Source organism: Enterococcus sp. LJL51 (assembly GCF_049894025.1).
In the GTDB taxonomy this organism is placed as follows: Bacteria; Bacillota; Bacilli; order Lactobacillales; family Enterococcaceae; genus Enterococcus_L.
Map to the genome: position 1 here is coordinate 1 of NZ_JBNEQE010000014.1, position 57,671 is coordinate 57,671.

The window sequence follows — 57,671 nt, forward strand, 5'->3', positions numbered from 1 at the left end:
TCTCTTTGACTTCAAGAGAATACGCCATTTTTTTCTTCATCAAAAGCACCTCCGCTAAATTTATTATATAAAATAAATTCAACGGAGGTGCCTCTTTTTTATATTCTCATTCTTGGGGGTCAGTGCCTTATTTTAAGGGCACCCTTTTTACTCTATAACATTTTACACTGGTAAAAAATCCTGTCTCTGGGATTATCATAGCCAAAGCAACACTCGATTCCTCAGTTAAATGATACAGTTTTTCTAACGCTAGTAAAAAAGCTTGGAATAAAATCAGAAAATCTCTGATTTTATTCCAAGCTTTATGATTTTATTCAACTTAGATTTTATCTACCTGTTCAAAATCCAGCTCTGTGCTTGTTTCACGGCCAAACATATCAATATTAACTTTTAGTTTTTGTTTTTCTTCATCAATCTCTGTTACTTCTCCTTCTAATCCAGAGAAGGCTCCTTCAATGATTTGGACAGTTTCACCAATTGAAACTTCTAAATCATTTTGGCGAGTGCTCATGCCGATAGAACGTAAAATATGATTAATTTCTTCCTGCAGCAATGGCGCTGGCTTGCTTCCTGCACCATGGGAACCAACAAATCCTGTTACTCCTGGCGTATTACGTACAACATACCATGAATCATCCGTCATGACCATCTCAACAAGTACATAACCTGGGAACGTCTTATGGACAATTTCCTTACTTTTACCGTTTTTCACTTCAGTTTCTGTTTCTTCCGGAACAACGACACGAAAAATAAAATCCCCCATACCCATACTTTGAGCACGAGATTCAATATTCGCCTTTACTTTGTTTTCATAGCCGGAATACGTATGCAGCACGTACCAATTTTTTTCGTAGGATTCCATTCCTGTTCAAGCTCCTTTATATATAAATTCTGTTAAAGAAACGAGATATCTGGAGATGACCTTCACTATCTGTGATAGGCAAAGGTCACTCTATGTGCGCAGAATCTTTTACAGGATTTATATAGTTAAATTAATTGTTTTTAAGAAAAATAAAAAAACCTCAGCTTTCCCGAAGTTTTTCTTTACCACAACCAGTATACCATTCACCAATGAAAAATACCAGTTGGAATCAACGAAGAATCAAACCAAAAATAGCCTGAATCGCTGTATCCATCACGAAAAATAGCGCTGCAAAGATTGCTGTTGTTTCAATAACAATCAAGGTATCTTTACGCAGTTGTTTTTTTGACGGCCAAGTTACTTTCTTCATTTCATCTCTTACGCCTTTTAAAAACTTCATTTTTACCCCTCCAATACTTACTTTGTCTCTTTATGCAATGTATGCTGTCCACAATATTTACAGAATTTTTTGACCTCTAATCGCTCTCCGCGTTTTCCTTCGGTTACCGCCTTAGAATAGTTACGGGAGCCGCAAACGGAACAGGCAAGTGCTGCTTTCTTTACCGCCATCAACTTTCCTCCTCTGTTCACAAAATCACTACTAAGAATAGCATCATTTCTCTCAAAAGTCAATCTTTCCTCTTTTAATCAGCAGGTACAGTTCTCTGTTTTTTTATCCACCTTAACTCCCTGTCTACTATTGTTTTTTTTCAAGATATGGTATTATTAATTTGTCCGAAACATACAATTTAAGGAGGTTTAGCTATGTTATTAAAATCTGTTGTTTTAAAAAAGAAAAATCTTACTACAGTAAATGAATCCTGTACGTTAGAAGAAGCTTTAAACATATTGGAAGAGTCCGGCTACCGCTGCGTACCAATTCTTGATGAATCAGGAAAAATCTTCCGTGGAAATATCTATAAAATGCATATCTATAGACATAAAGCAAACGGTGGCGACATGAGCCTGCCGGTTACCTATCTTTTGAAAAATGCAACAAAGTTCATCTATGTCAACACATCATTTTTCAAGGTCTTCTTTACTATTAAAGAATTACCGTATATTGCTGTTCTCGATGAAAACAATCACTTTTACGGTATTTTGACCCACAGCACACTACTGAATATTCTGGCACAGTCTTGGAATATTGAGACAGGCAGCTACGTTTTGACAATTGCTTCAACTGGCAAGCAGGGGGATTTAGCAGCTATCTCTAAAATTATCGCAAAGCACAGCAGCATTGCAAGCTGTATCACTTTAGATATTGGTAAGGGTGATTTTATCCGCAGAACATTGATTACTCTTCCTTCTGGCACAACAGAAGAAACCTGTGCGCTCATTGTTGAACAGCTGGAAAGAAAGAACTTCAAGGTCGTTGAGATGGAAGATTTGAAAAACAACGAAAATTAAGAAACAACAATAGAACTAAAGAGTAGATAATACGCCTTCTAAAAAAAGCAGGCCTGAGTTTGATGCACCTTATCAAACTCAGGTTTATTTTTTTAACGTTTTAAAATCACTAGCGCGTGCCCGAAAAGTAAAATAGCATATGAGATTTCTACAGGTAATTGCGGTAGCCTAGAAAAGGATACTTATGCAGCACATCAGCGACTATTTCTGCCAACGAGTCCTGTCACACACTCGAATATTATCAACACTAGTGTTTTCAAACATACTCTAAAAAACTTTTTAAACTAAAAATAATTTCTTGCAATTTTAAGGATAAAATCTTTGGAATAAGCCTATTGCGGTGGTATTTAATCATTATTTAAACGTGTGTACAAAAAAATATGAATTTTTTGTTGACAAAATAAAAAATACAGTTTATTATAAAAGCATAAACAAACCGACAGTCAGTCTAAAATCAAAAAAGTTGATTACTCACCTAACCTCAACAGAAGTTGAGGAAAATAATGCTCTTAAAACGACAGACAGTCGGTCTTGGAAATTAGGAGGAAAACATAATGAATTATGTACAAACAATGAATACTATCTCAGAAAGAAGTCAAATCGATTGGCAAACGTGCGAAGCCATTATCAAAAGCTACGAAAGATATTGTGAAAGAAATCTCACAAGAACATCAAGTAAAAATATGCAGGCAATTACCAGCTTCATTGTAGAGGATTCTTCAGTTGATATGCGGCAGACAGAGACAGTGATGACAGAATTATTTGTGGTATTAAAAGAACAGATAAAGAAAAAAGTCCCATTTTTAAAATAAAAACAATGAGTTACAGTAACGAACAAAAACAAAACAATAGATAAGGGGAAAAAGAAAATGATGAAAACAAAAGTAATGGTAGGAATACTTGGAGCAGTAGCGTGTTTAGGATTAGTGTCTCAAGCAGCAGAAAAGGAACTAGATAAAGAAGAGATTAAAAGCTATGTAGTAAGTAACTTTAAAGAACACGATGAGCGTGACGCATTGATTGACTTTGATAATGATGAAAAGGAAGAACATACATTTTTAGAATGGATAGGATTTTAAATAGGATTAGCCAAAAAATAAAACAATAGATGAGGAGAAAAAGAAAATGATGAAAACAAAAGTAATGGTAGGAATAATTGGAGCAATCGCATGTTTAGGGTTAGTGTCTCAAGCAGCAGAAAAGGAACTAAATAAAGAAGAGATCAAAAGTTATGTAGCAAGTAACTTTAAAGAACATGATGAGCATGACGCATTGATTGACTTTGATAATGATGAAAAGGAAGAACATACATTTATGGAGTGGCTAGGTTTTTAAATAGGATTAACCAAAAAAATAAAACAATATGATGAGGAGAAAAAAATGATGAAAACAAAAGTAATGGTAGGAATACTTGGAGCAGTAGCGTGTTTAGGATTAGTGTCTCAAGCAGCAGAAAAGGAACTAGATAAAGAAGAGATTAAAAGCTATGTAGTAAATAACTTCAAAGAACACGATGAGCGTGACGCATTGATTGACTTTGATAATGATGAAAAGGAAGAACATACATTTATGGAGTGGCTAGGTTTTTAAATAGAAAGAAGCAAATAAGATAAAAGGGTTCATCTAAAAAAATAAACAGAAATTCACGAAAATGACAGGGACACGAATAGAAGCCAGTCGAAGTTGACTGATTCCTACTAGGTACTTCTCACATTTTCGTGAATTTTTGCTTATTTTCGATGGGGATATTTTTGTTCTTACCGTTTTAGACTCTTGTTCATTGAATGGCGGCTTGCTCTCTGGTTCTATTTAGGAGCAAAGCTGTTCCTCTCCTACTTTGGTATCCTTCTAAAAAACGACTTGTAAAATACGTTTCAATCAATTATAGCCTGATTTACAGATCCTTTACAGAACTTCTTCACCAATAATCCGAACCTCTGTTTCTAAAACAACATCAAATTTTTCTTTGATTACTTCTTGGATATGAGCTATCAGCTCTACATAGTCTGTAGCGGTTGCCTGATCTATATTTACAATAAAGCCTGCATGCTTCTCTGAAATCTGAGCACCGCCCCATTTCAGCCCTTGTAAGCCAGCATCCTGAATCAGCTTCCCTGTGAAATGTCCTGCCGGGCGTTTAAACACGCTGCCGCATGAGGGATATTCCAACGGCTGCTTTGATTGCCTCAGCTCTGTCAACTCATCCATGCGCTGCTTAATCTGCGCATGATTGCCTTTTTCCAAAGAGAATTCTGCCTGTAAAATGATACAAGTCATGTCTTGTACAGCACTGTGTCTATAGGAAAAATTCATCTCTTCATTCCTCAGTGTACGGCATTCTCCGTTAGGCAGCAGAATATCAACTTTTTTAAAGACATCTTTGATTTCACCATCATAAGCGCCGGCATTCATATACACAGCTCCGCCGACACTTCCAGGAATACCGCAGGCAAACTCAAAACCGGTCAAATCGTTTTTTAATGCCTCATACGTTGTATCAATAAGTTTTGCTCCGGCATCAACAACTATCTTTTCTCCACTAACATTGATTTGATTCATCTCTGTAAGCATTAGAACAACACCACGAATACCTCCGTCGCGAACAATCAAATTACTAGCGTTGCCTAGTACTAGCCAGGGAATGTTATTCTCCTTACAAAAAAGAATGACCTGTCGTACTTCTTTTTTTGTTTTTGGAAAAACCAGCATATCCACCGGCCCGCCAGTCTTGGTGAAGGTGAAATTTTTTAAAGGCTCATCAAATAAAATTGTCGTCTCCGGCAGCGCCTGTTGAATCTTCCTTTTATCCATTAAACGTCGTTTCCTTTCTCACGAATATCTCTATTATTCTAGCATGACGATAAGAAACTTTCTATATAAATCCAGCTAGAACATTTGATTCAGTCTTTCAATCAGCGAAGCATCTTTTCAAATAAATCTGTCTTGCTTTTATAATAGTAGATTTTCTGTACGTTTTCATCCACTGAACGTTTCAGAGTATGTGACGCTGATGCTTCCTCAGCATCTCTCCGCACAGCTCGTGACTTAATAATACATCATTTTGCTTTAGTTCTGTGGTATCTTTTTGCTTGATTCCCTGAATAAATGCTCTGATCAAGGGAGCGAAGCCCCGTTTATCCAAGGTTGTTTCCCAGTCGCCAAATCCTTGTTTTCGAATTCCGGCAGTATTTTGAATCGTTAAATCGGTCAAATTATCCAAGGTATATGTCCCTTGGGGTGCGGTTACCTGATAGCTTTCCGTATTCGCTCCAGACCTTAAATCCATAGAACAGATAGCAGTGGTTGTCTCTGTTTCCAGATGTAAAAAGACCCGCTGCAGCTGCCCCTCTTCCTCAATAATTTTAGACTGTATCTGCTGAATTGGATTATCCAATAGATAGACAGCAGTATCCACAAGATGAAGAAATAGATCATAAATCATAAATCCAGTTTCTCCTGGCGCATCTATTCGATTTTTCTGCAGTAAAATCAGATTTTTATCTTCAATATCTTTCAATTCGGATACCAAAGGCGCAAAACGGCGGTTAAAGGCAATCATTAAAATCAGCTGTTGTTCATCTGCATATGCCTTTAACCGTTTAACCTCAGCAGGATGTTCGCTCAACGGCTTATCCACACATACATGAATTCCAGCTTTCAATAGCTTCTCTACGATTTCCACATGGACTTCTGTTGCTGCATGAACAAAACAAGCTTCAATTCCAGCTGTTATCAGCTCATCAATCGTTTCAACAACATGCTGAAAACCATATTTCTCTTTCAGTTTCAGTCTAGTCTTTTCATTTCTTGTTGCAAGGATAAATTCTCCTTCATCTCTTAGTTCGCTATAGACTGGTAGATAAGCCTTTTGAGCAATGTTTCCTAATCCAATTACACCGATTTTCATAAAATATCCTCCTCAATATATCCTGTCCCTATTAGACAATCATTACACTTTTATACTAATATTACTATACTTGTTGAAAACACACCTTTCAATGGCGGGTATCAAAATAAAGGACTTACTACCAAACTGAAAAGTCTCCTGTTTTTAACTTCTCTTCTTATCTTAAAACAAACTTTCCTTTTCTACTACAATAATAGTGGTATAATCGGAATATATTGCTTATAAAGGAGCAGAAATTTGAGAAATAAAATGAATTATCGGATGTATTTTTTCGGTTCCTGGTTATTGTTGATGCTGGCAGCTGATATTTTTGTATTTGTGGTTAAGTCACAGTTACATAAGTATACTGGAAATTTGTCTGCCTTTCTGCAGCTAATGGATAAACCAGCTATTTTACTATTTGGAATGCTCGCTGCAGGACTTTCAATTACTTTCTTTTTTAAAGCTAGTTTCCTATTGATAAAAAACCGAAAAGCTAATAACACCGCTGTTCTTGGTTCAGCAGATAAATTGACTATTTAAAATAATGAATATAAGGAGCGAAAAAAATGAAGTGTATCTCATGGAATGTTAACGGCTTGCGAGCTGTTGTGAAAAAGAATTTTATGGACGTTTTTCAGGAATTAGACGCAGACTTTTTCTGCTTGCAGGAAACAAAGCTTCAAGAAGGACAAATAGAGCTCGAACTGCCAGGCTACTATCAATATTGGAACTACGCCGAAAAAAAGGGTTACTCCGGGACTGCCATCTTTACAAAAAAAGAAGCTTTGTCTGCCTACTATGGAATCGGCATTGAAGAACACGACACTGAAGGTCGGGTGATTACACTTGAATATCCTGAATATTACGTGATTACCTGTTATACACCGAACTCTCAAAATGAATTAAAAAGATTAGATTACCGTATGACCTGGGAAGATGCTTTCCGCCGCTATTTAGATGAATTAAAAGAGAAAAAACCGGTTATCCTCTGCGGTGATTTAAATGTTGCCCATCAAAATATTGATTTGAAAAACTGGAAAACCAACCAAAAAAATGCTGGTTTTACACCTGAAGAACGACAAAAATTTTCAGACTTGCTTGCTGACGGCTTCATTGACACGTACCGCTATTTCTACCCTGACCAAGAAGGTGTCTACTCTTGGTGGAGCTATCGTTTTAACGCCCGAAAAAACAATGCCGGCTGGCGTATTGATTATTTTCTTGTTTCAGAAAATCTAAAAGATTCTTTAGCTTCAGCTACAATTCACACCTCTATTACAGGAAGTGACCATTGCCCTGTAGAGGTTGTTATTAATGTTTAATTTTTCTATTCTTCTCATTTTTGAATGATTTTATTAACAAATAGGTTATAATATAGATATTACAACACAAGGAAAGGATCCTGAGCATGAATTTTTACGCAATTGATTTTGAAACGGCTAGTTATGCTAAGCATAGTGCCTGTTCAGTTGCCTTGATAAAAGTTGAAAATAGCCGTATCGTCGGTGAATACTATTCCCTAATTCAACCAGAAACAGATTTTTTCTGGAAAAATATTCAGATTCATGGCATTCGACCGGAAAACGTTGCCGATGCACCAAAATTTCCAGAGGTCTGGCAGCAGATTCATAATTGTTTTCAGTCAAATAGTCTTGTTGTTGCTCACAATGCCAGCTTTGACTGTGGTGTACTAGCAGGCTGTCTGGACTACTATCACTTAGAGCAGCCTAATTATTTATCCCTTTGTACGGTCAGAACCAGCCGGAAGCTGTTTCCTGAATTTCCAAACCACAAACTAAACACCGTTTGTGATAACCTTAATATTCAATTGAAAAATCATCATGATGCACTAGAGGACAGCAGAGCCTGTGCTGAAATCCTGCTCCATCAGGAAAAGATGTTTGGAACCGAACCTCTGAAAAAAATGATTACACTACGTTAATAAAAAAAGCGCGTCCTTTTGGGACGCGTCTTTTTATAATTCTATACTGTCTTTTTCTTTCGTAATCAAAATAACACCGTCTCCCAATGGTAAAAGCGTGGATGTTAAATCAGGATGTGTCATAACGGTTTCCAGAAACTCGTTGAGCTTGCGGTGAATAGCCCGCTTTCCTCGTGGAATCTCCTCTGTAGGTTCTAGGATTGTACCACCTTGAAACACATCATCCACCATCAGCACTCCGCCCGTTCTCAAAAGTCTAAGGCATTCCGGCAGAAATTCAATATATTTTGATTTTGCACTATCCATAAAAATAAAATCATATTGTTGATTCAATGTAGGTAGAATATCTGATGCCTGTCCTTCCAATAAAGTAACCTTATCAGTCAAACCTAAACGTTCATAAGTTTTCGTTGCTTTTCTTATCATGACATCAAAACGGTCAATCGTTGTTACATGCCCGTCTTCACCTACATATTGCGCCATCAGACTGGAAGAAAAACCAATTGCTGCGCCAATTTCCAAAATAGCCTGCGGTTTTAATTGTCCTAGTAGAAACTGCAGAAAAACAACCGTTTCATGAGGAATAACAGGGATTTCATCTTTGTGGGCTTCTTCTTCAATTACACCCAGCTCTCCTGTCAGCTTCTTTTGCTTTTCCCTCATAAATTCAAGCAGTTCTTTTTTTACGACTGGCCGGTGCATCATTTCATTCCGCATATTCTCCACTCCTTTTCCCGTCCACTATTATACGAATTCCGGGAATCAAAGTCAAAAGCTCTGGACAACTGCTGAACAAAACAGCGTACTGCTCAGCAACTGCCTGTCAAATACTAGTCTTCCGCTAATCGACAGCTGTCTGCTTAGGCATATGGAGCTTCCCTGCATTTAAATAAATAATACCCGCAAAAAGTGCTGGTGTTAGTATGAACCCAAATTGCGGTTTTAACATCATCAACAGCAGCATTAGAGAAAAGAGCACAATATTCAGTAGACTGGCATACCATTTCCGCAGTGTGTAGTAAAAGGCAATTCGCCCAACACTCTTGATGGAGGCGTCAGGATTTCTTACCTGAAAATATAAGCAATGGATACTCCAGCCAGTTAGAATCAAAAGCAGCAGCAAGAAAAAGGGAATCAGCCACTGACCATAAGAAAACTTTGCGAAAAATAAGCTGTCGGTAATAGTAATAATTGCTCCTAGCCAACACGGCAGCCAGAAAATCATGCCTCTTAATCCGAAAGTCTTATATGCTTTGAAAAATGAGCGGACTGGTTCAACTTCTTGTTCCTCTTTGAATGTATTAATGACAACGAAAAGTGCTGACAAAGCTGGACCAAAACACAGTAAGCCAAGAAGAAAGAACGGTAAATTTCTGATGTCTATCGCTAGTAGGCAAGCTGCTAAGAAAAAGGGCAAAATTGCCACAAGAAAACATAGATTGCTAATCAAAAATAGATACGCCCAGCGAAACAGCTTCATGTAAATATTATTATCAAATGTCTGCTTTCGAAGCATAATCCTTCCTCTCCTTTCCTTATCCCTTCATTCCAGATGTCGCGATGCCTTCTACAAAATATTTCTGCATAGCAATAAAGACAACCCCTACTGGTAAAATGGATACAACCGAAGCCGCCATGATTAGCGCGTATTCTGCATCAAATAAACCGACAAACATTTTCAAGCCTAATTGAATCGTTTTGTTTTCAGTAGAAGATAAGTAGATAAACGGTCCCATATAATCATTCCAAGTATTTACAAATGTGATAATTGTTAAACTAGCCAGCGCAGGCTTAGTTAACGGCAAAATGATTTTCCGGTAAATCCCCCACTCTGTCAGACCATCAATCCGAGCACTTTCACAGAGCTCATCTGGTATACTGCTGTAGTATTGCTTCAAAAGAAACACGCCAAAGGCACTGAAGGCCTGCAGCAGAACCAGTGACCACAAGGTATCAGTCAGTCCTAATTGCCGCATCATAATAAACTGAGGAATCATGTAAGACTGCCATGGAACAGCGATGGTTCCGATGTATGCTAAAAACAGTATATCTCTTCCTTTAAAATGCATCTTTGAAAAACCATAGGCTGCAAAGCTGGAAGTCAACAGCTGAATCAGCGTAATGATGATACTTAAAAATGCTGTATTTTTGAAAAAAGTAACTAAAGGGATTCGTTCCCAAATAACTGAATAATTTTCTGGATGCCATTCTTTGGGTACCCATTGAATCGGAATTGCAAACACATCATTATTTGTTTTAAAAGAAGCAGATACCATCCAGATAAAAGGGACGAGTGTAATCAGCGCCAAGAGTATTAGAACAACAATCAGCAACACTCGGCCAATAGTTAGCCGGTCTTTCTTCTTTTTTTTATCTTTTGTTTCTGTCTTTTGAACAGTTGCTTCCATTCGTTGCTCCTCCTTATACTCGTTCTCTCATCTGATTCCATTTGAACTGAATGACTGTGATTGAAAGTACAATAACAAACAGCACCATAGCAATCGCCGAAGCATAGCCAAAATTGAATTTTACAAAGGCTTCGTTATAGATATTATAAACTAAAACGTTGGTCGCCCGTCCTGGGCCTCCGGCTGTCATCACCTGCACCAGGTCAAAAATTTTGAAGCAGTTAATAATCAGCATAATTGTGACAAAAAAGGTTGTTGAACGCAGGGATGGAATCGTCACATTCATGAACTGCTTCCATTTATTTGCGCCATCCATTGATGCTGCTTCATACAGCTCTTTCGGGATACTCTGCAGCCCAGCCAAGTATAAAATCATATAGTATCCCATCCCCCGCCACACACTTACTATAACAATAGCTGTCAGCGCCCAATCTGAGCTGGAAGTCCAGCCTGGAGGATTAGCAATAAAATGCTGTAGAAACTGATTGATTGGCCCCATCGTCGGATGAAACAGCATATTCCAGACAACAGCAATTGCAACCAGTGAAGTCACATAAGGAAAGAAGAACGCTGTTCTAAAAAACTTCATCCCGCGAATCTTCTGATTTAATAAAATTGCTAGTCCAAGGGAACAGATTAAGGTTAGTGGAACAACACCTATTGTATACAAAAATGTGTTTTTCAACGAAATCCAAAAAGTATCATCTTTTAGCATTTTAGCAAAATTCTTCAGCCCGACAAATTCCGGAGTAGAAAAAGAATCCCAGCTCATAAATGCCAAAATCAGTGAAAAAATGACAGGAATCAATGTAAATAAGAAAAATCCAATAAAGTTAGGTGCAATAAATGACCAGGCAACTAATGTATTTTTACGCTTCAGTCTACCGGCTTCTTTCGTTTTTGATGTAATCTCCATAGCTTAGTCTGTCAAGCGTTATCAACAAAAGCGCTCAACAGCGGTCCCCCTTTCTTACTCCATCTGAAAATCAGCTATACTGATTTTCAGACGGCTCTCATTCTTTACTCGGTTTCAGATTTCACACGTTTTTCCATATTAGCAATTCCTTCTTTTGGTGTTTCATCATTCACCATAATTAAATCATGCTCTTCTTGAAGAATCTTATCAATTGCCGGTCCGTTTTTATCTACCGGAAATTCAATAGCTACATTTTCAGGATTAAATGCTTTTTTAGATACTTCATCAGAAGGCATTCCCTGACGTGAGAAATACAAATCATCAATAGCTGTTGTTTTATAAGACGGAACTACGCCCAACTCAGCCAGTACTTTTGCTCCTTCTTCTCCTGAACAGAAATCAAGAAACTTCTGAGCTGCCTCTTGGTGTTTTGAGTTTTTATTGATTGCAAAAGCTGTTGGCGATCCAAAGGTATCAATTGCTTCGCCGGCTTTCTTTTGAGGAATTTGAGCAATTCCCCATTCTACATCTGTTTTTCCTTCGTCTTTATTTGTCAATAATGCACCCATGTACCAGCTGCCCATATACATCATCGCTGTTTTAGAGTTTTCAAATTGAGACTGATAAGTTACTTTTGTTGATTTGGCTGTTCCAAATTCCATCTGTGACTTGCTTTCCTGCATTCTCAGCGCCCGATCATAGTAATCCTGCATATAGCTGTATTTCGGTTCAAGCAAGTCGCCGTCATTTTGAGCAGCAGCAATCGCTTGAATCGTTGAACGCCATGTGTGTTGATAAGAACCATAAACCTGTTCTTCTGGTTTTGCTAGTTTTTCCGCAATCTCTTCATATTCATCCCATGTCAGGTTATCCGGATAGTCAATCCCTGCTTCGTCAAACATTTTTTTATTGTAATATAATACCCAGAAATCAGTTCGATACGGCTGTGCAAATGTCTGCCCCTCAATATCATACATTTCATAGCTGGCTGCTGCAGGCTCTGTATCTAAATCTTTAATATGATCACTTAAATCTACCAACTGATCACGCAGTGCGTAGTTTGAATAAGACAGCAGGTTCTTCATTGTCAGGATATCTGTTGTATCTCCTGAAGAAAGCATTGTTGTCAGTTTCGTATCGTAATCATCTGAAGCAATATCAACCTGAGTTACTTTAATTCCTGGATTTGCTTCCTCAAATGCCCGAAACAGTTTTTCAAATTCAGGTGTTGTATCATAATTCCAAGTCGTGACTTTTAACTCCACATCTCCGCTATCAGCTGAATCCTTACTTCCATCGGTTTTATCTGACCCACTGCCACAAGCAGTTAGCGCTGCTACAGTCCCTAATAATACTGCTGCAATCAAACTTTTTTTCCACATTTTCATCTCAAGACCTCCAAATATAATTTTTTATTTTATAGGGTTTCCCCTTTGTTTCCTTACCAGTAGCTGTACCAGCTGTTTTTCAACCGCATCAGCGCTTCCATGTAATAATAATCTCCCCAAATCATACATTCATCCACACCCTTTCCAGTGTTTTTGTCGTAAACACCGTGAAGGAGAAGACCATTTGACTGAGGCTGATTCACCGTAGTATAGTGCTGAGCGAGAGAGCTCATAATAGCTGCAGCGGTATTCTGATATACGGCACGGCGTTCTTCTGAAAGAGGAAGCTGATTAGCCAGTTCGAGTAAGCCGCAGGCGGCAATGGCTGCAGCAGAGCTGTCTCGTTCCTCGCCGCTCCCGTCATCAAACACTAGATCCCAGTATGGTATTAAATCCTCCGGCAGCTCTTCGATAAAATAATCTGCTAAGTGCTTTGCTGTATCAAGAAAGGATGTATCCCCTGTATGAAGGTAGCTTAGAGTAAATCCGTAAATTCCCCAAGCCTGTCCCCGTGCCCAGCAGGAACTGTCTGAATAGCCCTGCGCAGTCTTTCCTTCCAAAGGCGCTCCTGTTTCTGTATCAAAAAAATAGGTGTGATAGGTTGTATAATTAGGACGCACAATATAGCGCTGCGTTTGTTTAGCGTGGGCATAGGCTGCCTTTTTATACGAATCATCACCGGTAGCAGCTGAAGCAAAATAGAGCAGGGGAAGGTTCATTAGACAATCGATAATCATTCGACCTCCCTCAGCAGGATCATTCAAATTGCCCCAGGCTTGAATAATCTGCGCTTTTTCAGAATAACGCGCCATTAACAAGTCCGCTGCCTGAATCGCCAGCTGTCTGGATGCCTCATTTTTGTTCACCTGATAATCTGCAATTGCTGATAATATATACAAAAAACCAATGTCATGTGTTTCCAGTTCAACTCTTTCTTCTAAACGTTTTGTAAAAGAATCCATTTGACTTTCTATCGTTTTATCGAAACCTTCTGAACCGCTCATTTCTTTAGCCAGAAACAGCATGCCTACCCAGAAACTGGCCGTCCAATCAATATTCTCTTCTGGTTCATAGATTTGCTGATTACTTGCTGCTGGGGGAACCAGCTTCTGAAATATCCTTTGATTTTCTTTTACTTTCTGCAAAACATAGGCAATCTCTTCTTCCAGCCATGAAAATCGGGCCTGTAATGATACTGATTCCATTATTTCCTCCTACTTTCTCAGCTCCACATATTTTTCTGAGGATTCCTGAGAGATCTTTATTTGATTTTCTTCTATAACAATTACCGGTTTCTCCAATACTTCATCTACTAGCCGACCACTCACTAGAGAAACCAGCAAATGCTTGCCTCTTTCCAACCTGCCTTTTACATGAGGCAGCATAGTCATCGGAAAGAAAAGACTGGTATTTGGTTCTGTACGAACAATATCGGCTTTAGTAAATCCAGCAATACCTTCCACACTTGAAGTTCCGACAGCCGTTTTATACACAGCATACTGACCTGCAATCTGACAAACTGCTGATGCTTCCCCCTGTAAGCTGAATCCTCCTTCATAAGCATTTAGCTCACGCTGTGTATCGATTTCATGAATACGTACGTGACAGTTTTCTAGAGGAACAATCGTGCTTTTTATGGATACGTCCTGCCAGGGCTGCCAATAATGAATGATTCGATCAGCAGCTATTTCATACTTTGTATCCTGATCCTTGCTTCTAAAATAGTGATCATCCTCTGTTAACGCCAGACAACTGTCATAGGCTCCTTCGTAATATAAATAATTACTTTTTGGAACACTGAAACCAAAGTAGGAAGAATAAACAAATTTACTATACTTTGGTCCTGCATGATTTTGATAATGAAGAAACTGTCCTGCAGGAAACATTTGAAGATGGCTTCTATCCTGATTATATTGATAAAAATTACGGCTAACCGGCAGACTCAATGGATTGGCTTGTATGTTTAACGGCTGTACTTCTGCCTGCCAGTAAGGGTGCTCTTTAGGAACTGCTAAAAGAATAAATGTTTTAAAGGACCAATAAGGCGAGCCCGGTGCATTGTATCCTTCGGCAAAGACTAGATTCTGGTAATGGTAGCCAACTGACAGCAAGCCTTCCGGTGTGAAAATATCCTGCTTCATCCAGTTTTGGAGATGTCTGCTGATCAATCCTTTGATTTCTCCCCAAGGCAATGCCTCTACATCCGCAAAGACAAGAGCACTAAAAAAAGAGACTTGAGCAAAACGATAGGTCAGACTACGTCCAAAAGGAACTGCTTCTCCCCGACTGTCAAACCAATATTTAAAGGTTTGAGCAAATTTTATTGCCCGGTCCTTCATAATTGCTGTCCGCTCCGAATCTTCATCAGACATAAAACGGCAATAGAGCAAGCTGTAATAATGAATAGCAAAGGATACATAATAATCAATCTGTGTTTCCTGACCATCATAGTACCAGCCGTCTTTTAAATAAAAGCTGTCAATAACAGCTAAATCACTATCAATCATGTCTTGAGAATAAGATTTACCACATTTCTTCATTGCTACATTGACTAATATTCGAAAGAAATGCCAGTTATTCTCAGGTATTGTATGGTCGTTCACTTGAATCAGCCAGGCATGCAGATTCTGCTGCTCCTGTTCATTTAAGCTGTCCCAGATTTTTTCCTGATTCAACAAGATTGCTGTACTAAGAGATGCCATTTCAACAATTAGCTGATCAAAATTTGTCACTTCACCCCAATACTGCGGATGTTTCGGATCGGTTCCAGCCTTGATGCCTTCAAGATAGCCCTCTAGAAACGGACTGTCTTTTTCTGTCAAATAAGGACCTAGCCCCCATAATGGTCTCAGAAATGCTTCAACCTCTTGCCGTTCATCATTATAAACAGTCCCGTGTGTACCAAGCACTTGATGTCCTGGCTTTTCTGCTGTAAAAAAGGGAGCTAGCGGCTTAAATAATGCAGTAAATCCCTCAGTCATTTCCTGTTTTGTTTCAAATAAGTTCTCTCTAATACTCATATCCAGCACAATTATTCCCCCTGTTCAATGAATGTCCCTTTCAAAAAACCGTAATACTCACCATATACTGTGACGTTATCGCCAATTCTTAGTAACTCTTCCTGTTCATTAATCACCTGATATCTGCTGTCTCCACTTAAAAGCATAAATCGGTCGCCTTTTTTTATCGTTTCTTCTTTACTGTCGCTTTTAATAATTTGACCATTTATACAAATAAATTCATTTAACGGAACATTTCCTTCCTGAAAATCTTCTTCAGAATAAGTTTTTGCTTTGTTTTTTAGTTCAGCAACCATTTTTTTACTAAAATTATTTTGTTTTATAGCTTCAGGTTCTTTTTGGTTAGCAAAGCTAACAAATCCAGTAAAACAGGCAATAACAAGAATAAATAATAGCAGAAACTTCTTTTTAATAATAACCACCTCTCGATTAAAACGCTTTCTTGATTAAAATTTTACTGTTTTTTAGCAAAAAAATCAAGGTTTTTGGTAAAAGTTTTTTTATACTTGATTTTTTTTACTAAAAAGAAATATACTAGTAGTACGACTAGTTATCTATTAAGGAGGAGTGTGCATGGCAACAATTACTGATATTGCACAGGCGGCAAAGGTTTCTATATCCACTGTTTCCCGTGTATTAAACTATGATGCAACATTATCTGTGACGGAAGAAACCAAGCGAAAAATTTTCGAAGCAGCAGAAAATCTTAACTACACAAAATATAAATCAAAGAATAAAAATAAAGCACTTGAAAAAGCGGCTTCCGCTGCTGCAGCGAAAGCCTTGGCTGAACAGTCAATCGGTATTATCCAGTGGCGGACGGACGATGAAGAGCTGGAGGATATCTATTACATGGCTATTCGCTTAGGTGTGGAGAAACGGGCAGCAGAGCTGGGATACAACGTGCTGAAATTCTCACAGATTGACGAACAGTCGATTCAAGCGACCGACGGCTTACTCGCAATCGGCAAGTTTACCCAGGAGACCGTTCGACAGCTGCAGCAGCTACATGCCAACCTTTGCGTGATTGGCAGCAATTATCCATTAGAGGAATACGACTCAGTCAACACAGACTTTATTCAGGCAACTGAACTAGCCGTTAATCATCTGCTGACGCTTGGTCACGAAAAAATTGCCTTTATTGGTGCTGAAGAGAGTCTTAACCTGCATGGATACAGGCGCTATAAGACTCCTACCGTCAATACGTATATTGATATGATGGAATCCAAGAATCTATTTGATGAAAATTACTTTATCGTAAAAGAAAACAGCCGGCTAGATGTCCAGACTGGAGAAGAGCTAACCAAGCAGGCGTTAGCCAAATGGGGCGTTGCGCTGCCTACAGCAATTCTTGCCGCGAATGATGCATTTGCAATCGGGGTTATTCATACTCTAACTGCCCATAAAGTTAAAATACCTGAAGAAGTCAGTGTTATGGGTATTAATGATTTATCAATTTCACGTTACGTAGCTCCTCCCTTATCTACAGTCCATGCATTCACGGAAGAAATGGGAGAAGCTGGTGTTAATCTGCTCCATGAAAGGCTGCAAAATCCTGGTGTTTCCCGCCGTGTTTTCCTCAGCACAGAGCTTACTGTGCGTGAATCTACTGCTCCGCCGCGCCCCCTGTAGCAGCTCCCTGAAGCTTGTTTGAAAACGCTAAAGGAAATGAGCGTTCAGAGATTTCAGTGAGAGCGAGATGGTCTGTTTTTCAAGGCAAAACACTTCTAACACAGCCTCAGATTTATCTGAAGATGAAATTCATAGAAATTATGAACATACTCACTGCTATAATTTCCAGATAGGTCCTAGTTATTTACAAAAAAGGATGAGTTTGGGACATAAGAAAATGCCCGAACTCTTCTTTCTCTAAAATCCGAATAAACGGCGTTCCAGTCTTTGTATGCTTCGAGGATCGCAACAGAGTGAGAACCGTAGACGCAAAAGTAGCTCACTACACTTCGTTCCGATAGCATCAACTTCTAAGTGCTAAAAGCACTAAGAGTTGAAGTTCTCGGAAATAAGCCGAACGATCTCAAAAATATGAAAAGCTCCAGGTAGGTATCAATCAACATCTACTCGGTTCCCTCGTAGTGTTTCTTGACAATTTCCGGATAATCCGTCTTATTGCTGTGAAACACAGTGAAGGATGAGCTGATGTTGAACAGTACCTACTTGGTTCTCGGAGCTAAACACTTTTGTCTCGACCTCATTCTTTTTAATTATTCTGCATCCGGATTTTTACCTCGATAACAGCTTCTTTACCTAGCTGGTAATCAGCTCCTATGATGTATGCTATTTGTTCGCATCCGCTATGATCTTTAAACTTCTTTTCCTTTACCCACAGCTGCTCTGTCTCAAAGTGGATTTCACAACGCCGCTCTCCTTTCAACAGCACATGATTATCCTGAATAATTGGCGGAATCTGAGTGACAAAGCGTTCGCTGATTTCATTTTTCTCCTGACTAAAAGAAAATGAATCGCTTAATTTAACCTGACCTGTCTGCTGATTAATGATAAACTTTCGTTCCCCACTTTTTAACTCACTGTTCTTCGAGTAAAACTCTTTCAATTCTAGCTGGAAGCAGTAACCTTCATTCATTTGACTGAAGACAGCTTTCTGGGAAGACTGGGTTTCCGGCTGTTGTCTTTGACCATTAATGACTGGAATACTGTGACTGTCGGCGCTAGGTGGAAAATAGTCATATCTTTTCTGTTCGACAAAGTAGTCTCGGGTGTACTCTCCAGCACCTAAATCAGTTAAGTATAACGCATCGATACTTCCTAAAACGAAATGACCTACATCCAGATGGTTGTGACTTTCCTGATTCGTTCCGCCTTTAGCAGCAAATAGAAAATCATTATCTGGTTCACGAATTACCAGCCATTCAGCATCTTGAAAATATTGGACTGCTGCAGTTTTTTCTGCTCCTTTTGTTTGATGACTCCAAACTAGATTTCGATAGATTTGAGCAAATCGATAACAATGGTCTGCATCTAATCCACTGGTTTGTGTTATCTCTGGAACAGCTGCACCAAATTGTTTCTGACAATAGCTTAACAGGCCGCTTGGTAATTCCGGCTGGGAATAATCAGAAAAAGGAATGTAATTTTGCTGATTCATCATCATATAATAGGGAAATTTTGCAATCGCTTTTGTTTTTGGTAAATCCAAATACCGGGTATCCCCCTTCACTTCAGCCAAACATTGCGCATAATAGAGAAAGTAGCCGAAGCCATATCCCCAGTAGCCCACTCCTTCTACACAAGCACCATCCGAGCCAAAGCCATTCAAATAGCTCTGCATTGATTGATCCAGCCGTTTGATAAAGCGAGCGAGCCGTCGACTTTCAGGCGGCATTAGGCTAAGGGCAGTCATTCCCACACAACCGCCAACAACTGAGCTCCAGTTATTTTCTTTGTACTCCCAGTCCCAGCTATGGGATTCAAAAGAAGTAAAGATTCGTCGTTCGATTTCATCTGTAACCCGTTGATAAACCAACGGAGAGATTCTGTTTCCCGTCAGCTTAAGAATTTCAGCCAACGCTTGACCAGTTTCGGCTGCAAAAAGATCTAGATAGACTGAACTTTCCCGACCGTATTCATTTCCCGTAACAGGCAAATGAGCAGGCAGCGCCCAAGTGTACTCATTACAAATTTCCCACAAGATTTGCTCCAACAGTTCACTAAACTCCTGTCTATCCTCCAAATAAGCTGCCAATCCTATAACCGCCAATTGGCGACGGCGTTCAAAATAACTCTTTTCAAACTTAATTCTATTTCCGCTTGCTAAGTATTCCTCATAGCCTGAAACTGGCAGAACAGCAATTTGACCGGAAAGCAGATAGGTTTCCCCAGCCGCGATGATTTCTTTTTCGAGTGAATTCACCATGAATCTATTCCTCCTTATCTCTGTATCATGTAATTAGTCAACACTTCTTACACTCAGTTTTTCCCAAATCTGGTGTATCGGTCAAGAGAATCTGATTGCCGGCTTTTCCTTCCGACTCAAAAATAATCAGCTCATTCTGTCCTTTTTTCAGCAGCGGACCAGGAATATAGAGTCTTTTTTGAGGGCCAATTTCCCAATAACGCCCGATATTGAATCCGTTAACTACCACAAATCCTTTTCCCCAGCCAGTCAAATCGATAAAGGTGTCGCCTATCTTTTCTATCATCACTTGAACTCGATAAAATGCAGGCTGTCCAGCCTGCCAAGCCAAAGCAAAATCCAGCTGCTCCAAGTTATCCATAGGCAGACGGTACATAGACCATTCACTTTGAAAAGCGCCATTAATAACTACTCCATCAGAAATCCCTTTCTTTTGATGATTCATTTTCACTGAGTAGTTCACTCTCCCCATATTTTCAACAAGGATTCCTAAATCATTTACTGGCTCTGCCAGCTCAAAGGACAGTGATTCACCTAATTCCTGATCATACTGAATGGCTTGAAGCTGATTGTTTACAAAAATATGTGCCCGGTCCATACAGCCAATCAGCCGAAAATCTTCAACTGTCCGAGCTTTCCCAATACTGCTTTGATAAAAAACATAGCCAAATCCCTGATCCAGCTCCTCCATTGATAAAGGATAATTATGTGTCTTTTTTTCTGCTAGACATGCTAAATTTGCTATCAAAGAGGTTTTTGCCTCTACCTGAAACATGCCGTAATGAATTCGACTAATTTTTTGAGAAAGCTCCAGCTTAGGAATTTCTGTATAGTTTGCAATCACTTGCTGGAAGGCTCGGTATTTAAGGGTAATTTCACCCCATTCCGTCAATAAAGCATCATAATCATAGCTGGTTACATCAGGTGCCAGCTTCTCATAGTAATTAGCACCATTAGTAAATGCAAAATTTGTGCCCCCATGAAACATATAGATATTTACCGAACCTTCAGCCAAAATATCATTTAGCTCAGCAGCAGCCAGCTCGGCATCTGTCGTATGGTGCTGCTTATCTTCCCAAGCATCAAACCAACCAATCCAAAACTCCATGACCATTAAGGGCCGCTTTTTTTCATGAAAGGCTCGTAAACGCTTGAAATGTTCCTTTACTTTCGATCCGCAATTAATCGTAGGCAGCGCTTCTGACTGCACCGAACCGTTTTCCAACATATCTCCCCACGGACCATCAGAAGTAACTAAGGGAACGGTTACATTTTTCTCTTTCATTAATTTAATCATTTTTTTTAGATAGGTTTTATCGTTTGCATATCCTCCATACTCGTTTTCAACCTGAAACAAGATAATTGGTCCGTCGGAAGAAATCTGCAAATCACCAATTACTAAAAATAATTGGCTGAAATAACGGTCAACCTTCTCAATAAATTCCGGATTATCAAAACGAAGCTTGAGTCCAGCATCTTTCAACAGCCAGTAAGGTAAACCGCCAAACTCCCATTCAGCACAAATATAAGGGGCCGGTCTTACAATCACATACAACCCTAAGTCGGCAGCAGTTTGAATAAACTTTCTCAAGTCCAGCTGTCCTTCAAAACAATACTTCCCTTCGTCAGGCTCATGCAGATTCCAGGGAACATAGGTTTCTACTGTATTGCATCCCAAAGCTTTCAGCTTTTCAAGACGATCCTGCCAATACTCAGGTACTACTCTAAAATAGTGAATGGAACCTGAAATAATTTTAAACGGAGCGCCATTTAAGTAAAACTCATCTTTAATTTCAAACGTAGTCATTCTTTCCTCCTGTTTTTTACTAATTTTTACTAAAAATAATAACAGGTATTCCAAAATATATCAAATCAAAATTTTACAGCACTCTCTATTACTCTTTCTTGGCAGCTTTTAATTGGCTTATACGTAAACTGCGTTGACTCAACAGATTAGTTTTTTATCGTCACTAGGCTTGTCAAAATAGCTATTTGCGAGCTTTTTTGACAAATAAATGTCTGCTAGGTTCATCTTATTCACAAAAAAAGAGCTTGCAACAAAAACAGATATTTCCTGCTTTTCGTTCCAAACCCTAAAGTGTATTCAATTTTTTCAGAAGCTAAAAATCCTACTTTATTTCTCAGTAAAGTAACTCTACAAATTCTGATTTATCAATCGCACCAAAATATTTTTTTACATCAATTTTTTCCACCGCTTTTTCAATAGCCGCTTTGTCGTATTTCACGCCAGTCAACTGTTCTTCCACGTCCTTAATCTCACCAAGACCAAAGAAGTCGCCATAAATTTTCAGCTCCTTAATTGCTCCCTCTTCCACATCCATCCGAACCTCAATCGATCCGATTGGGAAACGATGTCTTCGTTCTAAGTTAAAGGAAGGTGATTTGCCGTAATTCCAGTCCCAGTTACGGTAATATTCTTCTGAAATCTGGTTTATACGCTGCCAGTCCTTTTCATTCAGTACATAAGTTTTCACTTGATCAACAGAATCAACACCAAAAATTTTCAACAAAATTTCCTGACGAAATTCTTCTGTTGTCATTCCTTGTTTATCTGCCGGCAGGAAAGGCTTGATATTGGTTACACGAGAGCGAATTGATTTGATGCCTTTGGATTCAATCTTATCTTTTCTCACCTTTAGTGCATTCACAACCTCATCGATGTCACTGTCAAACATCAGAGTCCCATGAGCAAACATCCGTCCTTCAGTAGCGTACATAGCATTTCCAGAAAACTTCATACCATCAATAACTAAGTCATTTCGTCCTTTTAACTCTGCTCCAGCAACTCCCAACTCATGCAGTGCTTGAATAATTGGTTTAGTCACTTTCTCAAAGTCCCGGAAGGAATTACCGTCATCAGGCATAATAAAACTGAAATTCAAGTTTCCGTGATCATGATAAACAGCTCCGCCGCCGCTTAGTCTGCGGACAACATGGATACCGTGCTCTTCTACATATTCTTTATTGATTTCTTCAATTGTATTTTGATTTCTACCAATGATAATCGATGGTTCATTGATATAAAAAAGCAAAATCGGCTCATCCAAAGGCTTTTCTTTCAACAAATAGGTCTCAATCGCTAAATTGATGCGAGGATCATTATTTTCATTTGGTACAAATATCACTTGTTTTTCCTCCTATGCTTCTGCTTATATTTCAAGAACCAGATTTTTACTAGCTACTGTCACTGGCATTTGATAGTCTGCAGCCTGCTCAGCTTGCTCTCTCAACATATCCAATGATCCATGCTGGGGAAGATGAGTCAAAACTAGTTTCTTCACATCTGCTGCTTTTGCCAGCTCGCCAGCCTCTTTTGAAGTGAAGTGGGCATGATGGCGCTCATTCCCTTCAAACAAATACGTATCTGCTAAGAAAACATCGGCCTTGTCTGCGAAAGCAACAAAGCTTTCCAGATATCCTGAATCTCCAGTATATACCAATACTTTACCCGTTTTTTCTTCTACAAACCGCATAGCATAACAGGGAACTGGATGGATTGTTTTCATAAACGTAATGCGAAATGGTCCAACTTTCAGCTCTTCTGCTTCAAAATAAGGAATGCCCTGCGATACTCCATCTAAATCCAATGCAGAAAAATGAACAGCATCCTCCGTATGACCGTAAATCGGCAAAACAGGAACCGGCGTCAAACTAGGATACAACTGCCGATAATACTGCAGAACACCTAAATCAGCGATATGGTCATGGTGATAGTGGGATAATATAACTCCATCCAATGTTAACGGATCAAGGTGTTGCTCTAGATTCACAAGTGTTGTACTGCCAGCATCCAGCAGTAAATGAAAGCCGTCTGATTCCAATAGATACGAACTCGTTCCTTGCCCTTCATATGGATAGGCGCCTAGACAGCCAAGAACAGTGATTTTCATTTCCAGTTCCTCCAATCAGATAAGTTGTGTATAGGGTCTAGTTATTATTCAGCAGCCTTATTTTACAGACTGTTTATTAAAACGGTGATTTTTCCCGCTGCGCACTATCATAAAAGCTCGCTACAGCTACATCATGATAAGGAATAACCCAAAATAGTCCTATACCTAAAGCCATAGCGCCCAGAATATACCAACCGACAAAAGACAGCTGCAGGAAGAAATACTGCTTGAAACGTCCTTTCATCAACCCAAAGGCGTCCCGTAAAATATCCCCTACACCAAGATTTGGCTGATCCAGCTTAATCCAAACTGCAAACTGGAAAACACCACTGATGAAAATTCCAACTAATAACAGAGCTAGAGAGAACAATAACATGACAACTGCAAGAAGCCCATCTGATGCCATCTCATTTTGAAACTGTGCAACTGAAACTGTATTGAACATCAAGCCAAGATACATAGTCAAACCAGCAGTCAAGAGTACCGGCAACAGCGTAATTAAATTGACAAGCAGCTGTACCAAATATTGAATAAAATTAATAATTAACATTGGCAGATAAAGCTCTTTACGGAAAATAGATGTCAGTAGCGAGATATCCACGGACCGTCCTCTGATTACCTGCAGTGCAGCATTATATGTTCCATAGGTAAATGCAAAAAACAGCAGGTTGTTCAGCAGAAAGCTGACTAAATTCTCACCATTGCTGCCGCTTTCCATAGGAAAGACACTGCCTACTAAGGTGCTGATTATCATCCGAACTAAAAAACCGCAAAAGATAAGCAGAGCCATTGTTCCCCACTTGCCGGACAGCGCTTTTCGAGCACGTTCTCTATGCTCTGCATTTGTTACCTGATTATTCATTGTTTATGCTCCTTTAAAATTCTTTGATTTTACGAACTGTTTCTTGATCCAAACGTTTAACAACCTCTGTTACTAGCTTAACTGTATTCAAGTAATCGTCCTCATGAATAATTGATGTATGGGAGTGCAGATAGCGCACAGGGACTGTGATTGCCAGAGAAGGGACGCCGTTTCTGGTTAAATGCATTCTTCCTGCATCTGTTCCGCCCCCTGCAATAACTGTGTACTGGAAGGGAATATTATTTTCTTCAGCAACCTGTATAACAAAATCCTTTAGTTTTTTATGAGGAATCATCGAAGCGTCATAAATCAGAATCTGCGGACCTTCGCCTAATTTTGAATCGGCTTCCTTTTCAGTCATTCCCGGTGTATCCCCAGCGGTTCCAGTATCTAAAGCAAACGCAATATCTGGATCAACTAGATAAGTACTTGTCTGAGCCCCTCTCAATCCTACCTCTTCCTGCACATCACTAGCTGCATAAAGAATATTTGGGTGACCCTCCTGTGCTAAATTTTCCAGTACTTTCAGAGAAACAGCAGTTCCAATACGGTTATCCCAAGCCTTGGCCAATAGGAATTTTGTATCATTCATTCGTCTGTACTCAATATATGGTGTAATCATATCACCAGGCTTAATTCCCCACTCTTTTACCATCTCTTCACTTGAAGCCCCAATATCGATGAACATATCGGACAACTCATAGGGTTTGTTACGAACCTCAGGCGTTAGCACATGAGGCGGTTTTGAACCGATTACACCGTGGATAACGTCTCCTGCTCCAGTAGTTATCTGTACCTGCTGAGCCAGCATAACCTGTCCCCACCAGCCACCGAGTGTTTGAAATTTGATAAAACCTTTTTCCGTAATTTGAGTAACCATAAATCCAACTTCATCCATATGCCCGGAGAAAAAGATTTTAGGACCTTCTTTATCACCTGAGCGTTTAGCAATAATGCTGCCTAGACCATCATACATTATTTTATCTGCGAAAGGCTCTGCATATTTTTTGAAGATTGCCCGTACCTCTCCTTCATTTCCAGGAACCCCTTTTGCAGTTACAAGCTCAATCAATAATTTCTCATCATGTTTTTCCAATTGCCTTAGCTCCTCTCAAAAATCATTTCTAAAATATTATAACACTCATCGCAGGATTAAAAATAGAAAAAGCACAGAGTAGGACACATCCTTACTTTACAGTCTCGAAATAATGGATTCTTTAAAAGTCCTGCTTTTGACTTATCCCCTTTTTTCTAATCCCCCTTGCTGACAATCCAATAATAAATTTTTGCAGTTATCATATAATAAATAACATAGATTAGTATAAGCAGTCCACAAGAAAGATATGCCAGCTGGTAGCCTGAACTTGGTACTACCTGATTGAACAGACGAACAGCAAAAAAGGCATGAAAAATCCCCAAAAGCATCGGCAAAAAGAAAATAATAATATTTTGCTGATAAACCAGCCGCTGGATTTGTCTGCAAGAAATTCCTAAACGCTCCAGCAGCTGGTATGTCGTTTTTTCCCGCTCTGCTTCTGAAAACTGCCGAACCATCAGTACACTCCCTGAAATAACCAGCGCTAAGATTCCTGCAAATAGAATAATATACAGAAAAATCCCCAGTTCTTTTCTAGTATGCTCCAGATTGGGCAGCCGGCTAGTATAATTTAAGCGCCATACCTCATGTTCTTCTGAGTCCTCCGAATTTTTTTTAGATACCGTGGAAACATAGCCTTTCACGCTTCCTGCGTCATTATTCAGTTCATAATAGATTGGTCCCTGCCATTCCTTGTTGATGCCCTTCAGCGCAGCATCTGTCAGCTGGCTGTCGTTATTCTTTTTAATATTAAATGCTATCAGCTCATAAGCCGCGGCAGTCTTTACTTGATTAAACAGCTCATCTGACACAATCATGGTCCGCTGGTTATACCGGAGCATTGCATTTCCCAGATAATCCGGTACACTTCCCTCTGTTTCCAGCATTAGTCCATCTGTCAGCTTCACAACGGGATCATATGTAATAAGCTCGCGAAAGCCATTTTGCATATCATCAATCATCACCGCACTATCCTTTTTCTTCAAAACAATCGGTTTCAGATAAGGATTAATTTTTTGATACTCCCGATAATTTGACACCCCTAATAAATTGATTGGCTCTGTCAGAGTAGTTGTTTCCTGATTTTTAATCGTTTGCCGATACTGACCGCCGATAACTTTAAACTTTAACGGGACGGACTGCGTAATACTTGTTTTCTGCTCTATATTTTTTTGAATAGTACCATAAAGTTCACTGCTGACCAGAAAGTCTGTTGGATTTGTACGCGTTACTCCTTCTATTCCCAATGTATAAAACGAAGCTGAGCCACCGATAATTCCTAACGAACAGGCGATAAAAATTGTAATTGTAGTTAATGTATTGCTGCCCTTGAATAAATGCAGGCGAGTACTTCCGGCAACCAGCATGGTTAACCCCCGGTAATAGCGCTGCTTCCCTCGACTAAAAAGCCAAATTAAAATATGAATCGTATATTTGAAAAATAAATAGGTTCCTGCAGAACAAAGAGCGATTAACAAAAAAGGCAAACTCAATAGTATCACTGGGTTAAAATCATCTGCAGCTAAAGACAAAACATGAAAAGAGAGAATATAGCCTGCCAAAATAAGACCTACGCCTACACAGCCCAAGAACAGCTGTTTCTTAGTAAGCTGCTCTATCGTTACTGCCGCTTTCTCATCCCGTTTAAAGAAACTAGTCAGCTGATAAGAATAAAGCAAAAACCAGCTGTGAATAGAAATCAGCAGCAGGATAAAAATAAATGCGCTTATTGTTTCAAGCATTGCTGGAAAGGATAAGCGAATACTGCTTTCAATAGTTAAAAACATTACCTTTATCAGAATCATTGAGAACAGTTTGGAAAAAATAACTCCTAAAAGCAATCCAATCACCAATGCGGTGATGCCTAAAATAGATATTTCTGAGAAGAAGACCCCGGCAATTTGTCTTTTTCTCATGCCAATCAGCTGATAAATGCCAATCTCCTTTACTCTTCTGGAAAAAAAGAACTGATTAACAGTCAACATAAAGCTGATTATCATAATGATAATTAGAAACCCGCCCCATTCCATCGTATTTTTGAGACGTATTTCACTACCCACACTATTAAGAAGAATCTGATCATAAGCAATCGCTCGGAAGCTATAATAAATCGTCACCGCAAAAATCATTCCGATTAGATATACCGCATAGTGATAGTATTGAGAGCGTACACTTTTCCATGCCAGTTTAGAAATGATCAAGACGATTCCCACCTCCAATCGTAGCCTGCATATCGATTACCTGATTAAAAAACTGTTCCCGGGATCCTTGACGAACAACTTCAGAGAAAAAAGAACCATCTTTAATAAACAGCACTCGATTGCAATAGCTTGCTGTGTACGGATCATGAGTTACCATAACAATCGTTGCACGATCCTGCCGATTCATTTCCGACATATATTGCAGCAGCTCTGCAGCAGCTTTGGAATCAAGTGAACCCGTTGGCTCATCTGCAAAAATCAACATAGGATTGACAATTAAGGCTCTAGCAGCTGCCACCCGTTGCTTCTGACCAATTGAAACAGCTGCCGGATAGGCTGTAAGTATTTTTTCTATATTTAAAATTTCAGCCACATGCTGCAGCCGTTCCTCCATCGTATGTACTGGTATATGGTCAATTGCCAGCGGGAGCAAAATATTGTCTTTGACATTTAATGACTCCACTAGATTAAAATCTTGGAAAATGAAACCAATTTTTCTCCTGCGAAAGTCACTCAGCTGGCCGCTTCTCATTTCCAAAATATTTTTTCCACTAATCTTTACCAGTCCTGATGAGGGTGTATCGACTGTGGAAATAACATTTAACAACGTAGATTTTCCCGCACCGCTGGGGCCCATAATCCCAACAAACTCTCCTTTATTTACAGAAAAAGAAAGGTCATCGAGAACCTTAACCTTATTCAGCAAATAGCCATACGATTTACTTACATGCTGAATCTCAATAATTTTTTCCATTGTTCTTCCGCCCATCTTATGTATTACTGTCATTTTACCAATATTTTCAGCAACTGAACATTTTTACGTTGTATTTGTATCGTAGAAAATCAAATTTCTTAGTTTGGTTTGTTCTACCGATTATTCTACCTGGTTGTGTCGGAGTCTCTAAAGAAGTACACATAAACCGATACCAACTAAATCCAATACCCTTTATTTCATAAATAGAAGCAAACTAACCAAAATAAATAATTTATCCTGATTCTTGGTGTAGATAACCATATTTCGTCATACTTTTTTTGTGGAATCCAGAGATACTGTTTACTCTTTCACATATATTTCATACGGATGGTTCCTTCTTCTCCTTTTGCCGTAAATCTTCAAAATATCGTTTCATGTTTTCTCAGAAATTTTTTTTATTTCAGCTAACCTTCTCAAAGCATCGCTGTACTTGCTTTCACAGAATTTTCAAAACCTCCAAACACAACATATAGGCGTTCACCCCTGTTCTTTTTAAAAATAAACACTATATATTGTTGAAAGAAAAGAAAATTTGTTTTATGATATATGAGGAATAAGTCATCGAGGAGCTGGAAATTTATGATGGAAATAAGAGAAGAATCACCATTGAGTACTACTGCTTCATCACTGAGCAAGATGAAAATAATCAAAAGAGACGGACGCCTTGTCGAATTTGACGATCAAAAAATATATGATGCTTTGATCAAGGCTGAACAAAAAATCAATGGTCCTTTAACCCCTCTTGCACATGAGCGTATTCAGGAAATTGTTGAACGTGTTGATCAGGAGATTTCAGAACGGTTTGTTTCGGATGTAAAAATTTATGAAATTCAAAATATCGTTGAACATATCTTACTGGAAAGAAATGAATACGAACTGGCAGAGGAATACATCAATTACCGTACCCGTCGTGATTTCGAACGTACCAAGTCAACCGATATCAACTTTACAATCGGTAAATTATTAAATAAAGATCAGGCAGTTGTTAATGAGAATGCGAATAAGGATAGTGATGTCTTTAATACTCAGCGTGATTTAACTGCTGGGATTGTCGGCAAGTCGATTGGCTTAAAAATGCTGCCGCCGCACGTAGCAAATGCCCATCAAAAAGGCGATATTCATTACCACGATTTGGATTATCATCCATATACGCCAATGACCAACTGCTGTCTAATTGACTTCAAAGGCATGCTGAACAACGGCTTCAAAATTGGAAACGCTGAAGTAGAATCACCAAAATCAATCCAAACTGCTACTGCACAAATTTCACAAATTATCGCCAACGTTGCCTCTAGTCAATATGGAGGCTGTTCTGCCGATCGTGTGGATGAATTACTGGCGCCTTTTGCTGAACTGAATTACTTTAAACATCTAGCTGATGCAAAAAAATGGATTGACGGCGAGGCAAAACAAGAAGAGTTCGCAAAAGAAAAAACAAGAAAAGATATCTATGATGCGATGCAGAGTCTTGAATATGAAATTAATACTTTATTCACGTCTAACGGACAAACACCTTTCACTTCTTTAGGGTTTGGCCTAGGACTAAACTGGTTTGAGCGTGAGATTCAACGGGCAATTCTACAAATTAGAATCAACGGCTTAGGCAGTGAAAAACGAACAGCAATTTTTCCTAAACTGATTTTCACGTTAAAGCGCGGCACTAATTTAAATGCAGAAGATCCAAACTACGATATTAAGCAGTTAGCTTTAGAATGTGCTACCAAGCGGATGTATCCAGATGTTTTGAGCTATGACAAGCTGGTGGAATTAACAGGAAGCTTCAAAGTGCCAATGGGCTGCCGTTCTTTCCTTCAAGGGTGGAAAGATGAAAATGGTGAAGAAATTAACGTTGGCCGCATGAACTTAGGCGTTGTGACGTTGAACCTGCCTAGAATTGCTTTAGAAGCAAACGGCAATCTCGAAAAATTCTGGACGCTTCTTGAAGAACGTCTGGAAATCATGAAGGATGCTCTTGTTTATCGCGTAGAGCGTTGTAAAGAAGCGACTCCAGCCAATGCACCTATTCTTTATATGTATGGTGCCTTCGGCAAACGTCTTTCAAGAAAAGAGTCCGTCAACGAATTATTTAAAAATAAACGGGCGACTGTTTCTTTAGGTTATATCGGACTCTATGAAGTAGCTTCTGCCTTTTTCGGGGGCGAGTGGGAGTCCAATCCTGAAGCAAAGGATCTGACATTAGATGTAGTGAAGCGTTTGAAGACTTCTGCTGATCAATGGGGGAATGATTACGGTTACCACTTTAGTGTCTACTCTACGCCAAGCGAGAGCCTGACAGACCGTTTCTGCCGCCTGGATACAGAAAAATTCGGACTTGTAGATAACATTACGGATAAAGAATACTATACAAATAGCTTCCACTATGATGTACGGAAAAATCCAACACCGTTCGAGAAGCTGGATTTTGAAAAGGACTATCCAAAATATTGCTCCGGCGGCTTTATCCATTATTGTGAATACCCTGTTCTTCAGCAAAATCCAAAAGCTTTGGAGGCTGTTTGGGACTACGCATATGACCGTGTCGGCTATCTTGGTACAAACACACCAATCGATCATTGCTACGAATGTGACTACGAAGGCGACTTCCAGCCAACGGAGCGCGGATTCGAATGTCCGCAATGCGGCAACCATGATCCAAAATCCTGTGATGTTGTAAAAAGAACCTGCGGCTACCTTGGCAATCCCCAAGCACGTCCAATGGTTCACGGACGTCACAAAGAAATTTCTTCCCGTGTCAAACACATGAAATAGCAGCTTTACTTCTGGTTATTAATTAACAAACAGACTGATAGGTTTAAAGGGGTTGTGACATTCGTCAATTTGACGATGCTATAGCCCCTTAAACATGAAAAAATGATATTTCCATGTATCCCACACTTCGTTGACTACAATGAAGTGCTGTATCATGAGAACCGTCAATCCTAAAGCTGCGTTTCTATTTTTTAAGTAAAATGCTTCTTCTCCCTTCTGCTTTACTTGCTTTGGTACAGCAGTCTTGTAGATAACTTCCCGCTTCAAGCCGTATGCCGCGACTTAAGAAGCCTTATTGAAAGGATGATTGTTATGAACAATCCAGCTCCAAAAGAATGGCGTGCTGAGGACTACAGTCAGAATTACATTGCAGACTATAAAGCATTTAACTTTGTAGACGGCGAAGGTGTCCGCAACAGCTTATACGTCAGCGGTTGTCTTTTTGCCTGCGAGGGCTGTTTTAATAAAGCTGTTCAAAATTTCAAGTATGGACAGCCTTTCACAGCTGAGTTAGAAGAAAAAATCATTGAAGATCTTTCTCATGATTATGTTCAAGGGATAACCCTACTTGGCGGTGAACCCTTTCTAAATACAGAGGTCTGCTTAAAGGTTGTCAACCGAATCCATCAGGAGTTTGGGATTAAAAAGGATATTTGGTCATGGAGCGGCTATACTTTTGAAGAACTGCTTCTTGAAACCCCTGATAAGCTGGAGCTGCTTGGCAAGATAGATATTTTGGTAGACGGCCGCTTTGAACTTAGCAAAAGAAACCTAAATTTACAGTTTAGAGGCAGCAGTAATCAGCGAATTATTGATGTAAAAAAATCACTGGCAGCTGGAAAAGCAGTCATTTGGGATAAATGCCACGATGCAGAAACCACTTATGAACAAATTAAGAAGAGGTTGTGACAGAAGTGTTCAGCTTCAAACGATAAGGCGGAAATTCCGAAAATTGTTCTACAAATTTTTGCGAATTTCCGCCTTATTGTCGAAGAAGTTACTTCTGAAACACCGTTTATCCGGGTTTAAGGGACTGAGGCATACTAATGTCACAGCCCCTTTTTTCGTTTCACGTCAAATTGTGTTGGTAGAGCAAAAATCTGAATAAAATCAAAGAGCTTGGAACAAAACCAGCAATTCCTGATTTTTGTTCCAAGCTCTACTTTCCCATTCAATTTTTATTCTATAACACAACTTAAGATAAGCCCTTCGTCGAACTTGCCCCTGCTGAACAACCTCAATCACACTAACGGCTTATGTATCCCATAATGGTAAAACAATATTCTCGTAAGATAATGGATCAAGGTTTGTCAAGGTTATTCCCAGCAGACGAATCCCCTGTTCAAGTCCGCCTACCTCTTCCCAAATCAGGTTTGCTTGATAAAATAATGCTTCCTTGGTCACAATATACTCTGGTAAAGTTTTTCTTCGGGTCACAGTCGTATAATCTGCATAGCGAACCTTCAGTACAATGGTTTTTCCATGGCGCTGAACTCTCCGCAAAGACTGCTCTACCCGCTCCGACAGATTTCTTAGCTGAGTGGTCACTTCATTTTCTGTCGTCAGCGGTATCCCATATGTATGTTCTTTTCCTACTGATTTTCGGTCTCTTGTCGTGCTGACAGGTGAATCATGAATTCCCCTCACTTTTCTATAAAGTGAATAACCCATTTTACCAAAATGCCGTATTAACGTCATTTCATCCATTTTATAAAGATCCGCTCCAGTATAAATTCCCAGGTCATTCATCTTCGGTACGGTTTTTTTGCCAATTCCGTGAAACTTCTCAATCGGCAGTGCCTTTAGAAACTCTTCTGCCTCTTCAGGAAGAATAACCGTCAGCCCTTTTGGTTTTTGAAAATCAGAAGCCAGCTTTGCCAAAAATTTATTATAGCTGACGCCAGCTGAGCAGGTAAGCTGCAGCTCTCTCCAAATATCCCGCTGAATAAGCTTGGCTATCTTAATCGCCGATTTGCTTTCAATTTTATTTTCTGTTACATCCAGATAGGCTTCATCAATCGAAACAGGTTCAATAATATCCGTATAACGTCTAAAAATTTCACGAATCTGCTGAGAGATTTCAGAATATTTGTGTCGATCTCCTTCTTTAAAGATAGCCGAAGGACAAAGCTCAAAAGCTTTTTGTGCGCTCATCGCCGAGTGAATACCATATTTTCTTGCTTCATAGTTGGCAGTTGTTACTACTCCTCTGCCCCCTGTATCACTTGGATGACGTGCAATCACCAGTGGATGTCCCACTAATTCGGGATGATCCCGTTCCTCAACAGAAGCAAAGAAGGCATCCATGTCGATATGAATGATTTTTCTTGATGTATCTTTCTTTAACGGAAACCGCAGCTCGCTCATCCCTCCGCCTCCTTCCCTCCATTATAAACGAACATTTGTTCAGAAACAATAGAATACTCCTTGAGAAAACCTTGACAGCCCCTTCATTTTTTGCGTACAAAAAAATCAGCATAAGACATATATAGTCCTATACTGATTTACTAAGAATCTCTTCTATCATACCTTACAGCGTTTTGAAAAGACTCTTCTGACTATCAGCAAAGCATAAGCCTGAATCCAGAAGCTCCTGTTGCCTTTTCATTTGGGCAGATGTTTAACCAAACCTTTAAATTGCTTGGCTGCCCCGCTCCTTTGTTCGAATGCGGATGACTTCTTCAATAGGATAAACAAAAATTTTCCCATCTCCCACTTCTTCTGTACAGCAAATAGCTAAAATCAGGGCAATTACTTCTTCTACCTTATCATCTTCTACAATAAAACTAGCCACGACCTTTGGCAACAGAGTCGTAATAACTTCCTGTCCCCGCACATATTCCTTTAGCCCTTTTTGTCGGCCGCAGCCTAAAACCTGAGTAACGGTCATCCCGCTAGCTTCAAAATCGTGATCAATCGCATACTTCAGCTCTTCCAGTTTTTCCTGTTGAATAATTGCCTCTACTTTTTTCATCTGTCTTATCCCCCTAATTAAGAATCCATGCCTGTAAACGTCGGATATGCAGTCTCATCATGTTCAATGCGATCCATCCCAAGCGCCTCTTCCTGAGCACTAACTCGAATTGGCATAAATAGCTGAATCAATTTAATAATAAGAAAGCTTGCAGTTCCTGCAAACAGCAACGTAAAAACAATACTTTCAAGCTGAGCGACAAACAGTCCGGTTTCCCCATAAATTAGTCCTGCTTTTCCGCCTACAGAAGCGTCTGCAAAGATTCCTGTCATAACCCCGCCGAAAATCCCGCCAATGCCATGACAGCCAAACGCATCAAGCGCATCATCAAAACCAAAGGTATGTTTTATCACAGAAATAAAATAATAGCAAAATGGGCTGACCAGTGCTCCGATTACAATCGAGCTCCATAGTGATACAAACCCGGCTCCTGGTGTAATTGCCACAAGTCCGACGACTGCGCCCGTACAAGCACCTACAACAGTCGGTTTTCCGTTCACTATTTTTTCAATCAGCATCCAGGACAGCATTGCACTTGCTGCAGCCGTATTAGTCGTCAGCAGCGCATGAATCGCTAAGCCGTCTGGAGCCAATGCAGAGCCGGCATTAAACCCGAACCAGCCAAACCACAGTAAACCGGCTCCTAAAACAACAAAAGGAATATTATGCGGACGGTAATCCATTTGGGTATACTCCCGTCTTCTTCCGACAACAATTGCCAGAATAAGCCCTGAAATTCCTGAGCTGATATGAACAACATTTCCCCCAGCAAAATCGACTGAACCGATTGCATCAAGAAAGCCGCCGCCCCAGACCATATGAGCCATTGGATAATAGACAATCACTGACCATAGTCCGATAAATAGAAAGATTGCCGAAAATCTCATTCTCCCTACCACTGATCCTGTAATAATTGCAGTTGTAATCAGTGCAAACATCATTTGAAAAGCAGCAAACAACCCTTCAGGTATCCCTTCTCCTTCCGTCATCGACACCCCTTGAAAGAATACCTTATCCAAATTTCCAAAAAAAGCATTCTCACCACTGAATGAAAGAGAATAGCCAGCAATAATCCACAAAAGCGACGCCAGCCCCATCACACAAATAACCATCATCATTGTGTTAAGAATATTTTTTCTTCTTTCCAAGCCGCCATAGAAAAAGGCTAGGGCGGGTGTCATCAAAAAGACCATCCCTGTACAAATAATAATAAATGCAACACTTGCCATATCCATCATTGATTCCCTCCAATTCAGTTTTATAATCAACCTTCATTTTGATTATGTTAGATATTCTAACATCTGATTTTAATTTTTACTAGTAAAAACATTGAATATTGAAAACTTTCTGTCAATTCGTTACAAAACGCGTCATATTTTATCACATAAAAACAAAAAAAAGAGTCTGAACATAGAAAACGTCCAAGCTCTTCTTTTTTTACATCCGAATAAGTGGTGAAAATGAGCAGCGTTTCTCTATGAAAAACTGCAGCGAGCAGCTGTAAGCGCAGCCTTTTCATAGCTAAATCGAGTCTGAGACAGAACTTAATTTCAAACTTTTCGTACGCTTAAATCCGAATAAACGGCGAGATAGAAACAACTTATTCAGCAATAAGCCGGGACTTAGCAAAAATTTGTGGAGTAATTTTCGTAAATCCCGGCTTATTGCTTGAAGTTAACCATTTCTGTCTCAACCTCAATCAACGTGATACGCTTTGTAAGCTTCCTGCTTCTTAATCCCTCTAACTTTAGCAGCTTCCTTAATTGCTTCTTTAGAGGTTAGTCCAGAGGCTATTAGACCATCAATATGCTCCTTAAGCGACTCCGGAAAATCAGCTGCTGCTTCCTCATTATCGCTTCCAGCAATAATCAAACAGCATTCTCCCTTAATTGTATGTTCTTCTAGATAATCAATCAGTTCATCAAGAGAACCACGGAGAAATTCCTCATGCAGTTTGGTCAACTCCCGGCATAAAACGCCCTTTCTTGTCCCGCCGTATATCTCTTTCATATTTTTCAATGTCGCCAACACACGGTATGGAGATTCATAAAATATCTGAGTAGAGGAAAGATTCTTTATCTTCTCAAGCTCAGTTTTTTGTTCTTTTGCTTTCCTTGGTAAAAACCCATAAAAAGTAAACGGCTGAGGGGTAATGCCTGAAGCAATCAATGCTGTTATTCCAGCAGAAGCCCCCGGCAAAGGAATCACATCAATTGCCGCTTCAATGCAAGCCAGCACTAACTCGTGCCCAGGATCGCTAATTGAAGGCATACCGGCATCGCTTACCTGAGCGATTGTTTCTCCTGAAAGCAATCGTTCAAGCAGCTTAGGTATCCGTTCCTTATAATTATGCTCATGAAAGCTTATCTGAGGTGTCTCTATTTCAAAATGCATCAGCAGCTTTTTCGTATTGCGTGTATCCTCACTGGCAATAACAGCGGCTTCCTTCAAACAGCGAATACAGCGAAACGACATATCCTCCAGATTACCTATCGGCGTAGGAACTAAGTAAAGTTTTCCTTTAGCAGTCTCGCCATAACTTTTTTGTTTCTGCACTCGTCTAATCTCCTCTCTATTCATCCTTAACTAAAAAGAGGCCGGGATTTATTACCATCCCGACCCCTCTACTTTTTCATTCAGCTAATGACTTCTCTAAATCTTTACTTATCTCTAAACTTCAGATTATTTACTGCGTTCTCCGTAGATAACATCCAAACAAAAGGCACATTCTTCATCATTTTCTCTACGGGAACCATATAAAATATTGCAGACATGAAAACCTTCTTCATAAAGTTTTTCCAAATTCATTCTTGATTTTGATAACTCCTGTTTTGAAGGGTCCGCTTCAGCCTGAGCAATCTGGTTTAGCTCCTGCAAATGTTCTCTCAAACGCTGATTTTCGATTTCCAGCGTTGTGTTTTTTTCAACTAGCTCGTGAAGACCATCCTTCATCTCACCAAGTCTCAGCAGGGTTTCTTTTAACTCAATTTCCAACGAATTTAACCCATCATATAGTGACCGTTTATCCATATCAATCACCTTTTTCCGATGCAGCGTTTTCCATTGCTTCTTTAAGCTCTTCATAATCGTATTCAACAGGTGTTTCTCTGCCGAATAACCGTACTTTTATAACTCTGCTTAAAAGATTCAGACCAATAACTTTTCCTTTACCGTCCGGCGTCAAAACTTCCGTACCATAATCCGGCAGCTCCTTCTTCGCTGCTTCATATTCATCGTTCTCATACTTCAAACAGCACATCAAACGTCCGCACAAACCAGAAATTTTGATTGGATTCAACGACAATCCCTGGTCTTTAGCCATTTTAATCGAAACAGGAACGAAATCTCCCAGAAACGTTGAACAGCACAGCTGACGACCACACGGACCGATTCCACCAAGAATCTTCGCTTCATCTCTAACACCAATCTGACGCAGCTCAATCCGTGTTCTGAAAATAGCCGCTAAATCCTTAACGAGTTCTCGGAAATCGATGCGGCCATCTGCAGTAAAATAGAAAATCATTTTACTTCGATCAAATGTATATTCTACACGAATCAGCTTCATTTCCAGTTTATGCTCACTGATTTTTCCTTTAGCAACTGAAAAAGCTGCTTCGGCATCGTCAATGTTTTTCTGCTCTTTCTCCAAATCTTTGGAAGTGGCTTTATTTAAAATCGGCTTCAATTCCTCAGGAAGATCCTCAGGATCAAAAGATTTTTTAGGTATAGCTACAGTAGCAATTTGCTTAGACTGTTGAGATTCTACGAGGACTTTTTCATCATAGACATACTCTGCCTTACCAGGAGAAAAGTAATATATATGTCCGGCTTCTCTAAAACGAACGCCTACTACTTCAACCATTATTATCCTCCTATAGATAGTTTCGGGTGAATCATTCGGATGACCAGCTGCTCGCAAACACTTTGCCAGCTGACATTGGCTTCCCATTTCCGATAGGCATCCAGAATCAGCTCTACTCGTTGAGCGGTTTGTCTGATTTCTGTCTTTGAGCGCTTTTCAGTCAGGATTTTTGTCAGCTGCCCGCGATAATACGCCAGCAGCAAATCAAAGCCCAGCTTTTGCTGTTCTTTTTCTTTGAAGACTTTCAGCATTCTCTTTTGAACATAAATGAATGCCTGAAGGTCGTCCTTAACAAGATAATCAAACCACTGTTCAATGATTTCCCTAGCCTCATTAAACCATTCATCCCGAGAGATTTCAACTGCTTTCTCCAAACTATTTGTCAATGAAGCTAAAAGAACAGCTGTTTTTTCACCGACTCCTTCTGCTTTCAATAAACCGACCATTTTTTTCCCATCCAACGGCTGAAAATGCAGAATCTGACAACGGGATTGAATCGTCGGCAGAATCTTACCAATCGATTCGGTCTCTAACAGTGCAGTGACTTGTCCTTCTGGCTCTTCTAAGAATTTCAAAAGACTGTTGGCAGCGCCAATACTCATTTTCTCTGCCTGCTCAATGATAAAAACTTTTTGCTTTGTCTCAATTCCGCTCTTACTGTACTCTGATTTAAGCTGTCGAATTTGATCCACCTTGATGGTTTGTCCCTCAGGAGCGACTAACAAAACATCCGGATGTTCACCAGCGTTGATTCTGAGACAATTGCTGCATTGATTGCAGGGATTGTCTTCAATAATGTTGGTACAAAAAATTTTTTTTGTCAGCCACAAGGCAAATGCACGCTTTCCCGTTCCAGCATCTCCTTCAAAAAGATAAGCATGGGCGATTCGACCATGCTTAAAACTATTCTGCAGCTGTTTATACAGCAAAGGCTGCTGTTGTTCTAATTGCTGATACTCTTTCATAATCAATATTGATGAAATCCTTCTACTGGAAGTACAAAGACTGTTGCGCCCCCAACTTCCACTTCAACTGGATAGGGTACTTGTCCTTCCATTGTAAGATCCAAAGTCACTGGTGCAGATACATACTGTTTACGGGACTGACAGGTCTGCTTAATCAGTTCCAGCGCTTCATCCAGACGCTCATCATCAATACCAATAATAAATGTGCTGTTTCCTGCTTTTAGAAAGCCACCCGTTGAAGAAAGCTTCGTTGCTCTGATGTTGGCATCGATAAACTCATTGGCTAAACGGTTGCTGTCTTTGTCTTGAACAATTGCTAAAATAATTTTCATCTGACATCACCCTTCTAATTTCTAAAATGTTTTGGATAGCGGTTAATAATCGCCTGAAACGTTTGTTCTACTACTGATTCTAAACTCATTCTTGCATCAATTTTTTGTATCCGCTCTGGATGCTCCTCAACCAGCTTCAAATACTCATGTCGCACGCGCTGGTGAAACTCGAGCCCTTCAGAATCCAGACGGTCATACTGATTTTGCCGATGATTCTGAATCCTGCGCAATCCGGTATCTGAGTCTACATCTAGATAAACAGTAAAATCAGGAACTGTTCCTTCGATTGCAAACTCATTAATCGCTAAAATAGGAGCTACCCCAATTTTTCTACCTGCCCCTTGATAAGCCAGCGAGCTATCCACGAAGCGGTCACAAAGAACGATATTGCCTGCTTCAAGAGCCGGGAATACTTTTTCAACTAAATGCTGTCTTCTAGCTGCTGCATACAGCAGTGCCTCAGTCCGTGCATCCATTTCTCCATTTTTCGGATCCAGAATAATCTGGCGGATTTGCTCTGCAATCGGAATTCCTCCCGGCTCTCTGGTCTTTATTATTTTTGTTTCAGCTGCCAACGCCAGCCTTGGATACAATTCCTCCAGAACACTTGTTTTTCCGGCTCCATCCGGGCCCTCTATTGTTATAAATAATCCCTGCAAACTCTTGTGCCTCCATACTCTCTTTAGCTCACTATTTTACAATATTCTATAATACTCTTATTTTACTTGAAAAAGGCACCTCTGTCTAATATCCCAATCATAGTTCTCTACGGCCTTCTACAGCTTTTAGCAAAGTCACCTCATCTGCATACTCAATATCGCTGCCTACAGACAACCCATGAGCCAGACGTGTTACTTTAATCCCTGCCGGTTTAATTAGTCTTGACAGGTACATCGCCGTAGCTTCTCCCTCAGTTGTCGCATTCGTGGCAATAATGACCTCTTGAACCTCATCATCATGGAGCCGTTGAATCAGCGAAGGAATATTAATATCTTCTGGTCCAGTTCCTTCCATTGGCGACAAGACACCATGAAGCACATGGTATAGTCCATGATATTCACGTACTTTTTCCATTGCCATAACATCCTTGGATTCTTCAACTACAAGAATCGTACTTCTGTCTCTCGTGGTATCCTTGCAGATATCGCAGGGATCTTCCTCTGTGATATTTCCGCAAACACTACAGAAGTGCAAATCACGCTTCACACTAATGAGCGATTTTGCAAACGTATTAACATCTTCTTCCTTCATATCTATTGTATAAAAAGCCAATCGAGTCGCTGTTTTCTGCCCTATTCCCGGCAGTTTCATGTAGCTTTCAATCAACCTGGCTATTGGTTCAGGATACTGCATAATTCTTTATACTTCCTTTCATATCAAGCTTTTAAAGCCTTTAATTTTACTAAGGGTAACACAAAGGGTAACAAAATACTTTATAAAAATCTAGTAGTTATCGAGGATACTTGTTTCATGTTCTGGTAGCCTATCCAAATAGTAACTCATTGTTGTTTTGGCATTTTCATGCCTCAAACGTTTCTGAATTGTTTTTAAATCTACTCCCATACTCAACAACCACATCGCATGACTATCTCTAAGGTCATGAACACGTATTCTTTTTAACTCTTCACTTTTATCTCTTGATCCGTTATACTCCTCCAATTTCTGATCTAACCAAATTGTCCAGTTTCTAGGAGCAAACATAGTTCCATCATACATAAAAATATAATCCATTTTACCAATACTTTCTTGAACACTCTTCCACTTTTTAAGCCATTGAATATTTTTAGGAGATAGTTTTACCCACGCTTTACTACTAAAAGTTTTCGTTCCATCAGCAGCTGCTGCTGACCATTGCGCTTTATTTCTATAATTAAGTGTGCTATTAACATAAATCATATTCTGCTCCCAATCAACATCAGACCATTTTCTTGCCATCAGTTCTCCAATTCGTAGACCTGAAAAGAAAAGGGTATAGTATCCAGCCTTTTTCATCAATTCTACATACTTATTCTCATCTAGCAAATTAAAAAATGTATCAAATTCTTGAATTGTCCAATACTCAATTTCTCTTTTTGAACGAACTTTTAGTTTTTTTACTTTCCTTGCATAGTTTTCTTTTGCCATTTCTCTTTCAACAGCTAAATCAAAAACTTGATACAATCCAGAAAGAATATGATTAATATAGCCAGAACTCATCGGCTTATCATACTGAGAATGGAGATTTTGAAGATAGTCTTTAAACAACGCTATATCCTTTTGTCTAATATCTGAAATATCACAATTTTTAAAATACAGAAAGTGTTTACAGTACATCTTATAACGATTTTGAAATGTACTATCTTTCAATGTTCTTTTAAAATGTGGGATTGCCACTGATTCAAAAAATTCATAAAAGTTTACACTTTCTTTAACATACAGCTTGTTTTTTTTTGCTTCTTCTAAAGCTGTATCTAGTCCTTCTTTTGCTTCACTTGCGGATGAGAATCCTTTTTTTATTAACCATGTTTTTCCGAATCTTTTTTTATAAAACCATGTTTTTGCTTTCTTATCTTTATAGACACTTTGAATCTTCGCCATTAATTTAACTCCATTCCCAGCATTTTTTCTACAGCATACGCTGGAACTCGCTGTACTTTTCTACCAGAATAGAAATCACATTTCTTTTCTTTGACCATGTAATCTTTAGCCTTACGAAAAATACGTTGCGATTGTGCCGAGTTAAAACCATGACTTTCAATTTCTTTTATAGTTACAGTCTTCATTTTAACACACTCCCAATCTCAATAACAAAAAGCATTATCACGCTTTTGCTAATAATGCTAAGGTTTTCTACTCTTTGAAATTCTATTCAATCCTCAAAAAAAAGAGGCAACTAATTATTTTTTAGTTACCTCAGCTAATTAATATTCTTGTTTTATTGTATTATAGGTCATACTTGATATTTTATTTCCATCCACTTTAACTAGCAACAATACTCTTACTTCTGAACCATTTTGTTTACATTCCAACTGGATTGCGTAATCATTACTTTTTCCATTTAAAGGTTTATAGATATTAGTAATTGAACCACTCGAAGCTGATTTAATATCCGTTTTTGAATTAATTCCATTTTTCTCAGCACATTCTTTGGTCATTAAATCTTTTAATTTCTCATTTCTACTATTGATTGTTGAATAACTAGCATACGCTTTTCCAAAATCTTCAAGCAGTTCTTGAACATCTACTTGCTCTTCTTTTTCTTTTTTTTCAGAGGTCGATTCAACCTCACTGCTACTAGTATCTGAATGTTCAACTTTTTCACTTGTTGAAAAATCATCAATTTTTTTCATGACAATAGAACTTTCTGTAGTTGAATCCTCAGTTACTGGTTCTTCTTTCTTACCACAACCACCAGCTATAAAAACTACTGGAAGTAAGCTTATCAATATCTTTTTCATAGACTAATTCCTTTTCTTATTTTTTTCTGATTACACTTGCAACACTTGTATACTCTTTTCCCCAAGTCCGAGAATATTTTGCACAAATTCTTCCTTGTTCAGCATTTTGTTCATAAATCGTATACCTATTTTCTCCCTCAACACTTGTCACAATGCCAGTGTGCCCATAAACGCTTGAAGCATACCCACCTTGATTAAAGTTAATTATATCACCTGCTCTAACATCTGAATAGTTAGGATTATGAATAACTTGCCAGCCATTTTGTTCCCAATAAAATGCTTTTCCAATCAAAGCAGCACTTATTGTATCTGCTCCAGAAATATTACCAGACATACTTATCGAACTTCCAGCCCCTAAATGAATTTTAGTATCAAAACTATCTACATAGTAGGATGTTAGACCGTAGCATTCACCATTGTATACACCTTGACCCATCTTAGCTTCCAGAATATCTATCTTTCCACCACCAATGTTTGCGGAGCCATTACCTAAGCTGCCTTTTGCTAGACGATTGTACCAGTTGTTAGCACTTGTCTTCCTTCTACTTTGTTCTATTGGATCGTTTTTCGTACCTGCTCTTTCCCACTTTATCAATATGTCCACTGCTATTTTATTCAAATCTTGTTGGGTAGACATTGACTTTAATAATGTACTGTCCGAACCATCATGATTCCATGCAAATTCCATTTGATACTCAACACTTTTCCAATCTTTTTTCATTTCTTTTGCTTTATTCAGCATGTTCACTCTACGTTCTCTATCCCATTGAGGCAAACCAAAAGCATAACCTCCAATCGAAGGATCGTGCGCCCATAGCTCATTGAATGATAAGTCGCTTTGAATGCGGCTAGGAATAAGCCCGCTTTCATGTTCTATATTCCCAATCCATGCACATGCAAATTCTTTTGTACCACCATTTTTTAACACAAAATTATATATGTCTAAAGCAACTTTTTCTATTTCATTTTCAGGTGAAAAACCTTCAGTATTTCCTGTTTCTACATCCACAAGCATTGTGATAATCATAAACAAAAATAAAATTGTTATCGTCAAAGGTAGAAATAAAAGTAAAATAATTTTCTTCATTGCTTCACCTCAACAAAAAAAGACTAGTATAAACTAGCCTTTCTTAGATTTCTTCACTACTAATTGTATTATCAAAAATATTATCTAACTCCTTATACTCATTATTGTATGCCTGCTGATTCGAAAAATTCAGTATTGTTTCGTCATTGTTATCGAAGAATACTTGTTCATCCTTATTAGCTAAATCTTCTAAGTTTTCAACATGAACACGTAATTCCTCCATATCTGTATTCTCAGATAATTCCTTCAACGCTTTCACTACTTTTTCTTCATCATCAACCCCTAAAACAACCCCTTTGTCAATCAAACTATTATCTGTAGTTTCACTTTCTTTTTCTTCAAGGATATCTGTTTTTTCATCAAAACTGGTGTCAGGAACTGTAGAATCATTTTCTTTATTTTTAGATTCATCATCATTCCCGCTCATCCAATTTTTCACACCTTCTTTAAAACCAACAAAACTATTGTCTTCATCCATAAAGTGTTCTTTTCCTAGATTTATAGCCTTGTCAGCTTTAGGAGCAATAGACGAAGCCCCATTAGCTACCATTGCCATATTTCCAGTATAAACACCTGCCGCTACCTGTACAGCACCCATGCCAACTTCTCCAGCACGTTCTTTCATCTCCGTTGTCTTTTCATTTACTAGTTTTTCAACAGCTGGCATTTCAAGTTGCCCATCACTAAAATAACTTAAAATTTTATATCTATTCTTCCACAATTTTTTTAGGAAAACGACTTTGATTATTACTAGAATTATGGTTATTGCTAACACACTTATTCCACCACTCAGAACAGCAATAAGAGTGTTATCTACTTTACTAATAACACCCATAAACGCCTGATCTATTAGTGAGTTTATCCAAAAGTACACTGCTAAAAACACACCAAAAATTACTGGTACAAACAACAATCCCATTAACATTTTTAGAAACTTAAATAGAATCATCTGACATTTAGGGAAAAAGGAAGCAAATAGTATCACTGGAAAAATGATAATTAGTAAATTCACTATTATTTGAACAACAGTTACCATTGCGTTGACGTATAAAACTGGAGTACCAGTTATTCCTAAATTCGTTCCACCGACAATAATTGCAAATGTTTTCTCCATCATTTTGTCTCCACTTTGAACCATATAAGGATTATCTTTTGAAATCTCGTTAACGTAATCTGTACGTTTCTTAATAAAATCCTTCTTTTCTTTTTCATCAAGACCGATAGGCATTAGCATTTTTTTATCATCCAGCTTTTCACCATTAGGTAATTTTCCGTCTAATGATCCAGTATTCACATAATAAAACGTCTGTTTAACAGTTGCATCGAATAGCTTACTTGAACTACCATTTCCTGCTAGGGAGCTAGTCGCATTATCTACTTTCCCCTTAATTCCGTTTGAAATAGAGGTAACTGATTCTACTAAAAATAATGCACCGCTTTTCGTTCCCTTGCCTTCATCAGTGGAAAAATTTATACTTCCAAACCAAAAAACAAACAAGCTCATTACTGCTAAATAATGCAACAAAACTTTAGAAAATCTTCTTTGATTAGCAAAGAAATTAAAAAGTAAATAATATGCACTTATAAGCACCACTAACGCCAGCAAGCTACCTTTTGCTATACTTGTTCCGCCTAATCCTCTTAAAATATTAACTGAGGTTGTATAGGCTTCTGCTTGTTTATCAATAAAGAAACTCGACTGATCTAGCAAATCTTCACATATTAAAAAAAATGAAGAAACTAATCGTAAAATAAAAAAAGGAGCGTCTACAAATAAAAAATTTAGAAATTGCCAGCCTTTTTCAAGAATTCCGCTGTCAGCAAAATATGGAGCATAACTATCAATAAGATAATCCATAATATTCTCCTCCTTTATGCTACAAACTGATTTTCCATGACAGAAGCCTCGGTATCATCGACTGTTTCAAAAAGAGGTAACCATTCCTCAAAAATTATGTGAATGACAATTCGATTTACTTGATTAAACATATCTCTAAACAAACACTGACCTTGCACCATGTTAGATACCCATTTTAGATTAAGTTCGTTTACAGGAAGATTTAAGTATTTCAAAATCCCTTCCCGATTATTTTCTTCATCGAAGCAGAACACCATTCCAAAACCTGTTCCGTCTTCATCATCCTCCAAATCATTCACAGATTGCGTGATAAGTACCATGAAGTTATTTTGAGATCGCCCAACCCTTTTCATTGCTTTTAGAATTGCTTTTCCTTCCGCTGATGATTGGAAAATCCAACTCTCATCGAAAAATACAACAGTCTCTTCCCGAGGATTCCGAGAACCAAACTTACTACAGAACATTCCTAAAGCAAACATCAACGTTACAGATAATCGTTTATTCTCATCTAATTTATCCTTTTTACTCTTAGGTAAATCTAAATCAGCAATTTCCAGAATAGTTACTTTCTTATCAAAAGAAAGTCCTTCAACATCTCCACGAGAAAAAGACAATTCTAAAACAGAACCTTTAATAGTTGAGATAAGGAAGCGCCCCATATCATGAATTGCTTCCACGTTACTATTCACAAGTTCATCGACCACATGCCAGAAACCAACTGTTTCTCCTTTTCTTCGCTGCTCCACAACTTTTGTTATCGCTTCGTTAATCGCTGTTTTTTGTTTTAGATTCCATTCGCCCTCATAGATACTTGTCAACATTGCTTTTGCAGTTGCTATTGCTTCTGTCTCATCAAAAAGAACAATCGGGTCTAAGACACCCTTATTCTTTTTATCTCTAACATCCAAAGTAACAAAATTGAACGATTTAATAAAATCAACTTCTTTTGGATATTTTTTCTGATATTCTTCATCTTGAATCACTTGCATAAAACGTCTACGCATTTCTTTTTTTGGATCAATGTATAGACTACGATCTTTTAATAAAGAGAGTTCCATAAACATTTTTTTTGCAGCAGCGGACTTACCTTCTCCAGTATCTCCAGTAAACGCAACATGTGGATTATTTGTCTTTTTCCCTTTCACATTCTGCTTATTCGATACCAGCATATTTAGATAAGCTATGTTTTTTGAACTGTTTACAATAGATTCACGATCTTCTTTGTCTTCAAGAGTATTATCTACACGTCCCAAATAGAACCCTAGATCTGTTCCACTTTTCAGTGAGGTAAAAAAGTTCAATTCCGCAAAAGCACTTATTGTACTAGTGTGCTGCCACTTATTCTTTTTATTACTAATGAAGTTACCGTATAGAGTAGCTTGAAATAGATAAGGATTATCAAAACTAGCTTTTATTAACGGCATTTTCAAGCCAGCCAATCGATTTAATAAGTATTTTTTTCGTGCTTTCATTTGTTTTTTCGTGCTGCCAGTTACTACAGCATATGCCGACCAATCAATGATTTCCTCTCCATCATCTATTTTCTGATCTAAATCGTCTAAGGATAGTTGCCCCTCAATTATTTTTCTTTTTTGCTTTACTCCAGCAACTTGTGCCTCATTCATAATATTCTTATTTCTTGTCCTAGCACGAGAGCTTCGGCCTGTTAACCCTAACTGACCTCTTCTTTCACTAAAATTAGCTTGTATTTTTATTTCAACAGGAAACGGCATTTTCTGAGCAATTTCAAGTAGATGGTTTCCATCCATATATACACCAAAATCCCCTAAAGGAAGATAAGACACAAAGCTTTCTCCATATTCTGATTTAAAATGTAATCCACCAAAAAACGGCTTTATTATTGTATCCATCAGATTATCTACTGACTGAGCAGTTGTAATATCCTTCTTTTCATGAGGAATGTTTTTCAAAAATTGATATGCCTGATAATAATACAATTCATCTTCTGTTAAACGTTCTACAATTAATTCAGATAGATTCTGATAAACTTCTTGTTCCTGATCTAAATATTTCTTTCCCCAATCATCCTCTATCACAATTTCATAACCTACACCATTTACAAACGTTTCTGTCAAAACATTAAATGCCTGCTTCACTCCTTCTTTCATATCTACAGCAATTTCATTTTTTGTTAATGGAACACCAACGACCCATGTATATTCATAAGTCATTCCCATTTCTTTTTCTAATGCAATTACTGTTTTTTTCAGTTTATCCACTCCAACATCATAATGATCGGGATCGAGCAATGAGCGCATAGCACCCATCCGCCCCCTAATATCGCCATTTACAGGGAGTAAATTAATTTCAAAGCCTTTGTTTGCTGACAATCGTTTTAATGTTCGGGCTACTTTAGACTTCGTTTTTTGCTTTTTTTCTAAATCAGTAAGCATTACTGATTCACTTTTTATTCGATAATATGCAATCGGTATTTTTTCTTGTGACAAAGCAATGTTTCCCATTGTTTCTTCTCTTAATGGATATTCTAACTGCATTGAATCCCTCCTATTTTATCTCCGAAATGTAAATTCCTTTTCTTCACTCACACGTTCAAACCTATAAATTTCCCTATTATCTATCACAAAATCTTTGACATAAACCAAAAAATCTTTAATATAAGCTACTCCGCTTTTTCCATCGATATCTGTTTCAGAATACCAACGTGCTAGACGATGTGGCACATATATAAAAACCATCAAATTTAAATCAACATCCAAAATTACTGGCAGCCTAAAAAATTGACCAATAACAAAAAATAATACCCAACCAGCAAACATAACTAAAAAATAGGATAGGCTAATCGACTGGGAAAACACCCAAATGACCTTCCCTTTTGGGCTTTTTATCACTTGAATAGAATAAGGGGCTTTTAAGCCCCTACTATAATCGTAATATTTCATATTTTAATTCTCCTCAACTAAAATTAATCCCAAACAAACTAGCTACCCATTTCATAAAACCAAACGTAGTTCTCCCTTGATTCACTGCGAAATCCCGAATTATCAAAGCAATAAAAACAGTTGAAACAATTTTCAACCACTCAGCACCCTTCCAATGTTTCAAAATTAAGACAATTACTCCTAATGCCAGAAACGTAATAAAACCTGTTGCTAAAAAATTATCTAATCCATTTGTACTCAAATTTATTCCCCACTTTCAGTAAAGTAATGTTTTAATGTATTTATAAAATATGAATTTTCAGTCTTCGTAATCCACAAACTGAAATTCTCAGTTCTTAAGATTTTGGTTTCCTTATCTTCAAACACAACCGAGAGCTGCACTCCCATATTTTCTTTTTCTGTATTGAAATATTGAATTGAACCTTTTTCTATTTCTTTAAATCGCTCATTATTTCCCAAAAATTCTGGTTCTTTCATCAACACTAATAGCTCTTCTTTATTATTTTCAGCATACTTAGTAAAGAAGAGTTGTAAGAATTTTTCAATCGATTCCTTATCCTTAGAATCAATTTCCAAAGATTTTTCTACTTGCGATAATGCTTTTGTTCTGCCTTGTGGGATTCCTTCTGAAATCACATAAGGACGTGAAACTAAAGAATAAAGATTATCTTTCGTTTGTATCGGCAGTACAATTTTTTCACTTCTATCAGCTTTGACATCCTTAGTTGAAACGTGATACGACACCTGCATTGTTACTAAAAAACATTCAGCTGTTTCATTCACATTAATAACTTCTGAACTTTTCAATGTTCTAACAAGTTTTTCAGGTTGTTTTTCATCTAATTGTTCGACATCAAAAGAAAGATAGTCTGCTAATTTTTTCAAACGTTGTTCCTGCTCCTCTTCCTTTTTTTCAGAATCAATAGTGATATATTCATTCATAAAGTTTGTTGCATAATAAGACAACATAGGAAGATTAATCGATTCCTTTTCACTGATTTTATTTTTATCATTACCTAGATTTTCAATCTTCGAATAAACATTATTCATATTGCTTGATAGCACATTTGAACGAATTGTCCCTATCGTAGAAAACAGAAGTAATACTCCAGCAAAAACCGCTAACGCTTTATTCGCCTTTTTTTGCGATACTAAACGAACTTTTGGCATTTTTTCCTTTTTTTCCTTTTTCTTTATCTTTTTTAAATCCACCTTCAAACCTCCTTTGATTTAAAGTTTTTAAATAATGCCTTTTAACATCGGCTATTGGAGAATAGATCATATAGTATGACCAAAACACTAGTAACAAAGAATTAGTTAATGTGAAAAACCAATCTTTGCTCATCAGAATCCACATCATACATATAACCCCAAATCCAAAAATGCTAATAGGAATCCAAATCAGAAATATTAGCAGCAAGAACAATCTAAATATTTCTTGATACTTGTTTGTTTCTTTTTTTGTATCCATCTTTCCTCCTAATAAAATAAAAGGACTGGTTTACAGCCCTTTTACCTTGTTTTTTTTAAAATATTCCTAATGATTTTATTTCATCAGATTTCCGCTCTTCTAAAGCTCTTTCGGTGAGACTTTCTAAATTTCCATAACCATTAAATCTAATATATTCATCCGACCAATGCACTCTTCCAAAAAAGGTCGCACGTGCCGCCTCATATGGGCTAGTAAAACGCTCATTATAGAAACTCTCATCAAAATCATAAACATCCAGCTCGATATCGAAATATACAGTCTCTTTAATATGTTTGAGTTTATCTATGATTTCTAATACACCATATTCTCCACTCCATAATCCTGAGTAATTATCAACATCAAAAACTCCTAGTTCCAACTCTTCATATCCATCTGGATTATACTTTTCCAGATATTCTGCATGAATTTTCTCGTAAGAACTAGAAGTTAATTCATCAGCTGAAAAATATCTTCCAATCGCAAAATTATCAGGATAGCTTCCTATAAAAAAGCCATCTCCTTTGACTAAATCCCAAACATCAATCTCCACTATTCCATCCCTCTTCTCTAAAAAATAGCCAAAAATGGGCCCATCTTTTCAATTTATTTTTTTAGATCAAACTCAATTTTTGTATACACAAATCCTTTATCATTATCTGCAACTAATTTTCTATCATGATAATTTTTTAAATAAAACAGCCCTTTTACTTTTTCAAATTTTTCTGCTTTAATAACTACTTCACCAACAGAATTAAAAACTAAATCTACGTCTTGTAAATTTTCACAAATCGCTTCTGCTTTAGATTTAATCAATGACCATTCTTCTATACTAAACATGTCTCCATTTTTATACAGCGGCTCAACGTCCATTTTCAAAGTCTTAATCTCACCATCAACTTCTACATACTTGTACCAGTATTCAGAAAACATTTTTCTATAAGTTTCAGCTAGTTTTTCACTTTTGGCGTATGCAATGATAGTAAAAGGATTTTTCATTTCTAAATAACCATTGCCATATTTTTTAAATTTAGCAGCTAAATCTTTAAGTATCTCCGTTTTTTCTGATCTACTCATCGGAACCTTTACATATTTATCTTTCTTGAATACTAAATTCAATAATGGATATTCCCTTAATTGGTTTTGAATTTTTTTAGTCAAGTCATGAGTTGTTGGATAAATTTCTACCGTCTCAACATCAATCACTTGATATTCCACTCCCCAGCTATTCAAAACCTTGACCAGTTTCTTTTTTTGTCCTAACCGCTCACCACGTTCCGAACCATCCTCAGTAGCCCCCTCATCTCCAGCTGCCTGAATAGCTCCTTTCTCAAAAATCACTTCAACCTTCTCAAATTTCTTTAAATCATTTTTTAGTGCATTTTCGATAGTTGGAGAAGCTGGAAAAATGACGATACGATATTTGAGAATTTTTTTATTTATTCCTACCATCTCGTAAGCAATCCCACCAATATTTAAAATCGTACAAAGGTTGCTTAATTCTTTATCACTCTCCTCCAACTCCTGTAAATACATATGATTAACTTTCAGTTGAACACTTTCTTTATCTGCAACACCTTGAATCCGTTCTAAGTCGTAGCCCACACGTGGTTTAACTTCTATAAAATTTTCTTCCTCAAACATTACAGGCTCACAATCAAGTTCAGTCGCTAAATCAAATATCTTTTTTAATTTTTCATTTTTTGACATGTTTACACTCCTTACAATCTTAATTCTAGTTTAAGTTGCGGATACAGTTGAGATACCCAGGTTTCTTTTAAAAAATCAAATCGGCTTGCTGGCACTTCTCCTTCTTGATAATTCAAAAAGGTATCTCTTCTCATAAAATCAACTACATCGCTTCGCTCATACACTGATTCAAATACATGAAATTCTACATTAGAATCTACATTCTTTATCTTTTGAAAAACACCAAATTTCACTTGTTTTTTTAATTCACAAAAAGGTACACATCCTACCATTTCCGTTTCACCCCATTCTTATATTCAGTTTTTTCATAAAATCATAAGGAATCCTTTTTTCCATATCTCTATACCTAGCTAAAAAAATCCCCCTATTAATCAGATTACTTTCAAACAAAGCGGACATTTCCCAGCCTTGTTTTTTTAAAGTATTTACAAAATATCTATAATTATTTTGCTGCTCTTGAATTTTGGGAACTAGAATATCAAGTGTTTTACAATAAACATAGTTGTAATACCATCCATCCAGCTCTTCTTTTTGATACAAATAAAAATTCCCTTGATCATCGACCAAAGGAATTTTTTCAAAAAATATATCACAATTTTTATCTAACCATGTTTCTACCAGAATTGTTTTTATACCCATATTTTCCGCTGCTTCTACAATCGTTCCATCTCTAATACGATTTCCATATTTCGTATGAAGAAGTACCCAGAAGTCCTCCACATCTTCACCAAATAATTCTGTATGGTTATTAAAATAAAATTGACCAGCCAATCTCAGAATACTCATTCATTCAACCCCTTATCCTCAATCATTCGTTCATAAAGCACTTGCTTCTTTTGTTTTTCTGATAGTTCAACATTATCCAATGCTTTAAATAGCCATTTTCGAAATCGATCTTTACCAAAAACAAGCTCAATCATTCTCAAAGTTGGTATGACTTGTAATTCTATCCAGCGAAGACTTTTTTCTAAACTTGATTCTTCTTGTTTACTATTTATCTTTACTGACTTCCAAGAACCAAAAATTTGATAAAATTCTTCATAATAAGTTCGCTCTATACTTCCACTTTCATTAAGTTTCTCATCATAAACTTCAAATTTGGAAAGCAATAAATTAATAGCTATTTCATCCAAATCTTCTCCAGCCAAATAAGAATCAAAAATTTGTTCATTCACATCTTTTCCGAGTTCTAATTCATATCGATTCCAGATACCATATTCCTGCAATACATCATCTACAGTTGTTCGAAGTTTATCAGCTAATTCATATCGCTTTTCATAAAAACGAACGAACATGTTTCCACCACGAGCACCATAGTACAAAGTCAATCCGCCGCTTTCAGCATTAAACTTTTTTTCTTGTTCTCGATAAACCCGAAAATCACTTTGAATTAAATCCCTATCTCTTCTTTTTTTCAATTCATGCAGATTAAAATTTCCATTGATTGGATCATACATCTCATCAATCGCAATATCTGTTCGAGTAGAATGTATTCTTGAATAATATCCACGTGAACTATACCAGTTAGGATTAAGTATCTTTCGAAACCATTCTCTATAATTCAAACCCATTCCTTCTAAATGCTGCTCAAATTCGTATACCCCTTGACCAGTCAAATCAAGCAGTATTCCTTGACGACTATCAGACATTCGATCAAAAATAACAATATGACCACACGAATATTTTCTTTCATAATTATTTTTCCTAGACTGCTCTATAACAAAATACTTAACAGGAATCTTTAATACATGTTCTAAAATTATTTCAATGCTACTATCAAAAAAAGTAAATTTAAGATAATCCCAATGAACATGAAGTTGGTGTCCAAATTTAACAGGCAAACCGATAGCTATTTTTATTTGATTTACCTTTTCCTCAGATAGATTAAATTTTCCTTTTTCACAATCAGATAGAGTGGATTTTGAAACACCAACCTTCTCACTAAATTTTCGTAGGGAATAACCCAATCGCTTACGAACTTTCTTTAATTCTTCACCAGTCAATAATTCACTCCTAACCGATACGGACAAATTTGCTACTTTTGTCCGTATCTTTTAACTACGTCATTTTCGCTTTACCGCAAGCTTTCCAGACGTTTTTTGTTATTCATTTTGGTTTTTCTGCACCCCGTATTACCAAACGGGGTGCTGGGAAAATGTGAGTGGCTCCGCCACTCACATTCACTTCGTGTATCTTGCAAGCAAACTACACGTGCATTTTTCTGTGGCGACAGCTAAAGCTGCCACAAAATACACGTGCAGTTCACATGCAGACACATTCGTGTTCATATCGAAATTGTACTTTTAGTAAAATCAATTTTTTTCCCATCATTGAATCCCTGCTGATAAGCCTGAACCACTTCAACTGGTGGCAAAACCAAATCTAATGGTTTTCCCCATTCGCTAGACATTACTACAAATGATTTTTCTACTTCTTCTGGAATCAATACTAAAACTTCAAATGATTCTCTCAGTATAGCTACTTGTTCATCAAAGCGATCCGATAGACCATTTAAAAAACCTCTGATATAACTAGATTTAATACTTTCTGTCATATACCTACTTCTTGATTCCAATTGTGTTCTATAGTATTCATCAATAAAGATTTTACTATGATATAAAACCACATCATATGCAAGAATATACATTTCTTTTGCAAGCTCCAGGTCTCTACCAAATCCATAAAAAATTATGCGCCGTTTTCTTTGTTTACCAATATATTTACTATTTAAGTAATGTTTAACTCTAAAATTTTTAGCAATAATCCGAGCCAAAGAACGTTCCCACCAATAAAGACGTTTGTATATCGTGACAGATTCTTCATTGATTTCACTCGATTCATTGGAAAGCTCATAATCTTCTACTTCGCTTTTATCAATTTCATATTGAATCATAAGTTTCTGAGCTAAAATAAAAGCAGATTGACTTTCCTCATCATTTTTCTCATCTTTTGCGATAGCCAACAAACCTTTTACTTTTTTGATAATTTTTTTATTGTTCTTTTTCATACTATATTCCTCATAAGCTTTCTTAAAAATGTCATTTCTTCATTTTTTTATCCTCTATTACTTAATGGATATCGTTTATTGTAATCCTCTTCTAACAAAAACAATCTATCAATCGCTTCCGTTAAATTCGCTTCTTGTTGTCTATTTGAATGTAGCTCTTCTAATAAATAAAAATCGTCATCATCAAACATGAGTTGCGGCACCGGATTTCCATGAATAAAATGCGGATTTCTCATATTAATTTTTCGAGAAAATCTAAACTCTGTTCTCTCTTCAATTTTTTTTATCCAGCTACGAAGGGTACGCTCTTTTATTCGCAACTTTTTACAAATTTCTTTGATAGTATAATACTCCATCAAACCACTTCCTTTTGTCTCATCTTCACTTGATCTGTATATGAAAAACCAGCAGCTTCCATGAGTTCTTCTGCTTTTTCATTTTTTTCTTTCGCCTGTTCTAATCTTTGTTCTTCTGATTTTTTAGCAATTTCCTCTTTTTCCGATTCAATAAAATTATCTCCATAAACCTCTTCAAGTATCTCAATATCTTCCTCAGTTACTTCAACATCCGATACATCTGTATAAGGCATTGCAGGCATATTTTTAAAATACTCAACAAAATCAAATTTAGGGTCTACTAGTGGAGAATAAAACTCTTGCGGCACCCCAGCACCTACATCAATATACCCACGTCCATGAACACCATACTTATTTATGAATGATTTATTTTTGTTATCATCACCAAATGTCATAATATAGCCTTGCTCAGATAGCCTTCCCAGTGAAACTTTACACATTAAATTGTCTCTAATTGCTGACCGAATTACATCAGTACCAGCCTTTTGAGTCGCTAAAATAAAAAACACACCAGCTTGACGTGCTTTCAGAACTAAAGGCGATATACTTTCATACAATTTTTCTTCTGTACAGGCGTTCTCATCTCTCCCAAATTTATCCAAAACAGAGATAAAAGCAGCCCATTCATCAACTATAAAAAATTCTGGTTTCATCCCATAATATCTATAATTTTTACCAATGGTGTAATTGGGTTGCTTTTTCATGTATAAAAACCGCTTATCCATTAATTCAACTGCTTCTTGCATTTGCTTAAAAATTTCTTTTTTATCACTTACTACTAAACCCTTAAATGCTTTAAAATTTGCTAAATCCGCCAAATCTGCATTTTTAGGATCAGAAATATGAACACGACCTTCTTTACCTAGCGCAGCAATCAAGGAGTAAATAAAATACGTCTTTCCCCCTCCAGTACCCCCAGTAATCAGCATATGTGGCAAGGAATCGTACTCCCACCATACACCTTTCATAAATTGTACTTTACCGTCTCCAGCAGCAAGCTCTTCAAATTTGATTCGCTTGCTTTGAACATCAATTAAGTAACAAAAGGTTACATACCCTTGCTCACGTTTTACAGCTGTCAAATCAGCTAAATACATATCTTCTAGTGGTCTACCAATTTGTAGAAACTTATCCTGAAATTTATTTCCAATTTTAAAAGTAAATTCATCTGTATCGCCATTCGCTCGATAATAAATCTTCGGAAATTTCCTTACTTCTTTTTGTCCTTTCTCAGTTTTTTTTGTTTTTCTGATAATTAAATCATTATCATCTAAGTATTCAGCAAGCTGTTGTTTTTTATACTGCCTATTAAAAAAACCGCCCCTCAGTTGAGAAGAGCGGATGATATAAAAAGCTAAAAAGATACTACAGCTTATTACAGCAACAGTTATTAGAACTGGTAAAATAAATGGCTGTACCGAAAACGAGCTTTCCATTTTCTCCACCAGAGGATAGGTAACAAAAAAGTGGTACACGCCCAACATAATGAAAAATGGTATACAAATAGCAATCCCATACTTAAAGAGTAATTTTCTATGAAACATTCGTATTCGTTTTCCACGATATACAATTAACTTATTCATAGCATTCTTCCACCATTATCTGTTCATATGAAAAAACAACATTATCATTTTTTTGACTAAAAGGAGTCACATACATAATTTGACCAAAAATAAATCTTCCAGTGAAATTTGTTCCATCAAATTCATGTAATTTTACAAAATCACCCTTCTCAAAATTTCGATCATTCTTTCTAATTTCAAACGGTTTTACTCCTAATAATGCTTCCTTAAAAAATTCTGGTAGTATTTTTAAATCATGGCATTTACTTTTAAAATTTGGGTAAGCATAATCTATATTAGCTTGAATTTCCCTCATGTTTTTCTCCAGCAAAAATTTTCTTCTAATCATAATTTTTTTCAAATCGTTTTCCAAACATATTATTTCCTTTTTTCTTACTATAATATTATTCAGCAACGATTTATCTGAAAAATCAACTAACATACTATTACATACCACCAAAATGAGAGCAGCAACAATCTCACTAGCTAAAAAAGCTGGGTGAAAAAGAAAATAATCCCACTCTCTATAAATCATTAAGCCAACTACAAACATAATAAAACCAGACATTATTACAGGAATCAAATTATACAAACACATATAAATTCTTTTTTTCAGTCCCCCCTTAGCTGCTCTTTCATAAAACCGAAGTCTTTCACATATAATTACTAATTTCCTTTCTGTTTTTAATATCTCCTTTTCTAACATTTTTACTTCCAGCTCCATTTCAACACTCACTGAATCAATCCTCTCTATACAAATATTTTTGTTTCACTAATTTCTCTAGCAAATTCAAGTATTTCTCTATTGCTTG

62 protein-coding genes (1 of these 62 running past the window's edge) are annotated in these 57,671 nt (G+C 37.6%); 11 read left to right on the forward strand and 51 right to left on the reverse strand.

All coding sequences use genetic code 11. From position 1 onward, the window contains the following. Positions 1–319: 319 nt before the first annotated feature. The 3 genes from nusG to rpmG form a co-directional block, all read right to left on the reverse strand. Positions 320–862, reverse strand: coding sequence for a transcription termination/antitermination protein NusG (gene nusG, locus ACPWSO_RS12645; RefSeq protein WP_426083902.1), 543 nt, complete (start codon positions 860–862; stop codon positions 320–322). Positions 863–1,091: 229 nt separating this feature from the next. Further along, a complete protein-coding gene (secE, locus tag ACPWSO_RS12650; protein WP_426083904.1) occupies positions 1,092–1,262 on the reverse strand; it encodes a preprotein translocase subunit SecE in 171 nt (56 codons plus the stop codon). A gap of 17 nt (positions 1,263–1,279) precedes the next feature. Then, complete coding sequence (rpmG, locus tag ACPWSO_RS12655) at positions 1,280–1,432, reverse strand: 50S ribosomal protein L33 (RefSeq protein ID WP_426083906.1); 153 nt, start codon at positions 1,430–1,432, stop codon at positions 1,280–1,282. A 195-nt stretch (positions 1,433–1,627) separates the two neighbouring features. Between rpmG and cbpA the strand changes: the two genes are divergently transcribed. The 5 genes from cbpA (at position 1,628) to ACPWSO_RS12680 (ending at position 3,862) form a co-directional block, all read left to right on the forward strand. Beyond that, positions 1,628–2,272: a cyclic di-AMP binding protein CbpA gene (gene cbpA / locus ACPWSO_RS12660; protein WP_426083908.1), complete on the forward strand. Its 645-nt coding sequence runs from the start codon at positions 1,628–1,630 to the stop codon at positions 2,270–2,272. Between the two features lie 554 nt (positions 2,273–2,826). Further along, positions 2,827–3,084, forward strand: coding sequence for a hypothetical protein (locus ACPWSO_RS12665; protein WP_426083910.1), 258 nt, complete (start codon positions 2,827–2,829; stop codon positions 3,082–3,084). A gap of 57 nt (positions 3,085–3,141) precedes the next feature. Then, positions 3,142–3,351: a hypothetical protein gene (locus ACPWSO_RS12670; protein WP_426083911.1), complete on the forward strand. Its 210-nt coding sequence runs from the start codon at positions 3,142–3,144 to the stop codon at positions 3,349–3,351. Between the two features lie 46 nt (positions 3,352–3,397). Beyond that, positions 3,398–3,607 carry a hypothetical protein gene (locus tag ACPWSO_RS12675; protein WP_426083913.1) on the forward strand — a complete coding sequence of 70 codons (210 nt, stop codon included), beginning with the start codon at positions 3,398–3,400 and terminating at the stop codon, positions 3,605–3,607. A 48-nt stretch (positions 3,608–3,655) separates the two neighbouring features. After that, positions 3,656–3,862: a hypothetical protein gene (locus ACPWSO_RS12680; protein ID WP_426083915.1), complete on the forward strand. Its 207-nt coding sequence runs from the start codon at positions 3,656–3,658 to the stop codon at positions 3,860–3,862. 315 nt (positions 3,863–4,177) lie between these two features. On the opposite strand, the gene murB is transcribed toward ACPWSO_RS12680, so the two are convergent. Both murB and ACPWSO_RS12690 read right to left on the reverse strand, forming a co-directional pair. After that, positions 4,178–5,083, reverse strand: coding sequence for a UDP-N-acetylmuramate dehydrogenase (gene murB / locus ACPWSO_RS12685; protein WP_426083917.1), 906 nt, complete (start codon positions 5,081–5,083; stop codon positions 4,178–4,180). A gap of 181 nt (positions 5,084–5,264) precedes the next feature. After that, complete coding sequence (locus tag ACPWSO_RS12690) at positions 5,265–6,179, reverse strand: Gfo/Idh/MocA family protein (protein ID WP_426083919.1); 915 nt, start codon at positions 6,177–6,179, stop codon at positions 5,265–5,267. A 237-nt stretch (positions 6,180–6,416) separates the two neighbouring features. Here ACPWSO_RS12690 and ACPWSO_RS12695 point away from each other — a divergent pair, with 237 nt between their 5' ends. From ACPWSO_RS12695 to ACPWSO_RS12705, 3 genes are all read left to right on the forward strand, one after another. After that, on the forward strand, positions 6,417–6,701 hold the full coding sequence (locus ACPWSO_RS12695; RefSeq protein WP_426083921.1) for a hypothetical protein: 285 nt from the start codon (positions 6,417–6,419) through the stop codon (positions 6,699–6,701). Between the two features lie 26 nt (positions 6,702–6,727). Further along, a complete protein-coding gene (locus ACPWSO_RS12700) occupies positions 6,728–7,483 on the forward strand; it encodes an exodeoxyribonuclease III (RefSeq protein WP_426083923.1) in 756 nt (251 codons plus the stop codon). Positions 7,484–7,569: 86 nt separating this feature from the next. Next, on the forward strand, positions 7,570–8,103 hold the full coding sequence (locus ACPWSO_RS12705; protein ID WP_426083925.1) for a 3'-5' exonuclease: 534 nt from the start codon (positions 7,570–7,572) through the stop codon (positions 8,101–8,103). A gap of 33 nt (positions 8,104–8,136) precedes the next feature. Here the strand turns inward: ACPWSO_RS12705 and ACPWSO_RS12710 are convergent, their stop codons facing one another. The 8 genes from ACPWSO_RS12710 to ACPWSO_RS12745 form a co-directional block, all read right to left on the reverse strand. After that, complete coding sequence (locus ACPWSO_RS12710; RefSeq protein ID WP_426083927.1) at positions 8,137–8,820, reverse strand: O-methyltransferase; 684 nt, start codon at positions 8,818–8,820, stop codon at positions 8,137–8,139. 124 nt (positions 8,821–8,944) lie between these two features. Next, the gene (locus ACPWSO_RS12715; protein ID WP_426083929.1) at positions 8,945–9,619 is read right to left on the reverse strand and encodes a DUF624 domain-containing protein; all 675 of its coding nucleotides are present in this window, start codon (positions 9,617–9,619) and stop codon (positions 8,945–8,947) included. A gap of 19 nt (positions 9,620–9,638) precedes the next feature. Further along, positions 9,639–10,511 (reverse strand): carbohydrate ABC transporter permease, encoded by an 873-nt coding sequence (locus tag ACPWSO_RS12720; RefSeq protein ID WP_426083931.1) that lies wholly within the window; start codon positions 10,509–10,511, stop codon positions 9,639–9,641. Positions 10,512–10,524: 13 nt separating this feature from the next. Beyond that, on the reverse strand, positions 10,525–11,427 hold the full coding sequence (locus tag ACPWSO_RS12725) for a carbohydrate ABC transporter permease (protein WP_426083933.1): 903 nt from the start codon (positions 11,425–11,427) through the stop codon (positions 10,525–10,527). A 104-nt stretch (positions 11,428–11,531) separates the two neighbouring features. After that, positions 11,532–12,815: an ABC transporter substrate-binding protein gene (locus tag ACPWSO_RS12730; RefSeq protein WP_426083935.1), complete on the reverse strand. Its 1,284-nt coding sequence runs from the start codon at positions 12,813–12,815 to the stop codon at positions 11,532–11,534. 53 nt (positions 12,816–12,868) lie between these two features. Further along, a complete protein-coding gene (locus ACPWSO_RS12735; protein WP_426083937.1) occupies positions 12,869–14,020 on the reverse strand; it encodes a glycoside hydrolase family 88 protein in 1,152 nt (383 codons plus the stop codon). Positions 14,021–14,029: 9 nt separating this feature from the next. Beyond that, complete coding sequence (locus ACPWSO_RS12740) at positions 14,030–15,844, reverse strand: DUF2264 domain-containing protein (RefSeq protein WP_426083939.1); 1,815 nt, start codon at positions 15,842–15,844, stop codon at positions 14,030–14,032. 2 nt (positions 15,845–15,846) lie between these two features. Further along, positions 15,847–16,257: a hypothetical protein gene (locus ACPWSO_RS12745; RefSeq protein WP_426083941.1), complete on the reverse strand. Its 411-nt coding sequence runs from the start codon at positions 16,255–16,257 to the stop codon at positions 15,847–15,849. A gap of 151 nt (positions 16,258–16,408) precedes the next feature. Between ACPWSO_RS12745 and ACPWSO_RS12750 the strand changes: the two genes are divergently transcribed. Then, the gene (locus tag ACPWSO_RS12750) at positions 16,409–17,467 is read left to right on the forward strand and encodes a LacI family DNA-binding transcriptional regulator (RefSeq protein WP_426083943.1); all 1,059 of its coding nucleotides are present in this window, start codon (positions 16,409–16,411) and stop codon (positions 17,465–17,467) included. A 586-nt stretch (positions 17,468–18,053) separates the two neighbouring features. Here the strand turns inward: ACPWSO_RS12750 and ACPWSO_RS12755 are convergent. From ACPWSO_RS12755 to ACPWSO_RS12790, 8 genes are all read right to left on the reverse strand, one after another. Then, positions 18,054–19,727, reverse strand: coding sequence for a hypothetical protein (locus tag ACPWSO_RS12755; RefSeq protein WP_426083945.1), 1,674 nt, complete (start codon positions 19,725–19,727; stop codon positions 18,054–18,056). 37 nt (positions 19,728–19,764) lie between these two features. Next, positions 19,765–21,534 carry a glycoside hydrolase family 35 protein gene (locus tag ACPWSO_RS12760; protein WP_426083947.1) on the reverse strand — a complete coding sequence of 590 codons (1,770 nt, stop codon included), beginning with the start codon at positions 21,532–21,534 and terminating at the stop codon, positions 19,765–19,767. 334 nt (positions 21,535–21,868) lie between these two features. Then, positions 21,869–22,873, reverse strand: a complete 1,005-nt coding sequence (locus ACPWSO_RS12765) for a lipoate--protein ligase (protein WP_426083948.1) — start codon at positions 22,871–22,873, stop codon at positions 21,869–21,871. A gap of 24 nt (positions 22,874–22,897) precedes the next feature. Then, positions 22,898–23,638 (reverse strand): MBL fold metallo-hydrolase, encoded by a 741-nt coding sequence (locus ACPWSO_RS12770; protein WP_426083950.1) that lies wholly within the window; start codon positions 23,636–23,638, stop codon positions 22,898–22,900. Positions 23,639–23,714: 76 nt separating this feature from the next. Beyond that, positions 23,715–24,500, reverse strand: coding sequence for a DUF975 family protein (locus tag ACPWSO_RS12775; RefSeq protein WP_426083952.1), 786 nt, complete (start codon positions 24,498–24,500; stop codon positions 23,715–23,717). A gap of 13 nt (positions 24,501–24,513) precedes the next feature. Then, on the reverse strand, positions 24,514–25,596 hold the full coding sequence (locus ACPWSO_RS12780) for a M42 family metallopeptidase (RefSeq protein WP_426083954.1): 1,083 nt from the start codon (positions 25,594–25,596) through the stop codon (positions 24,514–24,516). 155 nt (positions 25,597–25,751) lie between these two features. Further along, complete coding sequence (locus tag ACPWSO_RS12785; RefSeq protein ID WP_426083956.1) at positions 25,752–27,797, reverse strand: ABC transporter permease; 2,046 nt, start codon at positions 27,795–27,797, stop codon at positions 25,752–25,754. Beyond that, positions 27,784–28,551 (reverse strand): ABC transporter ATP-binding protein, encoded by a 768-nt coding sequence (locus ACPWSO_RS12790; RefSeq protein ID WP_426083958.1) that lies wholly within the window; start codon positions 28,549–28,551, stop codon positions 27,784–27,786. Before ACPWSO_RS12790 ends, ACPWSO_RS12785 begins: the two co-directional genes overlap by 14 nt. Before the next feature lie 579 nt (positions 28,552–29,130). Here ACPWSO_RS12790 and nrdD point away from each other — a divergent pair. Both nrdD and nrdG read left to right on the forward strand, forming a co-directional pair. Further along, positions 29,131–31,320, forward strand: a complete 2,190-nt coding sequence (nrdD, locus tag ACPWSO_RS12795) for an anaerobic ribonucleoside-triphosphate reductase (protein WP_426083960.1) — start codon at positions 29,131–29,133, stop codon at positions 31,318–31,320. Between the two features lie 312 nt (positions 31,321–31,632). Beyond that, the gene (gene nrdG, locus ACPWSO_RS12800) at positions 31,633–32,229 is read left to right on the forward strand and encodes an anaerobic ribonucleoside-triphosphate reductase activating protein (protein WP_426083962.1); all 597 of its coding nucleotides are present in this window, start codon (positions 31,633–31,635) and stop codon (positions 32,227–32,229) included. A 345-nt stretch (positions 32,230–32,574) separates the two neighbouring features. Here the strand turns inward: nrdG and dinB are convergent, their stop codons facing one another. The 30 genes from dinB to ACPWSO_RS12950 form a co-directional block, all read right to left on the reverse strand. Then, entirely contained in the window at positions 32,575–33,687 is a 1,113-nt protein-coding gene (gene dinB, locus ACPWSO_RS12805) for a DNA polymerase IV (protein WP_426083964.1), read from the reverse strand. Positions 33,688–33,952: 265 nt separating this feature from the next. Then, entirely contained in the window at positions 33,953–34,294 is a 342-nt protein-coding gene (locus ACPWSO_RS12810) for a P-II family nitrogen regulator (protein ID WP_426083966.1), read from the reverse strand. Positions 34,295–34,311: 17 nt separating this feature from the next. Then, positions 34,312–35,529: an ammonium transporter gene (locus ACPWSO_RS12815; protein WP_426084040.1), complete on the reverse strand. Its 1,218-nt coding sequence runs from the start codon at positions 35,527–35,529 to the stop codon at positions 34,312–34,314. A gap of 460 nt (positions 35,530–35,989) precedes the next feature. Then, positions 35,990–36,850 carry a 16S rRNA (cytidine(1402)-2'-O)-methyltransferase gene (rsmI, locus tag ACPWSO_RS12820; RefSeq protein ID WP_426083967.1) on the reverse strand — a complete coding sequence of 287 codons (861 nt, stop codon included), beginning with the start codon at positions 36,848–36,850 and terminating at the stop codon, positions 35,990–35,992. A gap of 126 nt (positions 36,851–36,976) precedes the next feature. Next, positions 36,977–37,324, reverse strand: coding sequence for a DNA replication initiation control protein YabA (locus ACPWSO_RS12825; RefSeq protein ID WP_426083968.1), 348 nt, complete (start codon positions 37,322–37,324; stop codon positions 36,977–36,979). Position 37,325: 1 nt separating this feature from the next. Beyond that, the gene (locus ACPWSO_RS12830) at positions 37,326–38,156 is read right to left on the reverse strand and encodes a PSP1 domain-containing protein (protein WP_426083969.1); all 831 of its coding nucleotides are present in this window, start codon (positions 38,154–38,156) and stop codon (positions 37,326–37,328) included. A gap of 2 nt (positions 38,157–38,158) precedes the next feature. Then, entirely contained in the window at positions 38,159–39,121 is a 963-nt protein-coding gene (gene holB, locus ACPWSO_RS12835; RefSeq protein WP_426084041.1) for a DNA polymerase III subunit delta', read from the reverse strand. A 2-nt stretch (positions 39,122–39,123) separates the two neighbouring features. Then, positions 39,124–39,453: a cyclic-di-AMP receptor gene (locus ACPWSO_RS12840; RefSeq protein WP_426083970.1), complete on the reverse strand. Its 330-nt coding sequence runs from the start codon at positions 39,451–39,453 to the stop codon at positions 39,124–39,126. Between the two features lie 14 nt (positions 39,454–39,467). Beyond that, positions 39,468–40,112 (reverse strand): dTMP kinase, encoded by a 645-nt coding sequence (gene tmk, locus ACPWSO_RS12845; protein WP_426083971.1) that lies wholly within the window; start codon positions 40,110–40,112, stop codon positions 39,468–39,470. A 97-nt stretch (positions 40,113–40,209) separates the two neighbouring features. Next, positions 40,210–40,806 carry a recombination mediator RecR gene (recR, locus tag ACPWSO_RS12850; protein WP_426083972.1) on the reverse strand — a complete coding sequence of 199 codons (597 nt, stop codon included), beginning with the start codon at positions 40,804–40,806 and terminating at the stop codon, positions 40,210–40,212. A gap of 90 nt (positions 40,807–40,896) precedes the next feature. Then, positions 40,897–42,030: a tyrosine-type recombinase/integrase gene (locus ACPWSO_RS12855; RefSeq protein WP_426083973.1), complete on the reverse strand. Its 1,134-nt coding sequence runs from the start codon at positions 42,028–42,030 to the stop codon at positions 40,897–40,899. After that, entirely contained in the window at positions 42,030–42,215 is a 186-nt protein-coding gene (locus ACPWSO_RS12860) for a DUF3173 family protein (protein ID WP_426083974.1), read from the reverse strand. Before ACPWSO_RS12860 ends, ACPWSO_RS12855 begins: the two co-directional genes overlap by 1 nt. A gap of 138 nt (positions 42,216–42,353) precedes the next feature. Further along, positions 42,354–42,890, reverse strand: a complete 537-nt coding sequence (locus tag ACPWSO_RS12865; RefSeq protein WP_426083975.1) for an EF0163 family protein — start codon at positions 42,888–42,890, stop codon at positions 42,354–42,356. A gap of 16 nt (positions 42,891–42,906) precedes the next feature. Next, positions 42,907–43,977, reverse strand: coding sequence for a phage tail tip lysozyme (locus ACPWSO_RS12870; RefSeq protein ID WP_426083976.1), 1,071 nt, complete (start codon positions 43,975–43,977; stop codon positions 42,907–42,909). A 43-nt stretch (positions 43,978–44,020) separates the two neighbouring features. Beyond that, entirely contained in the window at positions 44,021–45,835 is a 1,815-nt protein-coding gene (locus ACPWSO_RS12875; RefSeq protein ID WP_426083977.1) for a hypothetical protein, read from the reverse strand. A gap of 14 nt (positions 45,836–45,849) precedes the next feature. Next, a complete protein-coding gene (locus ACPWSO_RS12880; protein ID WP_426083978.1) occupies positions 45,850–48,351 on the reverse strand; it encodes an ATP-binding protein in 2,502 nt (833 codons plus the stop codon). 15 nt (positions 48,352–48,366) lie between these two features. Continuing rightward, positions 48,367–48,756, reverse strand: a complete 390-nt coding sequence (locus ACPWSO_RS12885) for a conjugal transfer protein (protein WP_426083979.1) — start codon at positions 48,754–48,756, stop codon at positions 48,367–48,369. 13 nt (positions 48,757–48,769) lie between these two features. Continuing rightward, positions 48,770–48,997 carry a hypothetical protein gene (locus ACPWSO_RS12890; protein WP_426083980.1) on the reverse strand — a complete coding sequence of 76 codons (228 nt, stop codon included), beginning with the start codon at positions 48,995–48,997 and terminating at the stop codon, positions 48,770–48,772. Between the two features lie 2 nt (positions 48,998–48,999). Continuing rightward, positions 49,000–49,968: a conjugal transfer protein gene (locus ACPWSO_RS12895; RefSeq protein WP_426083981.1), complete on the reverse strand. Its 969-nt coding sequence runs from the start codon at positions 49,966–49,968 to the stop codon at positions 49,000–49,002. Continuing rightward, on the reverse strand, positions 49,886–50,227 hold the full coding sequence (locus ACPWSO_RS12900) for a hypothetical protein (RefSeq protein WP_426083982.1): 342 nt from the start codon (positions 50,225–50,227) through the stop codon (positions 49,886–49,888). The genes ACPWSO_RS12895 and ACPWSO_RS12900 overlap by 83 nt, the downstream gene beginning before the upstream one ends. 55 nt (positions 50,228–50,282) lie before the next feature. After that, positions 50,283–50,777 carry a hypothetical protein gene (locus ACPWSO_RS12905; RefSeq protein WP_426083983.1) on the reverse strand — a complete coding sequence of 165 codons (495 nt, stop codon included), beginning with the start codon at positions 50,775–50,777 and terminating at the stop codon, positions 50,283–50,285. Between the two features lie 53 nt (positions 50,778–50,830). Beyond that, entirely contained in the window at positions 50,831–51,934 is a 1,104-nt protein-coding gene (locus ACPWSO_RS12910) for a hypothetical protein (RefSeq protein WP_426083984.1), read from the reverse strand. 11 nt (positions 51,935–51,945) lie between these two features. Then, entirely contained in the window at positions 51,946–52,206 is a 261-nt protein-coding gene (locus ACPWSO_RS12915; protein ID WP_426083985.1) for a hypothetical protein, read from the reverse strand. Between the two features lie 7 nt (positions 52,207–52,213). Beyond that, positions 52,214–52,705: a hypothetical protein gene (locus tag ACPWSO_RS12920; RefSeq protein ID WP_426083986.1), complete on the reverse strand. Its 492-nt coding sequence runs from the start codon at positions 52,703–52,705 to the stop codon at positions 52,214–52,216. A gap of 11 nt (positions 52,706–52,716) precedes the next feature. Continuing rightward, positions 52,717–53,937, reverse strand: a complete 1,221-nt coding sequence (locus ACPWSO_RS12925; RefSeq protein WP_426083987.1) for a replication initiation factor domain-containing protein — start codon at positions 53,935–53,937, stop codon at positions 52,717–52,719. A gap of 281 nt (positions 53,938–54,218) precedes the next feature. Continuing rightward, entirely contained in the window at positions 54,219–54,941 is a 723-nt protein-coding gene (locus ACPWSO_RS12930; RefSeq protein ID WP_426083988.1) for a DUF2786 domain-containing protein, read from the reverse strand. A gap of 47 nt (positions 54,942–54,988) precedes the next feature. Beyond that, a complete protein-coding gene (locus ACPWSO_RS12935) occupies positions 54,989–55,297 on the reverse strand; it encodes a hypothetical protein (RefSeq protein ID WP_426083989.1) in 309 nt (102 codons plus the stop codon). Beyond that, entirely contained in the window at positions 55,297–56,880 is a 1,584-nt protein-coding gene (locus ACPWSO_RS12940; protein WP_426083990.1) for an FtsK/SpoIIIE domain-containing protein, read from the reverse strand. The genes ACPWSO_RS12935 and ACPWSO_RS12940 overlap by 1 nt, the downstream gene beginning before the upstream one ends. Continuing rightward, positions 56,873–57,595, reverse strand: a complete 723-nt coding sequence (locus ACPWSO_RS12945) for a DUF3850 domain-containing protein (protein WP_426083991.1) — start codon at positions 57,593–57,595, stop codon at positions 56,873–56,875. Before ACPWSO_RS12945 ends, ACPWSO_RS12940 begins: the two co-directional genes overlap by 8 nt. Positions 57,596–57,609: 14 nt before the next feature. Beyond that, positions 57,610–57,671, reverse strand: the final stretch of a protein-coding gene (locus tag ACPWSO_RS12950) for a hypothetical protein (protein ID WP_426083992.1). 274 nt of this gene lie beyond the right edge of the window; the window shows 62 of its 336 coding nt (coding positions 275–336); its start codon lies off the right edge, out of view; its stop codon occupies positions 57,610–57,612.

Excerpts from the sequence above, each read along its gene's own strand:
- ACPWSO_RS12870 (WP_426083976.1), bottom strand. The coding sequence starts at position 43,977 with ATGAAGAAAATTATTTTACTTTTATTTCTACCTTTGACGATAACAATT.
- ACPWSO_RS12910 (WP_426083984.1), bottom strand. The coding sequence starts at position 51,934 with ATGTCAAAAAATGAAAAATTAAAAAAGATATTTGATTTAGCGACTGAA.
- ACPWSO_RS12900 (WP_426083982.1), bottom strand. The coding sequence starts at position 50,227 with ATGGATACAAAAAAAGAAACAAACAAGTATCAAGAAATATTTAGATTG.
- ACPWSO_RS12715 (WP_426083929.1), bottom strand. The coding sequence starts at position 9,619 with ATGCTTCGAAAGCAGACATTTGATAATAATATTTACATGAAGCTGTTT.
- ACPWSO_RS12725 (WP_426083933.1), bottom strand. The coding sequence starts at position 11,427 with ATGGAGATTACATCAAAAACGAAAGAAGCCGGTAGACTGAAGCGTAAA.
- cbpA (WP_426083908.1), top strand. The coding sequence starts at position 1,628 with ATGTTATTAAAATCTGTTGTTTTAAAAAAGAAAAATCTTACTACAGTA.
- nrdG (WP_426083962.1), top strand. The coding sequence starts at position 31,633 with ATGAACAATCCAGCTCCAAAAGAATGGCGTGCTGAGGACTACAGTCAG.
- ACPWSO_RS12825 (WP_426083968.1), bottom strand. The coding sequence starts at position 37,324 with ATGGATAAACGGTCACTATATGATGGGTTAAATTCGTTGGAAATTGAG.
- ACPWSO_RS12875 (WP_426083977.1), bottom strand. The coding sequence starts at position 45,835 with ATGGATTATCTTATTGATAGTTATGCTCCATATTTTGCTGACAGCGGA.
- ACPWSO_RS12810 (WP_426083966.1), bottom strand. The coding sequence starts at position 34,294 with ATGAAAAAAGTAGAGGCAATTATTCAACAGGAAAAACTGGAAGAGCTG.
- recR (WP_426083972.1), bottom strand. The coding sequence starts at position 40,806 with ATGCAGTATCCTGAACCAATAGCCAGGTTGATTGAAAGCTACATGAAA.
- ACPWSO_RS12885 (WP_426083979.1), bottom strand. The coding sequence starts at position 48,756 with ATGAAATATTACGATTATAGTAGGGGCTTAAAAGCCCCTTATTCTATT.
- ACPWSO_RS12855 (WP_426083973.1), bottom strand. The coding sequence starts at position 42,030 with ATGGCGAAGATTCAAAGTGTCTATAAAGATAAGAAAGCAAAAACATGG.
- ACPWSO_RS12665 (WP_426083910.1), top strand. The coding sequence starts at position 2,827 with ATGAATTATGTACAAACAATGAATACTATCTCAGAAAGAAGTCAAATC.
- ACPWSO_RS12690 (WP_426083919.1), bottom strand. The coding sequence starts at position 6,179 with ATGAAAATCGGTGTAATTGGATTAGGAAACATTGCTCAAAAGGCTTAT.
- ACPWSO_RS12710 (WP_426083927.1), bottom strand. The coding sequence starts at position 8,820 with ATGCGGAATGAAATGATGCACCGGCCAGTCGTAAAAAAAGAACTGCTT.
- ACPWSO_RS12935 (WP_426083989.1), bottom strand. The coding sequence starts at position 55,297 with ATGGAGTATTATACTATCAAAGAAATTTGTAAAAAGTTGCGAATAAAA.
- ACPWSO_RS12760 (WP_426083947.1), bottom strand. The coding sequence starts at position 21,534 with ATGACTACGTTTGAAATTAAAGATGAGTTTTACTTAAATGGCGCTCCG.
- ACPWSO_RS12680 (WP_426083915.1), top strand. The coding sequence starts at position 3,656 with ATGAAAACAAAAGTAATGGTAGGAATACTTGGAGCAGTAGCGTGTTTA.
- ACPWSO_RS12840 (WP_426083970.1), bottom strand. The coding sequence starts at position 39,453 with ATGAAAATTATTTTAGCAATTGTTCAAGACAAAGACAGCAACCGTTTA.
- ACPWSO_RS12705 (WP_426083925.1), top strand. The coding sequence starts at position 7,570 with ATGAATTTTTACGCAATTGATTTTGAAACGGCTAGTTATGCTAAGCAT.
- murB (WP_426083917.1), bottom strand. The coding sequence starts at position 5,083 with ATGGATAAAAGGAAGATTCAACAGGCGCTGCCGGAGACGACAATTTTA.
- nusG (WP_426083902.1), bottom strand. The coding sequence starts at position 862 with ATGGAATCCTACGAAAAAAATTGGTACGTGCTGCATACGTATTCCGGC.
- ACPWSO_RS12880 (WP_426083978.1), bottom strand. The coding sequence starts at position 48,351 with ATGCAGTTAGAATATCCATTAAGAGAAGAAACAATGGGAAACATTGCT.
- ACPWSO_RS12735 (WP_426083937.1), bottom strand. The coding sequence starts at position 14,020 with ATGGAATCAGTATCATTACAGGCCCGATTTTCATGGCTGGAAGAAGAG.
- ACPWSO_RS12830 (WP_426083969.1), bottom strand. The coding sequence starts at position 38,156 with ATGGTTGAAGTAGTAGGCGTTCGTTTTAGAGAAGCCGGACATATATAT.
- ACPWSO_RS12940 (WP_426083990.1), bottom strand. The coding sequence starts at position 56,880 with ATGAATAAGTTAATTGTATATCGTGGAAAACGAATACGAATGTTTCAT.
- ACPWSO_RS12700 (WP_426083923.1), top strand. The coding sequence starts at position 6,728 with ATGAAGTGTATCTCATGGAATGTTAACGGCTTGCGAGCTGTTGTGAAA.
- ACPWSO_RS12755 (WP_426083945.1), bottom strand. The coding sequence starts at position 19,727 with ATGGTGAATTCACTCGAAAAAGAAATCATCGCGGCTGGGGAAACCTAT.
- rpmG (WP_426083906.1), bottom strand. The coding sequence starts at position 1,432 with ATGGCGGTAAAGAAAGCAGCACTTGCCTGTTCCGTTTGCGGCTCCCGT.
- ACPWSO_RS12730 (WP_426083935.1), bottom strand. The coding sequence starts at position 12,815 with ATGAAAATGTGGAAAAAAAGTTTGATTGCAGCAGTATTATTAGGGACT.
- ACPWSO_RS12720 (WP_426083931.1), bottom strand. The coding sequence starts at position 10,511 with ATGGAAGCAACTGTTCAAAAGACAGAAACAAAAGATAAAAAAAAGAAG.
- ACPWSO_RS12865 (WP_426083975.1), bottom strand. The coding sequence starts at position 42,890 with ATGAAAAAGATATTGATAAGCTTACTTCCAGTAGTTTTTATAGCTGGT.
- ACPWSO_RS12675 (WP_426083913.1), top strand. The coding sequence starts at position 3,398 with ATGATGAAAACAAAAGTAATGGTAGGAATAATTGGAGCAATCGCATGT.
- holB (WP_426084041.1), bottom strand. The coding sequence starts at position 39,121 with ATGAAAGAGTATCAGCAATTAGAACAACAGCAGCCTTTGCTGTATAAA.
- ACPWSO_RS12775 (WP_426083952.1), bottom strand. The coding sequence starts at position 24,500 with ATGAATAATCAGGTAACAAATGCAGAGCATAGAGAACGTGCTCGAAAA.
- ACPWSO_RS12750 (WP_426083943.1), top strand. The coding sequence starts at position 16,409 with ATGGCAACAATTACTGATATTGCACAGGCGGCAAAGGTTTCTATATCC.
- ACPWSO_RS12670 (WP_426083911.1), top strand. The coding sequence starts at position 3,142 with ATGATGAAAACAAAAGTAATGGTAGGAATACTTGGAGCAGTAGCGTGT.
- ACPWSO_RS12915 (WP_426083985.1), bottom strand. The coding sequence starts at position 52,206 with ATGGTAGGATGTGTACCTTTTTGTGAATTAAAAAAACAAGTGAAATTT.
- ACPWSO_RS12815 (WP_426084040.1), bottom strand. The coding sequence starts at position 35,529 with ATGGATATGGCAAGTGTTGCATTTATTATTATTTGTACAGGGATGGTC.
- secE (WP_426083904.1), bottom strand. The coding sequence starts at position 1,262 with ATGAAGTTTTTAAAAGGCGTAAGAGATGAAATGAAGAAAGTAACTTGG.
- ACPWSO_RS12770 (WP_426083950.1), bottom strand. The coding sequence starts at position 23,638 with ATGAAAATCACTGTTCTTGGCTGTCTAGGCGCCTATCCATATGAAGGG.
- ACPWSO_RS12860 (WP_426083974.1), bottom strand. The coding sequence starts at position 42,215 with ATGAAGACTGTAACTATAAAAGAAATTGAAAGTCATGGTTTTAACTCG.
- nrdD (WP_426083960.1), top strand. The coding sequence starts at position 29,131 with ATGATGGAAATAAGAGAAGAATCACCATTGAGTACTACTGCTTCATCA.
- ACPWSO_RS12790 (WP_426083958.1), bottom strand. The coding sequence starts at position 28,551 with ATGGAAAAAATTATTGAGATTCAGCATGTAAGTAAATCGTATGGCTAT.
- dinB (WP_426083964.1), bottom strand. The coding sequence starts at position 33,687 with ATGAGCGAGCTGCGGTTTCCGTTAAAGAAAGATACATCAAGAAAAATC.
- ACPWSO_RS12930 (WP_426083988.1), bottom strand. The coding sequence starts at position 54,941 with ATGAAAAAGAACAATAAAAAAATTATCAAAAAAGTAAAAGGTTTGTTG.